Annotated in this window: 52 protein-coding genes and 1 other annotated feature (2 of these 53 running past the window's edge); of the genes, 41 read left to right on the top strand and 11 right to left on the bottom strand. The window is 38.0% G+C overall.

The annotated features are described in order from the left end of the window. The 11 genes from hflK to thrS form a co-directional block, all read left to right on the top strand. Positions 1-538 carry the 3' portion of an FtsH protease activity modulator HflK gene (gene hflK / locus ABS917_RS04825; RefSeq protein ID WP_350477932.1) on the top strand. The gene continues 434 nt to the left of window position 1, outside the view, so the window shows 538 of its 972 coding nt (coding positions 435-972); its start codon lies off the left edge, out of view; it ends in the stop codon at positions 536-538. Then, the gene (gene hflC, locus ABS917_RS04830) at positions 535-1,608 is read left to right on the top strand and encodes a protease modulator HflC (protein WP_350477933.1); all 1,074 of its coding nucleotides are present in this window, start codon (positions 535-537) and stop codon (positions 1,606-1,608) included. The genes hflK and hflC overlap by 4 nt, the downstream gene beginning before the upstream one ends. Positions 1,609-1,774: 166 nt before the next feature. Further along, entirely contained in the window at positions 1,775-2,212 is a 438-nt protein-coding gene (locus ABS917_RS04835; RefSeq protein ID WP_350477934.1) for a DNA polymerase I, read from the top strand. A 283-nt stretch (positions 2,213-2,495) separates the two neighbouring features. Beyond that, positions 2,496-5,126, top strand: a complete 2,631-nt coding sequence (gene polA / locus ABS917_RS04840) for a DNA polymerase I (RefSeq protein WP_350477935.1) — start codon at positions 2,496-2,498, stop codon at positions 5,124-5,126. 12 nt (positions 5,127-5,138) lie between these two features. Further along, positions 5,139-6,011, top strand: coding sequence for a bifunctional DNA-formamidopyrimidine glycosylase/DNA-(apurinic or apyrimidinic site) lyase (mutM, locus tag ABS917_RS04845; protein WP_350477936.1), 873 nt, complete (start codon positions 5,139-5,141; stop codon positions 6,009-6,011). Between the two features lie 12 nt (positions 6,012-6,023). After that, complete coding sequence (coaE, locus tag ABS917_RS04850; RefSeq protein WP_350477937.1) at positions 6,024-6,620, top strand: dephospho-CoA kinase; 597 nt, start codon at positions 6,024-6,026, stop codon at positions 6,618-6,620. A gap of 182 nt (positions 6,621-6,802) precedes the next feature. Then, positions 6,803-7,822 carry a glyceraldehyde-3-phosphate dehydrogenase gene (locus tag ABS917_RS04855; RefSeq protein ID WP_340715953.1) on the top strand — a complete coding sequence of 340 codons (1,020 nt, stop codon included), beginning with the start codon at positions 6,803-6,805 and terminating at the stop codon, positions 7,820-7,822. Positions 7,823-8,069: 247 nt separating this feature from the next. Further along, on the top strand, positions 8,070-8,537 hold the full coding sequence (gene nrdR, locus ABS917_RS04860; protein ID WP_079528369.1) for a transcriptional regulator NrdR: 468 nt from the start codon (positions 8,070-8,072) through the stop codon (positions 8,535-8,537). A 22-nt stretch (positions 8,538-8,559) separates the two neighbouring features. Then, positions 8,560-11,301, top strand: coding sequence for a DnaD domain protein (locus tag ABS917_RS04865; protein ID WP_350477938.1), 2,742 nt, complete (start codon positions 8,560-8,562; stop codon positions 11,299-11,301). Next, positions 11,294-12,253, top strand: coding sequence for a primosomal protein DnaI (dnaI, locus tag ABS917_RS04870; RefSeq protein ID WP_350477939.1), 960 nt, complete (start codon positions 11,294-11,296; stop codon positions 12,251-12,253). Before ABS917_RS04865 ends, dnaI begins: the two co-directional genes overlap by 8 nt. 394 nt (positions 12,254-12,647) lie before the next feature. After that, positions 12,648-14,579, top strand: coding sequence for a threonine--tRNA ligase (gene thrS, locus ABS917_RS04875; RefSeq protein ID WP_350477940.1), 1,932 nt, complete (start codon positions 12,648-12,650; stop codon positions 14,577-14,579). Between the two features lie 85 nt (positions 14,580-14,664). Here the strand turns inward: thrS and ABS917_RS04880 are convergent, their stop codons facing one another. Beyond that, complete coding sequence (locus ABS917_RS04880) at positions 14,665-15,501, bottom strand: manganese catalase (protein ID WP_350477941.1); 837 nt, start codon at positions 15,499-15,501, stop codon at positions 14,665-14,667. A gap of 458 nt (positions 15,502-15,959) precedes the next feature. Here ABS917_RS04880 and infC point away from each other — a divergent pair, with 458 nt between their 5' ends. The 5 genes from infC to ABS917_RS04905 all read left to right on the top strand — a co-directional run bounded on the left by infC (position 15,960) and on the right by ABS917_RS04905 (position 18,240). Next, on the top strand, positions 15,960-16,463 hold the full coding sequence (gene infC, locus ABS917_RS04885) for a translation initiation factor IF-3 (protein WP_039967350.1): 504 nt from the start codon (positions 15,960-15,962) through the stop codon (positions 16,461-16,463). Positions 16,464-16,498: 35 nt separating this feature from the next. Continuing rightward, positions 16,499-16,699, top strand: coding sequence for a 50S ribosomal protein L35 (gene rpmI, locus ABS917_RS04890; RefSeq protein ID WP_008407727.1), 201 nt, complete (start codon positions 16,499-16,501; stop codon positions 16,697-16,699). A gap of 75 nt (positions 16,700-16,774) precedes the next feature. Further along, a complete protein-coding gene (gene rplT, locus ABS917_RS04895; RefSeq protein WP_079528354.1) occupies positions 16,775-17,134 on the top strand; it encodes a 50S ribosomal protein L20 in 360 nt (119 codons plus the stop codon). A 126-nt stretch (positions 17,135-17,260) separates the two neighbouring features. Beyond that, complete coding sequence (locus ABS917_RS04900; RefSeq protein WP_350477942.1) at positions 17,261-17,521, top strand: DUF1294 domain-containing protein; 261 nt, start codon at positions 17,261-17,263, stop codon at positions 17,519-17,521. Positions 17,522-17,649: 128 nt separating this feature from the next. Further along, positions 17,650-18,240, top strand: coding sequence for a peroxidase-related enzyme (locus ABS917_RS04905; protein WP_350477943.1), 591 nt, complete (start codon positions 17,650-17,652; stop codon positions 18,238-18,240). 38 nt (positions 18,241-18,278) lie between these two features. On the opposite strand, the gene ABS917_RS04910 is transcribed toward ABS917_RS04905, so the two are convergent. The 3 genes from ABS917_RS04910 to ABS917_RS04920 all read right to left on the bottom strand — a co-directional run bounded on the left by ABS917_RS04910 (position 18,279) and on the right by ABS917_RS04920 (position 20,480). Next, positions 18,279-19,331, bottom strand: coding sequence for an ABC transporter permease (locus tag ABS917_RS04910; RefSeq protein ID WP_350477944.1), 1,053 nt, complete (start codon positions 19,329-19,331; stop codon positions 18,279-18,281). A gap of 2 nt (positions 19,332-19,333) precedes the next feature. Next, positions 19,334-20,011, bottom strand: a complete 678-nt coding sequence (locus ABS917_RS04915) for an ABC transporter ATP-binding protein (protein ID WP_350477945.1) — start codon at positions 20,009-20,011, stop codon at positions 19,334-19,336. Between the two features lie 88 nt (positions 20,012-20,099). Further along, the gene (locus tag ABS917_RS04920) at positions 20,100-20,480 is read right to left on the bottom strand and encodes a sigma-w pathway protein ysdB (protein WP_350477946.1); all 381 of its coding nucleotides are present in this window, start codon (positions 20,478-20,480) and stop codon (positions 20,100-20,102) included. A gap of 90 nt (positions 20,481-20,570) precedes the next feature. On the opposite strand from ABS917_RS04920, the gene ABS917_RS04925 reads away from it, so the two are divergent. From ABS917_RS04925 to ABS917_RS04960, 8 genes are all read left to right on the top strand, one after another. After that, positions 20,571-21,053, top strand: coding sequence for a dUTP diphosphatase (locus tag ABS917_RS04925; RefSeq protein WP_350477947.1), 483 nt, complete (start codon positions 20,571-20,573; stop codon positions 21,051-21,053). Positions 21,054-21,137: 84 nt separating this feature from the next. Then, positions 21,138-22,226 (top strand): M42 family metallopeptidase, encoded by a 1,089-nt coding sequence (locus ABS917_RS04930; RefSeq protein WP_350477948.1) that lies wholly within the window; start codon positions 21,138-21,140, stop codon positions 22,224-22,226. A 278-nt stretch (positions 22,227-22,504) separates the two neighbouring features. Further along, entirely contained in the window at positions 22,505-24,112 is a 1,608-nt protein-coding gene (locus tag ABS917_RS04935) for a spore germination protein (RefSeq protein ID WP_350477949.1), read from the top strand. Between the two features lie 5 nt (positions 24,113-24,117). Continuing rightward, positions 24,118-25,221 (top strand): GerAB/ArcD/ProY family transporter, encoded by a 1,104-nt coding sequence (locus tag ABS917_RS04940; RefSeq protein ID WP_350477950.1) that lies wholly within the window; start codon positions 24,118-24,120, stop codon positions 25,219-25,221. Continuing rightward, positions 25,218-26,348: a Ger(x)C family spore germination protein gene (locus tag ABS917_RS04945; protein ID WP_350477951.1), complete on the top strand. Its 1,131-nt coding sequence runs from the start codon at positions 25,218-25,220 to the stop codon at positions 26,346-26,348. The genes ABS917_RS04940 and ABS917_RS04945 overlap by 4 nt, the downstream gene beginning before the upstream one ends. 348 nt (positions 26,349-26,696) lie before the next feature. Beyond that, positions 26,697-28,442 (top strand): methyl-accepting chemotaxis protein, encoded by a 1,746-nt coding sequence (locus ABS917_RS04950; protein ID WP_350477952.1) that lies wholly within the window; start codon positions 26,697-26,699, stop codon positions 28,440-28,442. Between the two features lie 110 nt (positions 28,443-28,552). Continuing rightward, positions 28,553-31,510: a non-ribosomal peptide synthetase gene (locus tag ABS917_RS04955; protein WP_350477953.1), complete on the top strand. Its 2,958-nt coding sequence runs from the start codon at positions 28,553-28,555 to the stop codon at positions 31,508-31,510. Between the two features lie 61 nt (positions 31,511-31,571). After that, on the top strand, positions 31,572-32,042 hold the full coding sequence (locus ABS917_RS04960; protein WP_350477954.1) for a 4'-phosphopantetheinyl transferase family protein: 471 nt from the start codon (positions 31,572-31,574) through the stop codon (positions 32,040-32,042). A gap of 77 nt (positions 32,043-32,119) precedes the next feature. Here ABS917_RS04960 and ABS917_RS04965 read toward each other — a convergent pair whose 3' ends face one another. Beyond that, positions 32,120-32,572: an SRPBCC family protein gene (locus ABS917_RS04965; RefSeq protein WP_350477955.1), complete on the bottom strand. Its 453-nt coding sequence runs from the start codon at positions 32,570-32,572 to the stop codon at positions 32,120-32,122. Between the two features lie 294 nt (positions 32,573-32,866). Between ABS917_RS04965 and argF the strand changes: the two genes are divergently transcribed. Next, positions 32,867-33,832 (top strand): ornithine carbamoyltransferase, encoded by a 966-nt coding sequence (gene argF / locus ABS917_RS04970; protein ID WP_350478067.1) that lies wholly within the window; start codon positions 32,867-32,869, stop codon positions 33,830-33,832. Between the two features lie 269 nt (positions 33,833-34,101). On the opposite strand, the gene sspI is transcribed toward argF, so the two are convergent. Next, positions 34,102-34,311 carry a small acid-soluble spore protein SspI gene (gene sspI / locus ABS917_RS04975; RefSeq protein WP_350477956.1) on the bottom strand — a complete coding sequence of 70 codons (210 nt, stop codon included), beginning with the start codon at positions 34,309-34,311 and terminating at the stop codon, positions 34,102-34,104. Positions 34,312-34,434: 123 nt separating this feature from the next. Here sspI and ABS917_RS04980 point away from each other — a divergent pair, with 123 nt between their 5' ends. The 7 genes from ABS917_RS04980 (at position 34,435) to pheT (ending at position 43,418) form a co-directional block, all read left to right on the top strand. Beyond that, positions 34,435-35,196: a TrmH family RNA methyltransferase gene (locus ABS917_RS04980; protein ID WP_350477957.1), complete on the top strand. Its 762-nt coding sequence runs from the start codon at positions 34,435-34,437 to the stop codon at positions 35,194-35,196. Between the two features lie 604 nt (positions 35,197-35,800). Continuing rightward, the gene (gene qoxA, locus ABS917_RS04985; RefSeq protein ID WP_350477958.1) at positions 35,801-36,682 is read left to right on the top strand and encodes a cytochrome aa3 quinol oxidase subunit II; all 882 of its coding nucleotides are present in this window, start codon (positions 35,801-35,803) and stop codon (positions 36,680-36,682) included. A gap of 37 nt (positions 36,683-36,719) precedes the next feature. Next, positions 36,720-38,684 (top strand): cytochrome aa3 quinol oxidase subunit I, encoded by a 1,965-nt coding sequence (gene qoxB, locus ABS917_RS04990; RefSeq protein WP_350477959.1) that lies wholly within the window; start codon positions 36,720-36,722, stop codon positions 38,682-38,684. Then, complete coding sequence (gene qoxC, locus ABS917_RS04995) at positions 38,684-39,283, top strand: cytochrome aa3 quinol oxidase subunit III (protein WP_014823149.1); 600 nt, start codon at positions 38,684-38,686, stop codon at positions 39,281-39,283. The genes qoxB and qoxC overlap by 1 nt, the downstream gene beginning before the upstream one ends. A 3-nt stretch (positions 39,284-39,286) precedes the next feature. Then, positions 39,287-39,568, top strand: coding sequence for a cytochrome aa3 quinol oxidase subunit IV (gene qoxD, locus ABS917_RS05000; protein WP_350477960.1), 282 nt, complete (start codon positions 39,287-39,289; stop codon positions 39,566-39,568). A gap of 68 nt (positions 39,569-39,636) precedes the next feature. Next, positions 39,637-39,866: a binding site (T-box leader), on the top strand. Between the two features lie 91 nt (positions 39,867-39,957). Then, on the top strand, positions 39,958-40,995 hold the full coding sequence (gene pheS / locus ABS917_RS05005) for a phenylalanine--tRNA ligase subunit alpha (RefSeq protein WP_350477961.1): 1,038 nt from the start codon (positions 39,958-39,960) through the stop codon (positions 40,993-40,995). Between the two features lie 17 nt (positions 40,996-41,012). Further along, positions 41,013-43,418 carry a phenylalanine--tRNA ligase subunit beta gene (gene pheT, locus ABS917_RS05010; RefSeq protein ID WP_350477962.1) on the top strand — a complete coding sequence of 802 codons (2,406 nt, stop codon included), beginning with the start codon at positions 41,013-41,015 and terminating at the stop codon, positions 43,416-43,418. A 47-nt stretch (positions 43,419-43,465) separates the two neighbouring features. Here the strand turns inward: pheT and ABS917_RS05015 are convergent, their stop codons facing one another. Beyond that, positions 43,466-43,942: a nucleoside-diphosphate sugar epimerase gene (locus tag ABS917_RS05015; protein WP_350477963.1), complete on the bottom strand. Its 477-nt coding sequence runs from the start codon at positions 43,940-43,942 to the stop codon at positions 43,466-43,468. Between the two features lie 126 nt (positions 43,943-44,068). Between ABS917_RS05015 and ABS917_RS05020 the strand changes: the two genes are divergently transcribed. After that, complete coding sequence (locus ABS917_RS05020) at positions 44,069-44,608, top strand: hydrolase (RefSeq protein ID WP_350477964.1); 540 nt, start codon at positions 44,069-44,071, stop codon at positions 44,606-44,608. 92 nt (positions 44,609-44,700) lie between these two features. On the opposite strand, the gene ABS917_RS05025 is transcribed toward ABS917_RS05020, so the two are convergent. Then, entirely contained in the window at positions 44,701-45,240 is a 540-nt protein-coding gene (locus ABS917_RS05025; RefSeq protein WP_350477965.1) for an ECF transporter S component, read from the bottom strand. Between the two features lie 220 nt (positions 45,241-45,460). Then, positions 45,461-46,855 (bottom strand): branched-chain amino acid transporter BcaP, encoded by a 1,395-nt coding sequence (gene bcaP, locus ABS917_RS05030; RefSeq protein WP_350477966.1) that lies wholly within the window; start codon positions 46,853-46,855, stop codon positions 45,461-45,463. A 319-nt stretch (positions 46,856-47,174) separates the two neighbouring features. On the opposite strand from bcaP, the gene ABS917_RS05035 reads away from it, so the two are divergent. The 4 genes from ABS917_RS05035 (at position 47,175) to ABS917_RS05050 (ending at position 50,996) form a co-directional block, all read left to right on the top strand. Continuing rightward, complete coding sequence (locus tag ABS917_RS05035; RefSeq protein ID WP_350477967.1) at positions 47,175-47,801, top strand: GntR family transcriptional regulator; 627 nt, start codon at positions 47,175-47,177, stop codon at positions 47,799-47,801. Positions 47,802-48,051: 250 nt separating this feature from the next. Further along, positions 48,052-49,251: a quaternary amine ABC transporter ATP-binding protein gene (locus tag ABS917_RS05040; RefSeq protein ID WP_350477968.1), complete on the top strand. Its 1,200-nt coding sequence runs from the start codon at positions 48,052-48,054 to the stop codon at positions 49,249-49,251. Then, positions 49,244-50,107 carry an ABC transporter permease gene (locus ABS917_RS05045; RefSeq protein ID WP_350477969.1) on the top strand — a complete coding sequence of 288 codons (864 nt, stop codon included), beginning with the start codon at positions 49,244-49,246 and terminating at the stop codon, positions 50,105-50,107. Before ABS917_RS05040 ends, ABS917_RS05045 begins: the two co-directional genes overlap by 8 nt. A gap of 1 nt (position 50,108) precedes the next feature. Further along, positions 50,109-50,996, top strand: coding sequence for a glycine betaine ABC transporter substrate-binding protein (locus tag ABS917_RS05050; protein ID WP_350477970.1), 888 nt, complete (start codon positions 50,109-50,111; stop codon positions 50,994-50,996). 138 nt (positions 50,997-51,134) lie between these two features. Here the strand turns inward: ABS917_RS05050 and ABS917_RS05055 are convergent, their stop codons facing one another. After that, positions 51,135-52,325, bottom strand: a complete 1,191-nt coding sequence (locus ABS917_RS05055; RefSeq protein WP_350477971.1) for a coenzyme F420-0:L-glutamate ligase — start codon at positions 52,323-52,325, stop codon at positions 51,135-51,137. 153 nt (positions 52,326-52,478) lie between these two features. Here ABS917_RS05055 and ABS917_RS05060 point away from each other — a divergent pair, with 153 nt between their 5' ends. Beyond that, complete coding sequence (locus tag ABS917_RS05060; protein WP_350477972.1) at positions 52,479-53,372, top strand: LysR family transcriptional regulator; 894 nt, start codon at positions 52,479-52,481, stop codon at positions 53,370-53,372. Positions 53,373-53,394: 22 nt separating this feature from the next. Then, entirely contained in the window at positions 53,395-54,840 is a 1,446-nt protein-coding gene (locus ABS917_RS05065) for a DEAD/DEAH box helicase (protein WP_350477973.1), read from the top strand. 70 nt (positions 54,841-54,910) lie between these two features. On the opposite strand, the gene ABS917_RS05070 is transcribed toward ABS917_RS05065, so the two are convergent. Further along, positions 54,911-55,804: a TetR/AcrR family transcriptional regulator gene (locus tag ABS917_RS05070; RefSeq protein WP_350477974.1), complete on the bottom strand. Its 894-nt coding sequence runs from the start codon at positions 55,802-55,804 to the stop codon at positions 54,911-54,913. Positions 55,805-56,039: 235 nt separating this feature from the next. Here ABS917_RS05070 and ABS917_RS05075 point away from each other — a divergent pair, with 235 nt between their 5' ends. Next, entirely contained in the window at positions 56,040-57,563 is a 1,524-nt protein-coding gene (locus tag ABS917_RS05075) for a DHA2 family efflux MFS transporter permease subunit (protein WP_350477975.1), read from the top strand. A 95-nt stretch (positions 57,564-57,658) separates the two neighbouring features. Then, positions 57,659-57,671, top strand: partial view of a VOC family protein gene (locus ABS917_RS05080; RefSeq protein ID WP_350477976.1) — the 5' end (the start) only. The gene runs 359 nt beyond the window's last position; the window shows 13 of its 372 coding nt (coding positions 1-13); the start codon lies at positions 57,659-57,661; its stop codon lies beyond the right edge, outside the window.

The following is a 57,671-nucleotide window of genomic DNA, read 5'->3' on the forward strand; positions in this document are numbered from 1 at the left end:
AACAATCGATGAGGCATTAACGGATGGTAAAGCGGATATTGAAGCGGAAACACGTGAGTTGCTTGTATCGTTAATCGATAAGTACGATATCGGTATTGGGGTTTTAGGTGTAAAGCTGCAAGATGTAGAAGTTCCGAATGAGGAAGTACGTGCAGCATTTACAGATGTTACCGATGCACGGGAGACAAAAAATACAAAGATTAACGAAGCGGAAAAGTATGAAAACCAGCGTGTAAGTGAAGCGGTTGGTGAAGCAGCGGCAATTCTTTCAAAAGCGGAAGGGGAAAAGGCTTCACGTATTGAGCAAGCGACAGGTGAAGTAGCGCTATTTAACCAGCTTTATGATGAATACCGCCTGAATAAGGATATTACACGTGAACGATTAGTGCTCGAAACATTGGAGGCAGTTTTACCGAATGCCCAAATTTATATTATGAATGATGACGGCAGCGGTACGATGAAGTACTTGCCGATTCAGCCAATGCAAACGACACCTCCTTCTACAGAAGAGAAAAAAGAAGGGAGCAAAAGTGAATGAGTAACAACAAAAATAATTTTGACGGCGATTTAGATGAGTTTGTGAAAAAACTGTTCGGCAACAAAAAAGGATCGAAAGAAGTAAAGGAAGTACCGAAGGCAAACGGTCCTGATCAACAAGTTAACAACGGTGATACAAAAGCAAAAAAAGCACCTACACCATTAAAAAAAGATAAAAAGCCGATAAATGTAAAGCAATGGGTATCTTCCGTGATAGTATTAACGGTTGTTTTTGCCGCATTAATTATCGTAATTGCGAATCTGTATATTGTAAAAGAAAATGAATATAAAGTAGTTCGCCAATTCGGGGAAGTAGTGAAGTACGAAAGTGAACCGGGACTTCATATGAAAATTCCGTTCATTCAAAGTGTGACAACTCTTCCAAGCAATTTGATGACACATGATATGACAGAAGAAGAGATCAGTACGAAAGATAAAAAGCGAATTATTATTGATAACTATACTGTTTGGCGTGTGACGGATCCGAAGGCATTAATTTCAAATGCCGGACAGTTGCTGAATGCGGAAAATCGTATGGAGGAATTCATCTATTCGGCACTTCGTACAGAGTTCGGTCAGACGGAATACGGCGATATTATTAATGAAAAAGATTCAAAACGCGGGAATATTAACGACCGTGTTACGCAACGTGTCAATGAGTTAATTGATTCAGCCAATTTCGGTATTGAAGTAATTGATGTACGTATTCGCCGTACGGATTTACCAGAGGAAAACGAGCAGTCTGTTTATACAAGAATGGTTTCGGAACGTCAATCGATTGCGCAAAAGTATCTGTCTGAAGGGGATGCGGAAAAGCGAAGTAAAGAGGCAAAAACGGATCAGGAAGTACAGGTAACACTTGCGAAAGCAAATAAAGAGGCCTCTGTCATCCGAGCAGAAGGTGAAGCACAGGCTGCACAAATCTATAATGCCGCTTACTCGAAAGACCCGGAATTCTACAGTTTATTCAGAACGTTAGAATCATACAAGAAAACAATCGGCAATGAGACAATGATTATTATCCCGTCAGACTCGCCATATGCTAAACTGTTATCCGGACAATTAGATTAAAAAATGTGAAAGTCATTTGGAATGAAACCATTCTAAATGGCTTTTTCCTCGTGTGGAAAAAATTACATTATTTAACTTCATTAAATTTTCAAATTATATTATTGGAAACTATTATTTTACTGTTATACTATAGTATAGTTAGTTCAAATAGGGGGAGTGGCGAAGTTTGAGTAAAGTAATACAGAATTGTTTAATCGCATTTATTATGGCAACATCTGTGACGGCGCTTTTTTATCAATCCAATATTAATTTCGTGAAGGTGGAAATTTTTCATATACCAATTTTGTTTATTGCTATTTTAGTATTAAGTTCGTTCATTGCAGAAGATGTACGTGATTCGTTCAAGAAAGTTCTATGGTTTGAAAAACGCGAAGATAAGCGTCCGATCTGGCAAGTTGGTATTGGTGCGATCTTTTATTTCACGCAAATCGGATTCGTAGAAGTTTTTGCGCGCGGGTTAATGCCATACGATTTAGGCGGCATGCCGATGTATGTTATCATTCCATTTTTAAATGCCTTTTTATTAACGGTTATTTTTGAAGAAATTTTCTATGAAGAAAAACGCGAAGTCGTGAAAAACTATAAATTTAAAAAGTTAAAGTAAAGATTCCAGGCTCCTAGAAATAGGGGCCTTTTTGTTTGCCTAAAAAATCTGTCGAACACCACATTAAATATTGGCAATTCATGTGAACAATCGCTAAAGTAGAAAGAGAACATATAATCGTACCGAACATCATTCAGCGAATGTTTTAACAACTGCTAAGTGAAGTTGGTGCCAACGGCGGATGTTACAGATTCGTTTTATGAGTACTTTGCGCAAGCACATAGCAGAATCTGGACGCAATGAAGCCAAGGCGAAATTGATCTATATAAATGGAGGAACTTGCATGACAAAACAAAAATTGCTTTTATTAGATGGAAACTCATTAGCTTATCGTGCCTTTTTTGCATTGCCTTTGCTGACGAACGACAGTGGGATTCATACAAATGCGACTTACGGATTTACGACGATGCTGCAAAAAATTATCGGTGAGGAAAATCCGACACAAATGCTTGTTGCGTTTGATGCCGGAAAAACCACTTTTCGTCATGAATCTTTCGGTGAATATAAAGGGGGCCGTCAAAAAACCCCGCCAGAGCTTTCCGAACAATTCCCTTATATTCGCAAGCTGATCGATGCATATAAGATTAAACGCTATGAGCTGGAAATGTACGAAGCGGATGACATTATTGGAACGTTAGCGAAACAGGCTGCTGGACAAGGGATAGAAGTTATCGTTGTTTCAGGAGATAAGGATTTAACGCAGCTCGCAACAGAGGATGTTACTGTATATATTACCCGAAAAGGGATTACGGATATTGAAAAATATACACCTGCCCATATTGAAGAAAAGTATGGACTGACACCAGAGCAAATTATCGATATGAAAGGGCTTATGGGCGATCAATCGGATAATATTCCTGGAGTTCCAGGCGTTGGTGAAAAAACAGCGATTAAATTATTGAAGGAACACGGTACAATAGAAAAACTATATGAAGCGATGGATTCATTGAAAGCATCGAAAATGAAAGAAAAGCTGGTAGATAATGAAGAAATGGCACACTTATCAAAAAAGCTTGCGACAATTCATACAGATGCACCGCTTAAAATTACAATTGATGAATTAGCTTATACAGGTCCGGATGAGGAAGCACTTCTTGATGTATGGCAGGAGCTTGGGTTTAAATCTTTAATCGAAAAAAGCGATTTTGAAGCAGTAGAAACTGAACAAGCTGAGCTAGTATTTGAAAATGTGCAGCCTATTACAACTGACATGCTCAAAGATACGATGGCTGTTCACCTGGAGTTGGAAAATGAACATTACCATAGCTGTAATGCCCTCGGTTTAGCATTGTCGGATGGGGACCGTACTGTTTATACAGCGATTGAGAATGTTGTTGATAATGCGGAGTTAAAAGCATGGCTTCAAGATGAAACCAAGAAAAAATATGTTGCCGACAGTAAGGCGACACAAGCAATGCTCCATCGTTTAGGGATCGAGCTAAAAGGTGTGGAGTTCGATTTATTGTTAGCTTCGTACATTTTAAAGCCGTCGATTTCAGGTGATGATGTTGCAACACTTGCAAAAGAATTCGGTTATCAGGATGTACAATCCAATGAAGCGATTTACGGAAAAGGGGCAAAGTGGATTGTTCCTGGTGCAGATCATGTAGCAGAACATGTAAGCCGAAAAGCAGTAGCAGTATGGAAGCTGCAGCCAGTTTTAGAGCAAACACTGAAAGAAAATGAACAGTTTGAATTATATAAAGAGCTGGAGCTGCCGCTTGCACATATTTTAGGGAAAATGGAGAGCGAAGGGATAACAGTCAATATCGATACATTACGTCAAATGGGTGATGAACTGAAGACAAAGCTCGAAGTAATGGAAGCGACAATTTATGAACTGGCAGGCGAGAAATTCAATATTAATTCACCGAAACAGCTTGGTGTCATTTTATTTGATAAACTAGGCTTACCTGTCATCAAAAAGACGAAAACGGGTTATTCGACAGCAGCCGATGTGCTTGAAAAACTGCAGTCCGAGCATGATATTGTAAAGCATATTCTGGAATACCGAACACTCGCGAAACTAAAGTCAACTTATATTGAAGGGTTGATTAAAGAGGTACATGAAGCGGATTCCAAAGTGCATACTCGTTTCCAACAGGCATTAACATCAACGGGACGTTTAAGCTCAACAAACCCGAATTTACAGAATATCCCGATTCGTTTGGAAGAAGGGCGCAAAATTCGAAAGGCATTTGTTCCTTCGAAAAAAGATTGGATTCTGTTTGCTGCAGACTATTCTCAAATCGAGCTGCGCGTATTAGCACATATGTGCGGTGATGATGCGCTTGTAGAGGCATTCCAGCAAGGAATGGACATCCATACACGTACGGCAATGGATGTGTTCAATCTTGAAAATCCGGATGATGTGACAAGCTTAATGCGTCGCACAGCCAAAGCTGTTAACTTTGGCATTGTATACGGGATTAGCGATTATGGCTTATCACAAAGCCTTGATATTACACGCAAAGAAGCGGCAATTTTTATCGAAAACTACTTGCAAAGCTTCCCGGGTGTAAAAAACTATATGGATACAAGTATTGAAGAGGCCAAGAAAGCCGGCTTCGTTACAACGATTTTAAATCGCCGCCGCTACTTGCCGGACATCACAAGCTCGAACTTCAATTTAAGAAGTTTTGCGGAGCGTACAGCGATGAACACACCGATCCAAGGAAGTGCCGCGGATATTATTAAAAAAGCAATGATTGACATGAATGCACGCCTTGAAGAAGAAGGATTACAGACGAAGCTATTATTACAAGTACACGATGAGCTGATTTTTGAAGCACCAAAAGAAGAAGTTGAAATTTTAGAACGTATCGTACCTGAAGTTATGGAAAATGCAATTAAGTTAAGCGTGCCGTTAAAGGTTGAGTTTTCATATGGTCCTACATGGTACGATGCGAAATAAGGAGTACCATTTATGCCTGAATTACCAGAAGTAGAAGGGGTCGTACGTGATTTACGGCCTATCGTAGAAGGGAAGACAATTGAATCTGTCTCTTTATCCGATGTCGTTTATACATCGCATGAAGCAGGTAAACAGGCGATTGTAAAAAACGCAAAGCCTTCTCAATTTGAACTGTTAGTACGCGATATGACAATCGATAAATTGGAGCGCAGATCGAAATATATATTCTTTCATCTTAAGAAAAATGATGAACGTTTTATTTTAGTGAATCATTTAGGGATGAGTGGAGCATGGTTTGTAGTTAATGATGTGCTGGAGATTACGGAAGAAAAATTCCGGAAGCATATTCATGCGATATTCACATTGGCAAGCGGAGAATTGCTTGTCTATGCCGATATCCGCCGTTTTGGTGAATTACGCTTTATTAAAGAAATTGACGATCATCCGCCATTGTTAAAAATGGCGCCGGAGCCCTTTGATGAAATCGCATGTGATTTTTTCCTCATGCAAAGTGAAAAGCCGAAATTCGCAAAAAAACCGATTAAAGAAGTTATCATGGATGGTCAGGTGATTTCTGGTTGCGGCAATATATATGCAACCGAAGCATTGTTCAAAATGCTTATTCATCCCGGGAAGATAACGAATGAGTTAAGTCGTGAGCAAAAGACGAAGCTCTTTCACGTAATCTGTGATGTATTGCAGGAAAGCATTGATTCGGGCGGATCGACAATTTCAGATTACCGGAGTATTAATGGTGGTGCAGGTACGATGCAGCATCGACTGAAAATGTATGGAAAAAAGCAATGTGTTGTATGTGAAACAAATACAGAGTCGCTCGTAATCGCGGGCAGAACATCAACATATTGTCCGCAATGTCAAAAGTAAAGGGGAATTGCTGTGATTATTGGTTTAACGGGTAGTATTGCCAGCGGGAAGAGCACAGTTGCAAAAATGATTGAGTCTTACGGATTGCCGATCGTTGATGCAGATGTAGTAGCACGACAAGTAGTCGAGCCCGGCACACCGACATTAAAAAAAATTGCAGAAGCATTTGGACCGGAAGTCATTGCACATGATGGTTCAATGGACCGTGCAAAAGTGGGAAGTATTATATTTCATAATGAGGAAATGCGTAAAACTTTAAATAGCATCATACATCCGGCTATTCGTGAAGAAATGCTGCGTCAGCGTGATGAATTTATCTCGTTTGGCGAAAAAAATATTTTCATGGATATTCCGCTGCTATTCGAAAGCAAGCTGGAACATTTCGTTGAAAAAATTATTGTAGTTTCTGTAAAAAGAGAAGTGCAGCTGCAGCGCTTAATGGAACGGAACGGCTTATCGGTAGAAGAAGCAAATGCCCGTATTGCGACACAGATCCCGGTCATTGAAAAAGAACAGTTAGCTGATGCGGTTATTCATAACAATGGCACGCTGGAAGATACAGCAATTCAGCTACAAAATGTTTTGTATGAGTGGAACGTGCTGAAGTAAAATAAAACCTCAACCATTTTTAATAAAGTTGGTTGAGGTTTTTGTTTTGAGGGTATGTATTATCTGAAAATAACAAATTTAATTAAGTGGATTAAATATGTTCAACTTTTTCGAGTATGTGTTATACTAATCAACGAATAAATAAAACGAATGAATCGTACTTTTAGGAGGATTTAAATAATATGACAGTTTCTATTGCAATTAATGGTTTTGGCCGCATTGGTCGTATGGTGTTCCGACAAGCAATGATGCGCGGTGACGTGAATATCGTAGCAGTGAACGCAAGCTATCCATCTGAAACGTTAGCACATTTAATAAAGTATGACACAAATCATGGTGTTTTCCCTGGAACTGTTGAAGCAGTCGAAGGTGCTTTAATTGTAAACGGCAAACGTGTTGAATTAGTTAGTGAACGTGATCCTTTAAAATTACCATGGGCTCAGATGGGCGTAGATATCGTAATCGAAGCTACTGGTAAATTCAATGACCGTGAAAAAGCAGCAAAACACATTGAAGCTGGCGCGAAAAAAGTTATTTTAACTGCTCCTGGTAAAAACGAAGATATTACGGTTGTTTTAGGTGTAAATGACGATAAATTGGATTTATCAAAGCATGATGTCATTTCAAATGCATCTTGTACAACAAACTGTTTAGCTCCTGTAGCAAAAGTATTAAACGATGAGTTCGGTATTGTAAACGGTTTAATGACAACAGTTCACGCTTATACGAACGATCAAAACAACATCGATAATCCTCATAAAGATTTACGTCGTGCACGTAACTGCGGATCATCTATTATCCCGACTTCAACTGGTGCAGCCAAAGCATTACGTCTTGTGTTACCGGAATTGGATGGAAAAATCCACGGCATGGCATTACGTGTGCCAACACCAAACGTTTCTTTAGTTGATTTAGTTGTAGATGTAGAAAAAGACGTAACAGTAGAAGAAGTAAATGCAGCATTTAAAGCGGCAGCTGAAGGCAAAATGAATGGTATTTTAAACTTCTCTATGGAGCCATTAGTATCTTCTGACTACAATACAACAACATACTCATCTACTGTAGACGGTTTAACTACGATTGTATTAGGTGACCGTAAAGTAAAGGTAATCGCCTGGTATGATAATGAGTGGGGTTACTCTGCTCGAGTAGTAGACTTAACAAAGAAAATTGCAAATGAATTAGCAGCAGTAAATGCATAATTATTGCTTCATCAAATGTGACGGATCACTTTAAAAAGGCATAAACATACGCCTTAATGACACAGAAAGAACCTTTTGCGGAAAGTAAATCATTTTTGCAAAAGGCTTTTTCTATTGTGTGAAGCAACAATGCACTATATAATTGAATGACTTTCCATTGGAAAATTTCAACGCGCGTGAAGCACTATTTCAAGCGCGTTGTTTTTGTTATAATAGAATTAAACTAACTTTTAGGAGAAATTATTATATGAGATGTCCAGCTTGTCAATACAATGGGACACGCGTTGTAGACTCAAGACCTGTTGATGATAATAAAGAAATTCGCAGACGTCGTGAATGTGAATCATGCGCCTTTCGCTTTACGACATTTGAAAAAATTGAGGAAACCCCGTTAATCGTTGTGAAAAAGGATGGTTCACGCGAGGAGTTTAGCCGTGAAAAAGTATTGCGTGGTCTAATACGAGCATGCGAAAAAAGGCCGGTTGCATTAGAACAATTAGAAGAGATTGTTTTATCGATCGAAAAAGAATTGCGCCGATTAGGCAATGCAGAAGTACGCTCGGAAGATGTCGGGGAGATGGTAATGGACCGACTTGCGAAAATTGATGAAGTGGCCTATGTACGCTTCGCATCTGTTTACCGACAATTTAAAGATATTACTGTATTTATCGAGGAACTGAAAGAAATCATGACCCGTCAGTCAAATGACAAATAAGTGCTAGGAGGGATAGATGGTAATGATGAATCAGCTAAATCCATATGACCATTGTGAAATTCATTGCCCTCAAACTATCACTAGTGAGCATCAGCTTGCATTGCAATTATGCTATCAGCCGATTATCGGTGTTGAAGCTACGGCATTATACTTAAAGTTATGGGTTGAAACACAACAACACGAAAAAGCAACTTGTTTTCATAGCAACCTGCTCGATTCATTAAGTTTTAAACCGAAGCAATTACTGGAAGCAAGAATTGTATTAGAAGCAATTGGTTTAGTGAAGTCATTTGAGAAGATGATGGACTCATATAAATCGATGAAGTATATTTTATATCCACCATTGACTGGCCATGACTTCTTTGACGATTCGATTCTTTCTGTAGCGCTTTTACGGAAAATCGGCCGCGAACAATATGAATCATTACGAGATAAATTATCGAAACATGATATTTCCCTAAATGGATACAAAGATGTAACATGCAGCTTTAATGATGCATTTGTTGCAATAACAGAAACTGAGCTAAAGCAAGTAATGCAGGAAAATACAGGTTCGGTAAACGAACGTTCGAAAATGTCGTACCCGTTTGAGTATGACTTATTTGATTTTAAAAGCTTCATGATGGGGATGAGCCAAAACTTAATCCCAAGTAAATTATTTACACTGGACATTAAGATTGCCATTGCTAAATTAGCGTTTATGTATAATTTCTCTGTGACGGATATGCAAAGAATAGTGTTATTGGCATGGGATACAGATGAAGGACTTACGAAAAAAGAGCTTGAAAAACGTTGTGAAGAATACTACCAGCTGAACGTAGGTGCCGCAAAGCCGAAACTGATTAAAAAACAGGACATTTTCCGTTCGGTTGAAGTAATCAATACCGCTCCTGCAAAAACACAGCAAAATATTAATGATAAAGAAGGGTTAATCGAGTATTTAGAAAAAACCTCACCGATTGAAGTTTTCCAAAAATTTAATGGTTATTTGCCTCCGGAATCCGTTGTAATGGAATTTAATAATTTCATTAGAAAAGGGGTTTCTTACGGCACATTGAATGTTTTGATTCATTATATTTCTATGAGTGACGAATTAAATTATAATAAAAACTTTATGAAAGTAGTCATGAATAACTGGCTGAAAAAAGGTGCAAAAACAGCTGAAAATACAATGGAAATCGCAAAGGTTGAACATAGTTACCGTGATCGTAAATCGAAAAACTTATCGCAAATTACGGTTACGAAAAACGATTTGAATAAAGTTGAAGAAAATAATAACTCGAAAACCGATTCTCCTGATTCAGCGCTCGTTGATTATAAAAATTCTACACCTTATCAGTATTTGCTGATTTTGACTCATGGTGAAGAACCGTTTTCAGGGCATGTAAAAATAGCAGAATCGCTTTACAGTTCTTATGATATCCCGATAGAAGTGGCGAACGTCATCATACGTCATGTGTGGGATTCGACAAAAGGCAACTTGCCGGAATCGTTTGTAGAAGCATTGGCATCTGAAATCCGGTATAATCAAATAAAAACAGCCGAACAAGCATTGGACTATATTGAAAAGCGAAATGAACGCAATCTTATTAAAGTGACAGAAGATTATTTAACGGTAGATGATCAGTCGATTCACTATGATAAAACGGTTCCTTATTATTTCCTGAAATCACTTTATAAAGGGAAGAAGCCGGTTAAATTTATTGTCGATTTAGCCGAGGAACTCGTATTGCAGCAAGGCCTTTCAGTAGGTGCGGTCAATGTGCTAATGGAATATGCCTATAATGAGAGCAATGGGAAACTAACGAAAAACTTTGTGCAGTCTATCGCCGGTAACTGGATGTTAAACCCTCCGGCAAACGCTTTAGAAGCTCTTCGCATTGTAGAAGAAAGCGATGGATCTCAATTGAAGGCATCTAAAATTACGATGGATACACCGCTTGCATTTAAAGTTACAGTAAAAGATATGTCAAAATGGATTCCGGCGTTCGATGAAACATTGCCATATGATTTCATGAAAAATTTACTTAACGGTAAAGAACCGGTTGAAATGTTAGTAAAGCAAGTGGATGACCTTGTATTAAAACACGGAATTAAAGTCGGTGTTGTCAATGCCATTCTTGAATTTATATTAACGAATAAAACGAGCCGTTTTGGACGTAACCAAATTCAGACTCTTGCATTGAATATGCAGCTGAAAAACATCTTATTGGCTAAAGATGCACTTGCTTACATTGAATCGAATTATAAAGAAAATAAAGTAGATGTGAAAATTACCGAGCAGGATTTACCGAAATATTATCCAGGGGATTATGTGTTTACACCAGAATTGGCCCGCTATGAAAAAGCGACGCCTTACGTTTTCACAAAAGAGTTAAACGATGGTCATGAGCCGTTTGCGTATGTTGTAGCAACAGCGGAAAAATTGATTCTGCATTACAAGATGATCCCGGCTGTCGTCAATTACATGCTAGAGTATGTAATGGAAAAAACAGAAGGTGCATTGCCAGAAAAATATATTAACAGTGTCGCAAATACATGGCGAAACAATAAAATTCAGACGATTAATCAAGCGAAGATCTATACTGAAATGCAAGATAAGAAAAACAAACAGCGCGGGGCAAGAAAAGTTGGCGTTGTTCCGGATTGGTTTAAAGAAAAAGATCAAGAACCTGTTCAACAAGCTAATTCCAACAATACTCAAAACCAACTTGATTTTGAAGAGCGGCGCAAAAAATTATTAGAGCAATTAAATAGTGATTAAAAAGCAGGTGAGTACGATCGAACCAATAAAAGATTCGCTCAATAAAATAAATATCCCATCATTTGAGCAAAAATATAATGAATTAAAAAACCGGGTTCTTACACATCCAAGTGTAAAACAGTTTATGAATGACCATAATATGACGGAAAACTCGGCTGTTATTCAATATGGCATGACAACTCTTTTTGAATTTGTTGAGCAAAAGCACACTTGCTGTGGAGCCGGTTCTACATCGCACTGTCAAAATTTCTATAAAGGCCATGTTCCGCAATTAATGCTTTCGAATGGTCAAATTAATATTATTTACCGCAAGTGCGAACAAATGATAAAAGAAGATGACCAGCGTGAACTAGCTTCAATGATGAAGACGATGTATATGCCAAAGGATGTTCTGAAGGCAGACTTTAATGAAATGGATATGAATGATAACTCCCGTATGGCTGCGACACAGTTTATGGTTGAATTCAGGAAGCAATACCGCGAGACGAAAGAGCTTCCTGCAAAAGGGCTGTATTTATACGGAACATTCGGTGTTGGGAAAACCTATATTTTAGGTGCCATCGCAAATGCTTTGTCGAAAGAACGTATTCAAACTTTATTAGTATATATGCCGGAATTCATCCGTGAATTAAAGTCGGCTGTAACAGAAGGATCGATTGAACAGAAAATCGACTTTGTAAAAAAAGTACCGGTACTAATGCTCGATGATGTAGGCTCAGAGCCGATTTCTACTTGGACAAGAGATGAAATTATCGGGTCGATCCTGCATTACCGTATGGCGGAAAAATTGCCGACATTTATCTCTTCAAACTTCAATTACAAACAGTTGGAGGAACAATGGTCCGTAACTGAACATGGGGCAATTGATGAAATGAAATCGGGCCGTATTTTACAACGAGTACAAGCATTAACAACTCCGCTTGAAATTACAGGAACAAACCGCAGAAAATAAAATATTAAAAGTTTTGTTATTCAATATTGCATTTCTGCAAAATCGAGCGTATACTTTGTACGTAAATAAACAATAAATGCATTGAAAAGGACAACAAGTTTAACGAACTGGCTTTTAGAGAGGGAAGACACGGCTGCAAGCTTCCTAGCACAAGCGTTATACTTTACTACCTTGGAGCAGTGACGGGGCCAATCCGTCATCGTTTCTCAGTACGTTAACTGACCGAGAGCTTCTGATTCGTATAAACGAAGAAGGAAGAAGGGTGGCACCACGAGCATACAGCATCGTCCCTTTGTTGGGACGGTGCTTTTTATTTTGCCTAAAAGTGCCGAAAGAATTTTATAAAAGCGACGGCATTTTATCACTTGCAAATATTTTAAAGGAGGACAACAACATGTCAGAAATGATCAAATTAACATTCCCGGATGGCGCAGTAAAGGAATTCGCCAAGGGAACATCTACATTGGACGTTGCAGGCTCAATCAGCCCGGGTCTTAAAAAATCAACTTTAGCCGGTAAGATCAACGGCACATTAATCGATGCAAAAACAGGAATCGAACAAGATGGCGCAATCGAAATCATTACAAACAAATCGGAGGAAGCATTAGAAATTCTTCGTCACTCAACTGCCCACTTAACTGCACAGGCAGTAAAACGTCTATACCCGGATGCGAAATTAGGTATCGGTCCAGTTATCGATTCAGGCTTCTACTATGACATCGATTCACCAACGCCGATTACTGCAGAAGATTTACCGGCAATCGAAAAAGAAATGAAAAAAATCATTTCTGAAAACATCGAAATCGAGCGCAAAAAAGTTTCTCGTGATGAAGCACAGAAAATTTACGAGGAAGTCGGCGACGAGTATAAATTAGAACTACTTGAAGCAATTCCAGCAGATGATCAAGTATCAATCTACTACCAAGGCGATTTCTTTGACCTTTGCCGTGGTGTACACGTACCATCTACAGGCAAATTAAAAGAGTTCAAACTATTATCATTAGCTGGTGCTTACTGGCGCGGTAACTCAGACAACAAAATGCTGCAACGTATTTACGGTACTGCATTCTTCACAAAAGACGAGTTGAAACATCACCTTCAAATGCTTGAAGAAGCTAAAGAACGTGATCACCGTAAAATCGGTAAAGAATTGGACTTGTTCATGACTAGCCAAACAGTTGGTCAAGGTTTACCGCTTTGGTTACCAAACGGTGCGACAATCCGTCGAACTATTGAACGCTACATCGTAGACAAAGAATTATCTTTAGGCTACAAGCACGTTTATACACCAGTGCTTGGCTCGAAAAAGTTATACGAAACGTCAGGACACTGGGAGCACTATCAAGACGGCATGTTCCCTCCAATGGAAATGGACAATGAAACACTTGTTTTACGTCCAATGAACTGTCCTCACCATATGATGGTATTCAAAAACGGTCTGCACTCTTACCGTCACTTACCAATCCGTATCGCGGAACTTGGAACAATGCACCGTTATGAAATGAGTGGTGCGGTATCTGGTCTGCAACGTGTACGCGGGATGACTTTAAATGATGCGCACATTTTCGTACGTCCGGACCAAATTAAAGCTGAATTCAAAAAAGTAGTGGAACTGATTTTAGAAGTATATAAAGACTTTGATCTTAAAGACTTCTCATTCCGTCTTTCTTACCGTGATCCGAACAATACAGAGAAATACTTTGATGACGATCAAATGTGGGAAACTGCACAGGCTATGTTAAAAGAAGCGATGGATGAGCTTGGATATGACTACTTCATTGCTGAAGATGAAGCAGCATTCTATGGTCCAAAACTAGACGTTCAAGTAAAAACAGCAATTGGTAAAGAGGAAACTTTGTCGACAGCACAACTTGACTTCTTATTGCCACAACGTTTCGATCTTTCTTACATTGGTGAAGATGGTCAGCCGCAACGCCCAGTTGTTATCCACCGTGGTGTTGTATCGACAATGGAACGTTTTGTAGCATTCTTGATTGAAGAATACAAAGGGGCATTCCCAACATGGTTGGCACCGGTGCAAGCAACAATTATTCCTGTATCAAATGCAGTGCATTATGATTATGCACGCGAAGTACAAGAAAAATTAGCAGCAGCTGGTATTCGTGTGGAAATGGATGACCGTGAAGAAAAACTAGGTTACAAAATCCGTGAAGCACAAATGCAAAAAATTCCGTACATGCTTGTACTTGGAGATAAAGAAGTAGCAGAAAATGCGGTAAATATCCGCCGTTACGGTTCAAAGGATTCAGAAACAATCAGCTTTGAACAGTTCCTTGCAGATATTACAGCAGAAGTGAAGAAATAATAAGAAGAAGGCGTCCCGTATTATGTGGGGCGCCTTTTTTGCTACTATATAATAGAAGTAATGAAAGGTAGTTCTTTATTTTATATTACAACTTTTTGTCGACATCGATATCATGGTGTAAAGTTGTTGGCGGTACGGCTGGGTTCGGTACTTGTCCCATTGGTGCCGGGTTATCCAAGAATACAAATTCACCAGTTCCGTCTGGTGCTGTCCCTTGTGCCCACGGACCATTTTTAGATGCGGTACCTTCTGATAAGCTCCATAACTCATAGGCATGCGGCTGTGCTTCCAGCTCGTCTTCCGGTGCGAATGAAGCAGGAACGACGAAGCCTTTCTTTTCTTCAAGTTCTTTAATAGCTGCCATCCACTGATATTGGTGATAACGGTCACGTGCCAGCATTTTTCTGAATACAGTACGTACACCTTCATCTTTTGTCATATGGTATAAACGCGCAACTTGTAAACGGCCTTGTGATTCGGCATTTAAGTTTGCACGGAAATCTGCTAGAAGATTACCACTCGCTGCAATATAACCGGCATTCCATGGTACACCGTTAGAGTCTTTTGGAGTAGCTCCTAGACCACTAACAATTAAATGTTGCGGATTAATGCCACCCATAATCGAATCCATCATCGGATCTTGCGCAATTTTTTGCTGATCATCCGGTGATGCGCCATCAAGTAATTGGCTTATTAAGGAACAAAGCATTTCAACGTGACCGATTTCCTCCGTCCCGATATCCATCAATAAATCCTTGTATTTTTCTTCACCACGACAGTTCCAACCTTGGAACAGATATTGCATCATGACACTCATTTCACCGAACTGACCGCCAAGAACTTCCTGGATTTGTTTCGCTAATAATGGATCTGGTCTTTCTACTTTTACCTCAAATTGTAATTCTTTTTGATGTCTGAACATGTTTAAGATTCCTCCTATCGATAAAATGTGGGTCCTTAATTAGATACCACGAATTTTTCAAGTAAAACCTGATAATGAAAATTAATATCATTGATTTTAAAAGAAAAAGAGAAACAATAAAATTAATCATATAAAAATGCTTGACGTTATTTTTGTCACGTGTTAAGATTATTTAAGTTATGAATACAAAAGTTTGAAAGTAGAGGCTGCCCGCTTCTCACCTGACAAGTGCTTTTATAAAAGTTACGAGCAGGTATCAGAAACGTTGAATTGTTTTACGCATGAATGCGTATGCACATATAGCGGGCGGACATCTCAAATGTCCGTCCTTTTTGTTTGTAAAGACAAGAGGAACATATGGACATCACGCAGAGGTGTACCGTTCGACAGGGTTATACTTTACACCAACTCATGTATTCGCGACAAACACTTGGAGGTGGATTAATATTAGCAAAGACATGTATGTAAACGAAGGCATCCGCGCGCGAGAACTTCGTCTAATTGATCACAATGGTGATCAGCTTGGTTTAAAAACGCGTACTGAAGCGTTGGAAATTGCCGCTCGTGCTAACTTGGATCTTGTCCTTGTGGCCCCTCAAGCCAAGCCACCAGTCGCTCGTGTCATGGACTATGGTAAATTTAAGTTCGATCAGCAAAAGAAAGACCGTGAAATTCGTAAAAATTCTAAAGTTATCGTGATGAAAGAGGTTCGCCTGAGCCCGACAATCGATGAACATGATTTTCAAACGAAATTACGTAATGCGATTAAGTTCCTTGAAAAAGGAGATAAAGTTAAAGCTTCAATTCGCTTTAAAGGTCGTGCAATCACACACAAAGAAATTGGTCAGCGTGTGCTAGATCGCTTTGCTGAAGCTTGTGCTGAAGTATCTACGGTTGAACAAAAGCCGAAGATGGAAGGCCGAAGCATGTTCTTAGTTCTTCAACCGAAGACAGAGAAATAATACGTATGTAGAAACAAGTTTAGGAGGAAATCGACATGCCAAAAATGAAAACTCACCGTGGAGCTGCGAAACGTTTCAAAAAAACAGGTACTGGTAAATTAAAATTTGACCGTGCTTATGGCTCTCACTTATTCGCTAACAAATCAACTAAAGCAAAACGTCACTTACGTAAAGCAAAAGTTGCAACTTCAGGCGATTTCAAGCGTATCCGTACATTATTAACTTACATGAAATAATCTTGACCGTTTAAAAGATTATTAATAACAAAAATAAAAATTAGCATTCGAAAGAATTAGCAGGAGGTAATTACTATGCCACGCGTAAAAGGCGGAACAGTAACACGCGCTCGTCGCAAAAAAGTTTTAAAATTAGCTAAAGGTTACTTTGGTTCAAAACACACGTTATACAAAGTAGCTAACCAAGCAGTAATGAAATCAGGTCAATATGCATACCGTGACCGTCGTCAAAAGAAACGTGATTTCCGTAAATTATGGATCACTCGTATCAATGCAGCTGCTCGCATGAACGGTTTATCTTACTCTCGTTTAATGCACGGCTTAAAAGTAGCAGGTATCGAAGTTAACCGTAAAATGTTAGCTGACTTAGCTGTAACTGATGCAACAGCATTCGCTCAATTAGCTGAAGAAGCTAAAAAAGCAGTTGCTAAATAATTTTTGACAAAAATTATTTCTGCACCGGAAGCGTAGGCGACAGGTGCAGAATATTTAGTTGAAGATATAATAAAGACTGATAGGGAATTGCTCCTTATCAGTCTTTTTTGACTAGGGGGAATTCATATGGAATTAGCAGCGCTTTCATATGTTGCAGTTGTTTCACTCGTATTATGTGTATATATGTACATAGATAAGGAACGTGCCAAAAACAAGGAATGGCGTATTTCCGAACGGACATTATTAACATTGGGCGTTCTAGGAGGGGCACTAGGCGGTGTTTTAGGAATGTACTTATTCCGCCATAAAACAAAGCACAACAAATTTGCATTTGGCTTTCCTTTACTTGGAGCAATTCATGTTTTCTTACTCGTTCAGCTATTTTAATATCATTACGAAGCATAGACTTAATTTGTCTATGCTTTTTTTATACAGATCGGCAGATTATTCATTTGTTAGATTAATAGTTGTAATTTATAATAAATTCAGTAAATTTAAAAAGGGGGAGTAATGAAATGAGCAAATACGAAGAGCAGTTATCTTATTTACAGAAGCCAAATGAAGAGGAAATACCGGAAGATGTACAGCAACTTTTCGATCAGCATATTGAAAAGCAGTTGGAGCAGAACGGTTTTGTAAATAACTTATTTAAAATTCTTCCATTGAATGCGTTGCAGTATAAAGGATTTTTGGAATTTAAATATTCCTTGTTCAACGAAGAAACAACGTATTTGTCGTTAGCAGACAAGGAAATGATCGGGCTCGTTGTCTCTTCGACGAATAATTGCAATTATTGCCTTACTTCACATAGTGATGTCCTTCGCGGGATAACTAAAAATCCTGGATGGGTTGATCAATTAACATACAATTACCGCTCTGCAAAACTTACGGAAAAGCAGCGGGCGTTATGTGATTATGCCTATCGGGTAACAAGATATCCAAATGAAATAACGACAAAGGAAGTCGATTTATTACGTGAGGCTGGCTTTAATGATCATGAAATAATGGAAGCCGCATATGTTGCCGGATTCTTCAATTATACAAACCGCTGGGTAAGTACGATCGGGGCAGTCGCGAATCCTGGCCATTACGGACATAATCGTTAAAACGGATGCTGCAGTAAAATGCAGCATCCGTTTGTGTATTAAATGATAAAAAGTAGAAGCATCATGACAACACTGATCGGTGCAAAAAAACGGTACTTGATACGGGTTTTTGCCTGAAGCCACTCATTTTCGTGAACAGACATTAATTGAAAAAAAGGTGCTTGTTTAATTTCATTGAGGATAGAACTAAGGGCAATGTTTAAACCGATAAAAGAAAATATGAGAACAACTGCTTTTGCCCATACAGGTAGAACGAACATTAGGCCAATGCTGATGACAATGAGTTGAACAGGCGATTTCAAGTAATTCAGTTTTCTCAATAATGTTTTGTAAATTAAATTATCGATCCGATGTGTACTTAATACTTTCTTTTTCGCAAGTAAAATAAGCGGCTGCTTTGTCTTAGCCGGCATATAATAACGCATTTCCAAGCTAAATTGATAAATGCGCTTCATCCAACTGTAAAAGGCCTCATATTCCCACCGTGTTTCGACTGTCCAATAACGATTGCTTAGTACAGTATTTAGTAAGAGTAGATGAACAGCAAAAAGCAATATGGAAAATCCCCATAATGGTAAAATGCTGAGGCTAAAAACAATGAGTGCATGAACAATGAAAAGTAACGGCCATTTAGTAAACCACTTTTGCGATCTATACTGTATATATATATGGAGTACGCTTAGTATATTTAAAGCGAAAAGGACTTTCCAAAATGGAAATACGATAAAAGGCGAAGCAAGCATAAACAGAATGACAAGTACAAAGTTATAATGTAAAAATGAATAACTATAACCCCATAGTTTAATATGATGAATTTTTCTTCCCTGCTGCTTATAAAATAGCAGATCTGCATCATATATAAAGAGGCGTAAAGATGGTTTAACTAAGAAGAAGCTTATTCCAAAAAACAGCAGGAGTAAGGGGATTGGCTGAATCTCCACTACTTGAAAATTACCAGCAATATCGCGATATAAGAAAAAGCCGATAATGACACTAGGTACTACCAAGTATAGAAGGACTGTCCAATCTGTAATTGATTTAAATAGTTTAAAATTAAATTGAAACGAGCGATAAAGACGTTTAGTAAACATATTTATAACCTGCCTTGCAATTCATAAAATATATCCAGTAAAGAAATAGGCTGTCCAATCATTTGTTGAAGCTCACTCAATGTTCCCTTAGCTTGGATATTTCCTTCATGAAGGAGAATGTAATGGTCACAAAGCATTTCAGCCATTTCTAATTGGTGTGTACAAAGTAAAAAGGATGAACCTTGCTGTTTACGTTCATCAATTAAAACCAGCAGTTCCCGCATAGCCCGTGGATCTAAACCCATAAATGGTTCATCCAGTATGTAAAGTGGACGTTCAATTAAAAAAGCCAATACAAGCATCACCTTTTGTTGCATCCCTTTTGAAAAGTAGACCGGCAAATCATCCAGTCGCTGATCAATTTGAAAGAGTGTAAGTAACTGCTTTGCTTTATCCCAGAGTGTCTTATCGTTATATTCATCGATCAAAAATTGAAGATGCTCGCGCAGTGTGAAATGCTCATATAATAATGGACGTTCTGGAACATAACCGTAGGAGGGGATGGTAATCGTCCCTTCAAAATAAGGAACTACACCGAGCATTGATTGAATTGTAGTACTTTTACCTGCGCCGTTTCCTCCAATTAAACCAATGATTGTACCGGGTTGCATCGAAAATTCAATTTGTTCTATGCTCGATTTATTTGGTATGTAACCTGCTTTTTTAATATATACTTCCATAATATTTCACCTCAACCATTTATACGGAAATAGATGGAAAAAGTTTCAAAAAAGCGAACCTCAAAATCATGAGGTCCGCTATCTCCAGTTAATCTTTCATTAGTTGCTCAATCGGATTTTTCCAATTTATCGAGGCGTTTGGATAATTCATGAGAATTTCATTTTCCAAATACAAAAAATCTTCTTTCGTAAACCCTTGAAGTTTCATCGCATCATGGACAAAGACGAAAATACTTACGACTTCAAATGCGTTGTCAGTCGTACCTAAATACTTTTCTCCTTCAAATAATGCTCCCTTATACGAAATGAAAAAGTTTTTCCGAATGTTTTTCACATCATCATAAAAATAATATTGTCCATTTTCATAGGCCTCATCCAATTTACGCTTTGGGTCGATTAAGTAGCGTACCCCTCTATAAAATATGTAAATGATGAGAAGGATGATGGCAATTCGTAATAATATAGCCATGAAACTTCCTCCTTGCTTACGGTGATTCCCTCCTATACGATTGAGTAGTATAAAAAGTTTCATTTTATTTTGAAAAAGAGGGATGTTTTAATGCAATTTCGTCAATTATTTGAAAAGCAGCGGCAACTTGATCGATTTATTGAAGAAAACCAACAAGTACAAAAGGATGTGTTTGCCGAAAAAGGCCTCGCATTATTAGTTGAGCTAAGTGAACTTGCTAACGAAACTCGCTGTTTCAAGTTTTGGTCAACGAAAGGACCATCGGAAAGAGCTGTCCTTTTAGAGGAGTTTGTAGATTCGGTTCACTTTATGCTTTCACTTGGAAATATGCGCGGCTTTCTATTGGAGGAGTGGCCCTATTTAAAAGAGAAGCAAGAGTTAACTGAAACATTTCTTAATACGACACAGACGATTCTAACCTTTTTGCAGCACCAAACAGAAGATAATTACAGTGCTATGTGGAAACAATACAGTATAATTGCCTATAACCTGAATTTTACAATCGATGATGTTTTGCAAGCGTATGAATTAAAAAATGAAAAGAATTATGAGCGACAACGCAATGGCTATTAATTTACATAGAGTCAAGAAACTATTTCACATTTCGAAATATTGTCGCTATAATAAAGATGAGTAATTATTAGGGGGAAAACCGATATGACAAAGCTCGATGCTACATTACAAATGTTCAAAGATTTAACTGATGCAAACGGCATTCCAGGAAATGAACGTGCGCCACGAGAAGTGATGAAAAAGTACATCGCACCATATGCTGATGAAGTAGAAACAGATAACTTGGGCAGTTTAATCGCAAAAAAAACAGGCGATGAAAACGGTCCGAAAATTATGGTTGCGGGTCACTTGGATGAAGTAGGTTTCATGGTTACACGCATCGATGATAAAGGGTTCGTCTTCTTCCAAACAGTAGGCGGCTGGTGGAGCCAGGTAATGCTTGCCCAACGTGTGACTATTACAACGCGTAAAGGGGAAGAAATCATTGGTGTGATCGGATCAAAGCCACCCCATATTTTACCGGCTGATGTACGAAACAAAGTGGTGGATATTAAATCAATGTTCGTTGATATAGGTGCCACTTCAAAAGAAGAAGCAATGGAGTGGGGCGTACGTCCTGGCGATATGATTACACCATATTTCGAATTCAATGTGATGAAAAACGAAAAACATCTATTAGCGAAAGCATGGGACAACCGAATTGGCTGTGCGATTGCGATTGATGTACTAAAAGCATTAAAAGACGAAAAACATCCGAACATTGTGTATGGTGTAGGGAATGTACAGGAGGAGATCGGCCTTCGTGGTGCGAAAACTTCGACATTTAAAGTACAGCCGGATATCGGTTTTTCTGTAGATGTAGGTGTTGCTGGTGATACACCGGGCGTGACACCGAAAGAATCCACATCAAAAATGGGCGCAGGTCCACAAATTGTCGTATTTGATGCATCAATGGTATCTCATACAGGCTTACGTGAATTTGTCCTAGATGTAGCTGATGAAGCGGGCATTCCATACCAGTTCGAAGCAATGGCTGGCGGTGGTACGGATGCAGGAAGTATCCATATTACAGCAAACGGTGTACCATCATTGGCAATCGGTGTTGCAACACGTTATATTCACTCACACGCAGGAATCCTGCACCGTGATGATTATGATAATGCTGTGAAATTAATCGTAGAAGTAATTAAACGATTAGACCGTGACACAGTGAATAAAATTACATTTGAATAATCTATAAAAACTGCAGATAGAACAATTTTAGGAATTAGCAGCTTAAAATTGTAATACACAAAAACATCCATTTCCTTATAAGGAAATGGATGTTTTTTTTAAAATAACCCCCTTTAACTACCAACCTTTTATTTCCCTGTAAATTCTGCAACCCGACCTATTTTCTTAATAAAATAAGTACTTTTTGAATATTTGACTATAATCTGGCGATAATAAATTCATTAATCAGTAAAACATAGAGTGCAAAAAGTATAATTTTAGATAAATGGGGGAAGCTTATGTTTTTTGAAAAAAAGAATAAAAAGGAAACGTTCAAAAAACAAACAGGAGATTTAACAAGGCCTTCAAAAGATAAACTGGGTGAAAAACCCCAATCTACTTCATCAAATTCCGAAGTAACTACCAAAACGGATGATTGGCAACCCATTTCCGATTCAACTGATGTTTTCATAAAAAAAGTAAAAGAGCAAATTCATTCACCGGCTGATTTAGTAATTCGATATGTAACAGATACAATTACTATTTTGTATATCGATAACTTAATAAAAGAAGATATATTGAACGGTAAAATATTACCTGTTCTGCTGAATATACAAGAAGGAACACCGAGTAGTATCCATAGTCAGTTACCTCTGCCGCAAGTGAACGTGGAAAAAAATTTAAGTCAGAGCATCGATACTATGTTAACGGGCGCTGTTATGATTCATGTGGCGGGACATGCACTGGTCACTATGGTCATTATTCCAGCAAGAGAATCGCGAGGTTTGTCTGCACCTGAAAATGAATCGCAAGTTATCGGATCGCAAGTGGGGTTCAATGAAAGTCTCTCCACAAATATCTCGCTTGTTAGACGATTTATTTTAAGTAAAAATCTTAGTAATGAAAAATTAAAAGTTGGGAACCAGACCAATACAGCGCTCTCTATACTTTATCTAGATGGTGTTGCATCAGAACAAAATATAAATACTGTCCGACAAAGAATACAAGCTCTCGATATTGAAGATTTAATCGATAGTGCGGAACTGGCAGAGTTAATCGATGACAGTTCCCTGTCTATTTTTCCTCAGATGTTATTAACGGAGCGTCCCGATCGATTTTGCGATGGCTTATTGGGTGGGAAAATAGGCATCCTTGTTGATGGCAGTTCGATGGGAATACTTTGCCCTTACTCGTTTATTGAGTTTTTCCAAAGTAGAGAAGATAAAAACTTGCGGTGGCCAATAGCAACATTTGTCAGATGGCTAAGATTTGCAGCCATTTTTATCTCTATATTTTTTACACCACTGTATGTTGCATCATTAACTTTTCATTATGAAGTGATCCCACAGCCACTTTTAGTTCCCCTTAGTGAATCGAGGGCTAAAGTACCGTTTCCTCCTATATTAGAGGCGCTATTTCTGGAGCTGATTATGGAATTGCTTCGTGAGGCTGGGGCAAGATTACCGACAAAAATAGGACAAACAATTGGGATTGTCGGGGGAATCGTACTTGGTACAGCAGCAGTGGAGGCAGGGATTACGAGTAATATTCTTATAATTATTGTCGCTCTATGTGCGCTGTCTTCCTTTATAACACCGAGTTATATGATGGGAAATGTTATTAGGCTGCTACGTTTTCCAATCATCATTTTAGCTGGATTTTGGGGTTACTATGGTATAATGCTTGCCCTTTGTATTCTTGTGATTCATCTATTACGACAAACAAGTTTAGGCGCTCCCTATATGGCGCCATTATACCCGCCTAGACTTAAAGATTTGGGCGATAGCCTCGTTCGTCTACCATATCCGTTCATCGCTCGAAAATCTTTAAATGCGAGAGTGGAGAATCCTGATTATTCAAAAATACGTGTAAATCTTAAGGGAGACAAGGAGAAGGTGAAAGAGTGAAGAACATGCTGCAAATTAATCCCACTCAAACATTCAATGCCCCTCTTCTCTTTTTCATCATTTCTTCTGCTCAAATAGGTGTGGGAGTTCATGGATTTCAAAGCATTATCTATAAAGATGCAAAACAAGATGCCTGGATTTCCATCATCATTAGTTTTATTGCAGCACATTTTATTGTCTTTATAATTTTTAAAACGCTGGAATTGTACGAATCAAATGATATTTATGGAGTGAATTTGGATTTATTCGGTAAATATTTAGGGAATTTTATTAATTTGATCTATATTGTTTATTGCAGTTTGGCGTATTTTGCCATTATTAAAAATTATACAGATGTTATTAATACATGGGTATTTCCGGGCTTAAGTTCTTCGTTTATTACCATTACACTGATTATAACTGTAAGCTATGCATTCACTGGCGGCCTGCGAGTAATAATTGGAGTCTGTTTTTTTAGCTTTTTATTAAGTCTCTGGATTTTAATTGTACTGTTATTTCCTATTGAATATTCGAATGTAAATTACCTGTTGCCTGTACTAGATAATGATTTTATAAGTCTACTCAAAGGAGCGTATTCGATGACGCTTACAATTGTAGGTTTTGAAATAATTAATGCGATTTATCCTTATGTCAAAGAAAAGAATAAGGCACAAAAATTTGTACATTTTGGATTGTTGTTTACATTGGCTATATATTTGTTTGTTATGTTGGTTACATTAACATTTTTTAGTGGGGAACAGCTTGAGAAAACGATTTGGGCAACATTATCATTATTCAGCATTGTCCGTTTGCCATTCCTTGAACGGATTGAACTGATAACGGTCTGTTACTGGATGATGATAATCTTGCCGAACCTTTGTTTATTTGCATGGTCAGCTTATAGGGGGGTTAGCCGAATAATTAATATAACCGATAAGAAATTTATTATTATTTTCTCCCTTTTTATATTTATAGGATCGTTGATTGTGGAGACACGGTTTCAGATTAATACATTCAACAACTATTTTGGGTACTATGCATTTTATATCGTATTTGCTTACCCTGTCTTATTATATTTCATTGCTCTCCTAAAGAAAAAAGTCTTTAAACGACAAGCGAGAAGGGAATGAAGGAGCTGACTACGTTTAAAAAACTGATTTTCCTGTTTGCCTGTATTATCGTTTTGGTAGGTTGTGCAGAACAGAAAATTCTTGAAAGAATCAGTTTAACGACATTGGTAGGCTTTGATTTAGCTGATGAGGATAAGTTGGCCGCCACTGCTGTTATCCGACAAATTAATCCGGATTTAGAAAGTAAAATTGAATTGCAATCTGCAACTGCATTAACAAGTAGGGGGGCACGTTCAAAAATTGATTTAAAAACATCGAAGACTATTGGCTCTGGGCAATTACGGGTTGTGTTATACGGTGAAGAGCTGGCGAAAGTAGGATTAAATGAGAACATTCATATTTTAAAAATGAATTCCGAAATCAGCAATGCAACATATATAGCTTCTGTGGAAGGGGATTTGAACGAACTATTAGAGTATAAGTATGAAAATATATCAGATCTTGGACAACATATTTATCAATTAATTAAATATAATGTAGACAAGCAGTATATTATTTCATCGACTCTCCATGAAATCAACAGAGATAAACTATCATTTATAGACAGTTATTCCATGCCGATATTAGAGAGAGAAGAAAATAATATTAAAATATCTGGTATAGCTTTTTTTAACGAAGGGAAAATAGTCGGCAAACTCCCGGCAGAGGAAGCAATTTATATATTGATGGTTAAAGGGAAGACCCATAATGGAACGCTTGAATTAGAAATACCTATAACAACATTGGAAAAATCCCCCTCGGATTCTTCTGAAGGACTGCCAATAGCCATTGACTCTATAAATTCAAAGCGGAAGATTAAACTGGTAGATTCAGCAATGCCTGAATTCAATTTAACGATTAAAATTGAATGTCGATTATTGGAAGTTGATTCAGATGTGAGCATGGATAATCCGAGCATCATTCATAAACTTGAGAAAGAAATCAACAAAAAAATTGAAAGTGAAATAAATCGAATTATAGATTATAGCCATGAAATCAATACCGATATATTCCAGTTTGGCGAATATTATAAAGCACAGAATCGAAATGCTGATATTGATAAAAAAAAATGGGATGAAATGTTTTCCGAAATGAAAGTGAACGTTACAGTAAATACTACAATTATACGCGATGGTGTGTTTCAATAGTTCTCTATAAATGAATCATGTATTTAGAGTAAAAGAGGGTGAACGAAATAAAGTTCACTCTCTTTTTATATTTATAAAACTAGTTCTTACTAGTAATGTTATTTCATGTTGAATATTCAGAAAAGTGGATAATTAATAATCCGAATAATACATAGGTATAAAGGATTACTTTAAGTGTTGTTGGCGAAAAGAATAAACAATTCAAAGAGACTATATTCACTCGACTTAAAATAGTTTAAATGATATAGTTTTTACCGGCGTTATTTTATTCATATACCAATGTTTCCTTTTCATGGCATTTAGATAAGGATGAAAAACAAAATAATTAGATAAAAGGAAGGATAAAAAATGTTTCGGAATCTAACATTTTTCACAAAAAATATTTTAGTAACAATACTGTCTATATTATGTGTGGGAACCATACTTATCGGTATCAGTTATTTCGTTCAGGGTTATTTACTTAAAGAACAGCTGAGAGAGCAGACTCAGCTAATTTCTGAATCGTGGTATGAAAAGCTAGAAGGAAATGAAGTAGAACAATTAATGCAGGATACAGATGTTCAAAGTGACTTACATACTAAGTATACTGATATGTTCAACAAAATGAGTGAATACAATCCGATCGTAGCGCAAGGGTATATTTACGGTGTTGAATTGTCTGGCGAAAAAAATAATGAAACAACTTTAATTTCTTTTGATAATGCAATTTGGGAAATGTTTTTAGGGGAAGGCCTGCAACCGGGTACTTTATATGAACAGCCGGAAATAGTTGTTGAAGGTTTGAAAGTTTTAAAAGAGACGGGTGAACCCCAGTTTACGGATATTTATAAAGATGCATACGGAACATGGGTAACTATTATGTATCCAATTTTTAATCCCCAAAATGATTTAATTGCCTATTATGCCATTGATGTAGATGCATCAAGTGTTGGTGAAGGACAAATGGGCTTATTAAAATGGTCTTCAATGATACTAATCGTATTATTGGCTATTGCCCTAATTGTGCAATATTTCGTCATTAAGTCACAACTAAAGCCTTTAACTTATTTATTAGAAGGTATTAATAAAGCAAGCAAAGGTGATTTAACAGTAAGCCTGCCTGAAGGAAAAGATGAATTGGGTACAGTAAATGCACGTTTTAATGAAATGATTGCCTCATTAAGAAATATTGTAAACAGTGTTAATGATTCTTCTAGCAAAGTAAAAGAGGACTCGGTTCAACTGGAATCTGCCTTTACATCGACATTCCAAAGCTTCGATACGATTACAGGTGCAGTAAAGAATATGAAAACGAATTTAAAAGGGCAGGAAACTTCAATTGAAGAGGCAGCATTGTCAATGGAAGAAATGTCTAGTCAGATTCAAACAATCGCAATAGATGTAACAGATGTATACAAATATGCAGAAGAGGTTACATCGTATTCAAAAGATGGAAGTAAGTCGACTGCAGAAGTAGCAGATCAAATGGAAGTGATTGTGGCGAATGTCGAAAATTCAAATCAGAATATCGGCACTCTTGTAAAATTGTCAGATGAAATCGGTAAGTTTTTACAAGTCATTACCGATATTTCGGATGCGACTAATTTATTGGCATTAAATGCAAGTATTGAAGCAGCGCGTGCAGGTGAGCATGGAAAAGGATTTGCCGTCGTAGCACAGGAAGTAAAGAAACTTTCCGAGCAGTCAGCAAAATCAACAGAAGGTATTCAGGAACTGATTTTGCGTGTGCGTGAAGCCGTAACTGAAGCCCAGAAGTTTATGGAAAGCATAAAAATAGGCGTTGATGGCGGTAAAGCTTCTACACAGCAAACAAATGAAATGTTCAATAAAATCTACGAATTCAATAAGGAAATTACGAATAAGTTGCAATCTGTATCATTTGCAACTGAGGAAATTTCTGCTGGGGTGGAAGAATCTGCAGCAATGATTATTACATTATCAACAAATGCCAGTGAAATTGTTGACGGATATGAAGGAATCGCGATCAATGTTGAAAACCAACGCGGTACATTAAGTAATATCCGCAGCATGTCCGAGAACTTGAAAATTACTTCTGAAGAGCTGGAAGAAGTCGTAAGTACAATAAAGAATTAACGAAATCAATTGCATAAAAAATACTAGGGGGGCATTTGAAATATTTTGAATGCACCCCTCGTCCAATTATGCAGTTGAATATTATTTTTTGATGAAAGGTTGTTATTTAGATGAATACGATATTACGCAAATTTAATAAGGTAGTACTTCAGCAAGGAGATGCTGTTGCTGTAAAGGAAAGAAACCGCCAATTAACATATACGGAATTACATGAAGAGTCGAACAAGATAGCGAGCTATTTAATCGGAAATGGACTTAAAAAAGGAGAATTTGTAGCAATTTATTTAAAGAGAAGTATTGATACTGTTATTTCAATTCTTGGTGTTATTAAAGCAGGCGGAGTATATGTGTCATTGGATCCATCACATCCGAATGAACGGAACAGTTATATTATTGAGGATATTAAAACATCATTTATTATTACGAATGCAAGCGCAGAACAAAATCTGCATACATTACAGCTTGATTCATCCATACATATTTTAAGTTTAGAACAATTAAACGATGAAACTCTGCCTCAATCATTTAAAGAGGTACAGGACCAGGCACAGGATGTGTGTTATACAATTTTTACATCTGGTACAACCGGTAAGCCAAAAGGTACATTGATTCGTCAACAGGGAATTCTGAACTTGGTCGATTATATGCAAAACGATTGGCAAGTTACGAAACAAGATAAAATTTTGCAATTTGCAACATACAGTTTTGATGCATCTGTTTTAGATACATTCTTATCGTTATTAACAGGTTCATTATTATACTTAATCGATGATGAAGAGCGAATGTCCGAAAACAATTTCCTGGATGTAGTAAAAAACGAAGGTATTACAATCATTCCAGTATTACCGACTGTATTCTTTAACCGGATTGTGAATCATATAACAGCTGAAAACTCGGATTTATTTGCTTCGGTAAAACTTGTAGGTGTTGGAGGGGAGCTTCTAACAGGAGATTTAGCGAGAAACTTTAAATCGGTTGTAGGTGATCGGACAAGATTTTTCAATTTATACGGCCCAACGGAAATTACGGTAATGGCAACAGCTTATGAGGTGCCGAGAGATCTTGCGCAAGATGTATATAGCGTGCCAATCGGGAAGCAATTACCTGGAAATAAAGTATATATCGTCAATGAACAGGGGCAGCTTTGCGCTGAAAATGAAATCGGAGAGCTATGGGTATCTTCAGTTGGAATTTCTTTAGGATACTTGAATAATGAAGAAAAAACGAAGGAAGTCTTTATTGAAAATCCATTTGATGCCGGACTTTTTGAAGGGAAGATTTATAAAACAGGGGATCTTGTGAAGCGGTTAAGTGACGGCAATATCGAGTTTGTTTCAAGAAAGGATACGCAAGTTAAAATACGAGGACATCGAATTGAAATTGCTGAAATCGAAACGAAGATGAATGAAATGGAATTTGTGAACAATTCGGTTGTTGTCGTTGAAAAAGAAGGCGAAGATCAAAACTTGAAAGCCTTCTTCACTTCAGCACAACAAATGGACTATACAATAATTATCGATTCGTTAAAAAAAGATTTACCAAGCTATATGATTCCATCAAAGTTCATGCAGCTTGAGGATATTCCATTTGCGCCGACTGGTAAGGTAGACCGTAAAGCGCTGGAAAAAATCGAGGCGGAGCGCGTTTCTTTAACAAGTTCTCGGGAGATAATCGCACCGCGTAACCAAGTCGAAAAAGACCTTGTCGCGGTATGGGAAAAGGTATTGAAAATCGACGGGATAAGTGTAGCAGATAATCTGTTTGATATTGGCGGACACTCACTGAAAATCATTGAAATACTTGCGAACATAAAACAAACATATCCGAAATTAACGATAAAAGATTTCTTTGATTTAAAAACAGTTGAAAAGTTAGCGGAAAAAGTCCTTTATACAGCAATGAATGAAGTAGAACAGTTTACTGGAGAATTTACAAACTTAACAGAATGGCCTGTTATGTCAATCGATGAACAACTGCAGGATGTGAACACGGTATTGGTCACAGGAGCGACAGGTTTTTTAGGAAGTCATATCGCTTATCAATTGCTGGAGGAAGGGAAAAATGTCTATGTAGTAGTTCGCGGCGACAATGCAAGCGAGCGCATTAAGCAAATAATGCTGCAATATTTTAACCGTGATATCAGTGCACAACTGACAATTGTAAACGGTGATTTAACAAAGCCGTACTTAGGTTTATCAAAAGAAGCCTTTTCGACCCTTTCTAAAAATCTTGATGCCATAATCCATTCGGCAGCAGATGTTCGACATTTCGGTGACCGAGAACATTTTGAGAAAGTAAATGTACAAGGAACAAAAAATATTTTTGAACTTGTCGAATTTAACTCAGCTATCGTTTTTCACCATATTTCAACTGTAGGAGTTGTCCAGGATTTACTAACAGAAGGAAAATGGGAAAGTGTAAAGGATATGAATGAAATTCAGGAATATTTGCAGCTTGAAAGTGTCTATACAGATACAAAATTGAAGGCGGAAAAATGGATTTTAGATCAGGTAAATGCAGGGAAACAAGTATTCGTCTACCGTATGGGAAATTTATCGGGACGATACAGTGACGGGCAATTCCAAAGCAACATACACGAAAATGCATTTTATCGTATGCTGAAGCTGATGATTTTAGTTAACAAAGCACCAAAAGTTCAATGGATGGTGGATTTCACACCAGTTGATTTTGCTGCGGATGTAATTGTGAAATCTGTACTGGCCAACGAGCAGTCTGTTCGTGTATTCCATGTATGTCATCCGGAACCGATTCCATTTGAAGAATTTGTGGGACTTTTAAATGAGCTTGATTTACAAATTGAATTAGTCGATAAAGTCTATTACGAAAGCTATATTTTAAGTGACGGCATGACAGAGGAAGTAAAAAACCTTGCAGTTGCACAATTGGACGGGGACGGTGCGAACGATTCAAATGCCATCTTTGACAGCCGGACAACGATGCAGCTTCTAAAAATTAAAAACATGCCAACCGTAAATAAAGAGTATATTGGAAAGCTGATGGAATATGCTTCTGAACAACAATTTATAAAAATGACTGTACTTGTATAGAAAATGAATTTGGCATAAATGAAAATGTATGTTGAAGCTATATATAATTAATAATTGGACATTGAAAGTAAATCAAAATAGTGCAAGAAGCAAATGGGCACTGTCGCTAATTGAAGATCAATTAGGAATTTCTACAATTAAAAAAAGTGCTACTGGCAAACCTTTTTTTGTGGATGCCCCTTACTATATCAATTGGTCCCATAATGATACAACCCTTGTCTATGTTTTAAGCGAACGCGGTCAAGTAGGTGTTGATATAGAGGAAGAAAATTTATTTTATGATGAACATCTTCATGGCTGGGTGTTACATGAAGAGGAAAAAAGAAGAATTGTTAATGGTACGGAGTTTTCAGAGGTTTGGACGAGAAAAGAAGCTATATTAAAATGTACTGGAGAAGGCATTCATGAAAAGATGAATGAGTTTAGCAGTTATCAAACGACGAATTTTACTGTGACTACATTATATATGAATAAGGTTTGTATTAGTGTCTGCAGTGAATATGATGAGGGAATTGAGTGCATCGTATGCTGAAACCTGCTGTACAATTTCCAATAAAATGAGAAAAACCATTAATTTTCCGGTTGTCGGGAAAGTTAATGGTTTTTTTTTTAGTTTACATCATGTAGGGCAGTAAGCTTTGTTTCAATTGAGTTCGTTAAATCCGTCGTTGCTTTAGGTACGAAATTTTCCAATACAGGGTTGATCATCATCCCCATAAATCCGCCGGCAGATAAATCCAGGCTACCTGTAACTTGAGCGGATTCGTTATTGCCGCATGCAATATTAAAATAGCCGTTACCGTCAAAATTGTCGGATATTCCTTTAATGTTAAACTTTACATCAGTTGGCTCGATAGATTCCGTAATATCGACTTGAAGTGTAATCTTTTTTCTTGTGAACCCTAAATCTGCTAGTAAAGTCCAAGTGAACTGTTTATCATGCTGTGCTTCGTGTTCGATATAACCTGGGATTAATGGTGCCCAATTATTGTAATCCTTTAGAAAATTCCATATTACATCGTTTGATAATGGTAATTCCACTGTATGGATAGCGTTCGGCATAATAATTCCTCCTAAATAATCAATTAGCATAACAAGTAAATTATTTCCAAAAATTACTGCTGTAAATAGTATGCTAAATAATGAATAGGAATTCAATAAAAAAAACAAAAATTTTCTCCAATAAACAGTAAAAATACCGCTTGGGTAAATTATTTGTTTTAATGAAACAGTTTACTAATATGTGGATTTATTGAACAATTAAATTTATTTAAAAAATTTATAATAATTCACTTGATTTTATAATTATTCATTTGTATAATAAAACCAACATAAAGCTCACAGAGGTGTGTAATGATGAAATTATTAGAAGAGGTGCAATTAAAGCCCGTTGAAAGTTTACAAGGAAAAGACTTATTAACACTGCTTGACTATACGAGTGAAGAAGTGAAGCAACTGCTTGAACTGGCGACACAGTTGAAAACAATAACAAAAGCGGGCAAATGTCCACGATTATTGGAAGGTAAAACACTTGGCATGATCTTTGAAAAAAGTTCAACTCGTACACGTGTATCGTTTGAAGTAGGAATGCAGCAGCTCGGGGGATATGGCATGTATATGAATGCACGTGATATGCAAATTGGGCGTGGTGAACCGATCTCCGATACAGGAATGGTTTTGTCAGGTTATTTAGACGGAATTATGATCCGTGCCAACTCCCATACGATGGTGGAAGAATTGGCTCATAATGCGTCGATTCCGGTCATTAATGGATTAACGGATCTTGATCATCCATGTCAGGCATTAGCTGATCTTGAAACAATTGCCGAAAATAGAGGGGAATTGAAAGGATTAAAAATCGCATATGTAGGTGATGGCAATAATGTAGCACATGCGCTTATTGTTGCTGCAGCACATGTTGGTATGCATGTAGCAGTTGCAACCCCACCAGGATATGAATGCGATGCGCATCTTATTGAAAAAGCACAAGTGATTGCTTCTCGTAACGGCAGTACAATTATCGTGACTAATGACCCAGTGGCGGCTGTTACAAATGCAGATGCTGTTTATGCAGATGTATGGACATCTATGGGGCAGGAGGAAGAAACGCAAAAACGACTGAAGGATTTTGCGAAATACCAGATTAACGATGAATTGGTAGCCCATGCAAAGCCGGATTATATGTTCCTTCATTGTTTACCGGCGCATCGTGAGGAAGAAGTTGCGACGTCAGTTATTGACGGTCCAAATTCTTATATATTTGAGCAAGCAGAAAATCGCCTGCATGCACAAAAAGCAGTTTTAGTATCTTTATTGGCGTAAAACAAACAGCAGGCAGTTGGCATTGTACTACGGGTTGTAGTCGCCGCTGCGAATCATACATTATTTATGGGCAGGAAGGGCAAATAAATAATGTAGTAGACCTACATGAATAACAACGGGAGACGCTGTGACGATTCGTGAAGAACTACAAGTGATGTCTGTATTCAAGATGGAATGCCCCATCACTACATAGAAAAAGCAATCCGGGAGACGCTGGATTGCTTTTTTGTATTGAATCATAATTGAATGATGGGTGGTTAAGCTAAATGTTAGCTGACAAATTGTTTTGCTAATTTTTGTGAAAAATCTTTTCGCTCACTTTCGCTTGCGCTGTTCCACCATTTTTCCAGAAATACACCAAGGCCTGGAAGTAAATGTTCCTCGCCCCGCGCAATTGCATCATTGACGATATCCTGAAATTCAGCGGCATCTGAGCCCATTACATTGGCAGTAATTGCTTGTCGAATTTGAAAATCCATATGAAACCTCCTTTTCCCATACTTTGTTCAAAATAATAAACTTTATACATGGCATTGCATTATGGATTACAAAATAATTGTGATAAAATATACAATCGAGTACGTAAAAAAGGACGGGAAATCATGAAAAGAATCGAATCGACACAAAATGCGCTAGTAAAGCATTGGAAAAAGCTTGTTACACAACGTAAAGAACGTGAAAAAACAGGAGAGTATATAGTAGAAGGTTTTCATCTAGTGGAAGAAGCGTTAAAACATAAAGATCAAATCGTGCAAATCATTGTGCGTGATGGTGTTGACCTACCATTATTATGGACAATAGACGAAGTGGTATTAGTACACGTAAATGATGCAGTCTCAAAAGAAATTGCGGAAACTGAAAATTCCCAAGGGGTATTTGCCCATTGTAAACAACGCCAAATTTCTGAAGATGAACAATTTAATTGGCGCAAGGTACTTTTAGTCGATGCGGTCCAAGATCCGGGAAATATCGGCACAATGATCCGAACTGCAGATGCTGCAGATATAGATGCAGTTATTTTAGGGAAAGGCAGTGTCGATGCATTTAATCCGAAATCTTTGCGTTCCGCCCAAGGCTCTCATTTCCATATTCCAGTCGTACGTGGCGACTTGTTGGAATGGGTGGAAAATCTGCAGGCTGATGGTGTTCGTGTATACGGTACTTCATTGGATGAATCGATCTCTTACAAAAAAGTGGAAGCGAGTGATTCATTTGCATTAATTGTGGGTAATGAAGGGAGTGGCATTAATCCGCAAATTTTGGCAAAAACAGACCAGAACATCATCATTCCTATTTTGGGCGGGGCAGAATCACTGAACGTTGCGGTGGCAACAGGTATTTTATTGTATGCATTTGTAAAATAAACAGGTGAAAATTTAAACGAGGGATTTTGTAAGTAAGTACTTATAAAATCCCATTTCTTTTAAAGAATTAGGTAAAAAGTGGAAATAAAACCCATAATAAGAAACAAATTGCGCTTTCTGATTAGTCGCAAAATATGAACTTTAACGAGTTCATAGAAATGTCATTTTTGAAATGGGGGCATCTTTTAGCTCGTAATTGCTCTGTTTTACTGCATTTGTCGTCATTATTTTAAAATATTAAAAAAGAATTGCTCGAAAAATGGCAGAAATAAGGGTTTTTTCCAATTTGATGTTTTGACACTTATTTGATGTTTAACTAAAATCTAAGTAGGTTAGACAGACGCCTTAAGTTGTCACAACAAAAAAATAAAATAATGCTTTTTAAAATAGTGTGCAAACTGTTAATTATGGGATTCAATTTAAAGGTTCTAATTGGTGATGAATTGATGATCTGGCTATTTGCCACTATATGCATAGTGTAAATGGTAATAAGTGAAATTATTCATTCGTAGTAGCACTATCGTCATTATTTTATTTTCGCTCTCACATGAAAGCGCTTAAGCAAAATCTAACAAGCTCTATTTAATTGGAAAGGAGTCCAACTATGAAAGTAAATATGAAGGGAACATTACTCTCTTTCATGGGACTAGGTGCTATCCTATTAGCAGGCTGTAACGATAAGTTAGCAGTACTTGATCCTAAAGGTCCTCAAGCTCAAAGACAAGCCGATGACACAATGTTATTAATTTACCTAATGTCAGGGATTGTTCTAACAGTATTAGCAATTTTGGTGTTTATGTTATTTAAATACCGTGCATCAAAACAAAGTCCAGATTACGAGCCACCGCATATTCATGGTCACTGGCTTGTAGAAACAATTATGATTGGTATTCCTGTTATCATCGTTATTTTCTTATCATTTGTTTCTGTTAAGAGTAACTACATTGTTGAGAATGTTCCTCAAGAATATGAAGATCAGGAACCTTTAGTTATTTATGCTTCATCATCTAACTGGAAATGGCACTTCAGCTATCCAGAACAAGGTATTGAAACAGTGAACTACCTATACATTCCTGCTGGACGTGCAATTGAATTCAAACTTTATTCTTACGGTCCAATTACAAGTTTCTGGATTCCACAACTTGGTGGTCAGAAATACGCAATGGCAGACATGGTAACAACATTACACTTAGCTGCAGATAACCCGGGCGAATTCTGGGGACGTAACGCGAACTTCTCAGGTCGTGGTACAGCAGAAAACATTTTTGATGTAACAGCTTTGACTCAAACAGAATTTGACGAATGGGTAACAGAAGTTCATGAAACGGCTGCTCCATTAACAGAAGAAAAGTTTGACGAATTATTAGAGCCAGGTCATCTTGGTAAATCAACTTATACTGGTACACATCTAGAGTTCTCACCAGCTCCGGAACATAACCATGAATCTTCAGACGAAGAAGATGAAGAGGATCATTCTTCACACTAATTTTTGAAAGTAACAACTTTTCGAAAGGAGTACTACTATGTCGGAATTCTTTGCACAGTTTGCAGTTCCACACCCAAGCACATTAATTTATATCGCAATGGCTTCTATCGTTTTAGGGTCAATCGCGTTAGTAGCGATCGTTACTTATTTTAAATTATGGGGCTATTTATGGCGTGAATGGATTACAACTGTTGACCATAAAAAAATTGGTATCATGTATTTAATCACCGCTTTAGTTATGCTTTTCCGCGGCGGTGTCGATGCCGTAATGATGCGTTTACAGTTAGCTGTTCCAGATAACGGTTTCTTAGACGCACAGCACTATAACGAAGTATTTACAACACACGGAGTAGTCATGATTCTATTCATGGCAATGCCATTCATTACATTCTTCTTTAACTTTTTAGTACCATTACAAATCGGGGCACGTGACGTAGCGTTCCCACGCTTAAACAACTTGGCATTCTGGTTATTCTTCATGGGGATGGGATTATTCAATATCTCATTCATCGTCGGTGGATCTCCTGATGCTGGATGGACTTCATATTTCCCGTTAGCGGATAATGAGTTCAGTACATCAGTTGGTACAAACTATTACATGCTTGCACTGCAAATTGCGGGTCTTGGTACGTTAATGACAGGTATTAACTTCATTACGACTATCATGAAAATGCGTGCTCCAGGTATGACATTATTTAAAATGCCAATGTTCACTTGGTCTGCACTTATTGCAAACTTAATCATCGTATTTGCATTCCCGGTATTGACAGTAGCTTTAGCTATGGGTACGATGGATCGTCTATGGGATACAAAATTCTTCGCTATCGGCGACGGTGGTATGGACATGCTTTGGGCCAACCTATTCTGGGTTTGGGGTCACCCTGAAGTATATATCTTAATTTTACCGGCATTCGGTATTTTCTCTGAAGTAATTTCGACATTCGCACGTCGTAACTTATATGGTTACACGTCAATGGTTTGGTCAATGATCTTAATTTCAGTATTCTCGTTCGCTGTATGGACTCACCACTTCTTTACTATGGGTCAAGGTGCATTCACGAACTCGATCTTCTCGATCACAACAATGGCAATTGCGATCCCAACAGGGGTTAAAATTTTCAACTGGTTATTTACACTTTATAAAGGGAAAATTGTTGTTACAACACCAATGTTGTATGCATTACACTTCATTCCTTTATTCACATTAGGTGGTGTAACAGGGGTTATGCTTGCGATGTCAGCAGCGGACTACCAATACCACAACACAATGTTCTTAGTAGCTCACTTCCATAACGTAATCATCCCTGGTGTTGTTTACGCGATGTTAGCAGGTTTAACATTCTACTGGCCGAAAATGTTCGGTTTCATGTTAAATGAGCGTCTAGGTAAAGCTACAGTTTGGGTAATGTCAACAGGTTTCGTACTATCATTCATTCCAATGTATATCACTGGTTTAGATGGTCAAGCACGTCGTATGTACACATATTCTGACGCAGCTGGATTCAGTACATTAAACATGGTATCGTTCATCGGTGCCGGAATCATGTCTGTTTCATTCTTAATGCTAGTATGGAACATTTGGTACAGTTTCAAAAACTCTCCACGCGACATCGGTTCAGATCCATGGGATGCACGTGGTCTTGAGTGGGCGACACATACTCCAATTCCACACTATAACTTTGCAATTACTCCAGACGTAACTGATGCAACTTCAGAAGCATTCTGGGATTCTAAGAAAAACGGCGTTAAGTTATTCAAAGGTGAAATTAAAGATATTCACATGCCGAATAACTCAGGTCAAACATTTATCTTATCAGTTTTCTTCTTCATCGGTGGTTTCGCTCTAGTATTCAGTATGTTTACTTTAGCTATCATCAGCTTAATCGGTATTTTAGCTTGTATGGGTTACCGTTCACTAGAAGACGACCATGGCTACCATATCCATAAAGAAGAAGTTGAGTTAATCGAGAAAAAATATGAAAAAGAAGGAGGTGCGAAATAATGGGTAAAGTTAATAACAATGTTCCATTGGAATATTCAACAGAGGAAAATAACCTGAAAATCTTCGGGTTCTGGACTTTCCTAGGTGCGGAAATTATGTTATTCGGTACATTATTCGCATCATACTTTGTTCTTTCGGGTCGTACAGGTGACGGTCCGACTGCAGCTGAGATTTTCGAAATCGGTCCAGTACTTGCAGAGACATTCATTCTTTTAACATCAAGTTTTACAATCGGTTTAGCTATTCATGCAATGCGTCTTGGCAGTAAAAAAGCGACATTGTCATTTATGGGTATTACATTATTACTTGGTGCAGCGTTCATTTCTGTAGAAATTTATGAATTTGTACACTATGTACATGTTGGTGCAGGTATTACTACTAGTGCCTTCACATCTGCTTTATTAACAACGTTAGGAACACACGGTCTTCACGTAACGTTCGGTTTATTCTGGGGAATCTTCATTATGATCCAAATTGCCAAACGTGGACTTAACTCAGTAACAGCAGGGAAAACATTTGTATTCTCACTATACTGGCACTTCCTGGATGTTGTTTGGATCTTCATCTTCAGTTTCATTTACTTGAAAGGAATGATGTAATCTATGGCTAAGTTCTTTCCAATCGGCCAAATTATGGGCTTCGTATTTTCACTGATTTTAACAGTGGTTGCAATGCTTGTTTACTTCACAGATATGTCATTCGCAACTGGGATGGTTATCCTTTTAGTAACAGCATTCATTCAAGCTGGTTTGCAGTTTATGATTTTCATGCACGCTGGTGAAACAAATGATAAGTGGGCTATCTACTCGAACATCGTATACGGAATCGGTTTAGTAGTATTGACTGTTTTAGGTTCTTTATTAATCCTTCTTTGGGATATGTAATGATGAAACACACTCCAGCTAGTTGATAAATGTACGAAAATGCATTAAACTGGTTGGAGAACATATTACGAAATGCGTTGACCGGGAAGAGTAGGTATACAACATTTGTTTTAGGGAATGCAAGCCAATGACTGAAAGCTTGCTAACAAATTGTATAGTGAAGTTCACCCCGCGAGCAGCATCCGGGATCCACTTGTGGTGAAAGGATTGCCGGCTAGACATAGTCGTTAGCTCCAATGAAGTGATTGCTTTATGCAATAACTAGGGTGGTACCGCGAAACTCGTCCTCGTCCCTTTCTTAGGGGACGAGGATTTTTTATTTTCAAATATTGTGGAAATTATTTAAGAGAAAGATTTTATCCACAAATATTATAAGGAGGACTTTGTAAATGGAACAACAACTAAAGCAATTAGAACAAGAAGCATTAGCCAAAATTGCCTATGCAGCTGACTTAAAAGCATTAAACGATGTTCGTGTTGCGTACTTAGGTAAAAAAGGACCAATCACGGACTTATTAAAAGGAATGGGGAAACTTTCTGCAGAAGAACGCCCAAAAATGGGTGCCCTAGTTAACACTGTGCGTGAAAATGTAACAGCTGAACTTGAGAACAAGGTTGCTGTATTAGAAGAAGCGGCGATTTTAGCACAGCTGGAAAATGAATCAATCGATGTCACGTTACCAGGTGCAAAAGTGCGTGCAGGAAACCGTCACCTGTTAACACGTGTAATCGAAGAAATCGAAGACCTGTTTTTAGGAATGGGCTACGAAATCGTAGAAGGACCAGAAGTAGAAAAAGACTACTATAACTTTGAAGCAATGAACTTGCCTAAAGGTCACCCGGCTCGTGACATGCAGGATTCATTTTATATTTCAGAAGAAACATTATTACGTACGCATACGTCACCAGTTCAGGCCCGTACAATGGAAGCGAAAAAAGGCGAACCAATTCGTGTGATTTGCCCAGGTAAAGTATTCCGACGTGACACAGACGATGCAACACACTCACACCAATTCATGCAAATTGAAGGTCTTGTGATCGGTGAAAATATCCGCATGTCTGACCTAAAAGGAACTCTTGATGCATTAGCGAAGAAAATGTTTGGAGCAGAACGCGAAATCCGTCTTCGTCCATCATTCTTCCCATTCACAGAGCCATCTGTAGAAGTAGACGTTTCTTGTCATAAATGCTCAGGAAAAGGCTGTAATGTATGTAAACAAACTGGCTGGATTGAAATCCTAGGTGCCGGTATGGTACACCCGAACGTACTTGAAATGGCTGGCTACGATTCAACTAAGCTTTCAGGTTTCGCGTTCGGTATCGGTGCAGAACGTATCGCAATGTTAAAATACGGTGTGGATGATATTCGTCATTTCTATACAAATGACACACGCTTCTTATCACAATTCCACCAGGCAGAAGTGTAAGAAGGAGGACAAAATAAATGTTAGTTTCATTAAAATGGTTAAGTCAATATGTAGACATTTCTTCTATAGAAGCAAATGAATTAGCAGAAAAAATTACGCGCGCGGGGATTGAAGTTGATGCAGTAATTGACCGTTCACAAGGTATGTCAAATGTTGTTGTTGGTCATGTTGTAACAAAAGAAAAACATCCGGAAGCAGATAAATTAAATGTGTGTCAAGTGGACGTTGGGGAAGAAGAGCTTCAACAAATCGTGTGTGGTGCTCCAAACGTCGATGCTGGTCAAAAAGTCATCGTAGCACGTCCAGGGGCGAAATTGCCAGGCGGCATTAAAATTAAAAAAGCGAAGTTACGCGGACAAGAATCAAACGGGATGATTTGTTCACTTCAAGAGTTGGGCATTGAAGGTCGTCTTGTACCAAAAGCTTATGCGGATGGAATCTATGTATTACCTGCCGATTCAACTCCAGGTGCAGATGCATTGGAAGTTTTAGGCTTACGTGATACAGTGCTTGAGCTTGGTTTAACACCGAACCGTTCGGATGCAATGAGCATGCTAGGGGTTGCCTATGAAGTAGCAGCGATTTTATCCCAAGATGTAAAATTACCGGAAATCGATTATACAGCTTCAGCCGAAAAAGCAGAAGACGTTCTAAAATTAACGGTAGAAGATAAAGAAGCAAATCCGATGTATGCAGCAAAAGTTGTAAAAAATATTGAAGTAAAGGAATCTCCATTATGGCTGCAACATGCGCTTACGTCTGCAGGAGTACGACCACATAATAACGTAGTTGATATTACAAACTATGTATTAATGGAATACGGTCAACCATTACATGCATTTGACTACGATAAATTGGCAACTGGTGAAATCGTGACACGTATGGCTCGTGATGGCGAAGTGATGACAACGCTTGATGATCAGGAACGTAAATTGGCTAGCCACAATCTTGTCATTACTAATGGTCAAGAAGCAGAAGCGGTTGCAGGTGTTATGGGCGGTGCTAAATCAGAAGTATCAAATACTACAACGACAGTAGTAATCGAATCAGCCTACTTCAATCCGGCTTCTGTGCGCCGCACTTCAAAAGAAATCGGCTTACGTTCGGATTCATCAGCACGTTTTGAAAAAGGTGTTGATCCGAACCGTGTCCTTCCTGCAGCAGAACGTGCGGCACAATTACTTGCTGAATTAGCAGGCGGGGAAGTACTTGAAGGTACAGTGCTAGTGGATGAACTTGATAAATCACCTGCTCGTGTTGTTGTATCACCTGACTTTATTAACGGTCGTTTAGGTATGAAGATTTCTCTAGAGGATATGCTTTCTATTTTAGAGCGTTTAAAATTTGATGTGGAAGCAGCAAATGGCTTATTGATCATTGATGCTCCGACAAGACGTCAGGATATTAAAATTCCGGAAGATATTGTTGAAGAAATTGCACGTATGTATGGCTATGATGAGATTCCTGTAAGCTTACCGGCGAGTGAGCAAGTTGGCCGCTTAACGCCATATCAAGCAGGTCGCCGTATTGTACGCAACGTTATGGAAGGTGCCGGTCTTTATCAAGCGGTAACTTACTCATTAACTTCAGCAGCGCACGCTCAAAAGTTTGCATTAAAAGCTGAAGAGACGACAAAATTATTAATGCCTATGTCTGAAGAACGCTCAACATTACGCCAAAGCATAATTCCTCACTTAGTAGAGGCAGCAAGCTATAATGTAGCCCGTCAAGCGGAAACAGTAGCATTATATGAAATTGGTTCAGTATTCCTTGGACAAACTGCTGAAGAGCTACCATTTGAAGAAGAGCACTTAGCGCTTGTCCTAACAGGTAAATGGATTGATAATACATGGCAGGGCGAAAAGAAAAATGTTGATTTCTTCGTTGCAAAAGGTATTGTTGAAGCAGTATTTGCAAAATTAGGCTTAACATCTCGTGTAAGCTATGCAAAAGCTCAAGTAGACGGCTTACATCCTGGTCGTACAGCTGATGTTTTATTAGATGGCGAAAAAGTGGGTGTCATTGCCCAGCTTCATCCACAAGAACAAAAAGCATTTGATGTAAAAGAAACTTATGTGGCTGAATTGAACTTAAATGCCATTTTAAGTGCTACACAAGAGGAGCTTGTTTATTCTATGATTCCGCGCTTCCCGGCAATGAGTCGTGATATTGCATTAGAATTGGATTTAGCAACTCCAGCTGGTGAAATTGTAAGCATTATTAAAGGTGCAGGAACTTCTTTATTGAAAGAAGTAAAAGTATTTGATGTTTATGCAGGGGAGAAAATGACGGCTGGTAAAAAATCAGTAGCCTTCTCATTAACATACTTCGACCCAGAGCGAACATTAACAGACGAAGAAGTAGTCGCAGCGCACAATAAAGTATTAAAAGCATTAGCAGCAGCTGGTGCGGAAGTACGCTAATTAAATATTATAAAACCCGAATGGTACAATGGCCATTCGGGTTTTTATTATTGCGGAGATTGTTTGGCGGGCTTGACCATTCCTGTAGCAGCCCCGACTAAAGCGCTTAATGTATGGACAATACCAAACGTATAAAAATTAAGAAAAACGTGATTCGTATACTCATTTAATAGGGGGAAACGGTAGATTGTGGAACCGGGTGTCTTCGTATCACCGCCGAGGGATGCATACACATTATCTGAAAAATCAATGGCATAATAGATGAACGCCACTAACAGTGCAACTCCAAATATTAAATAAACCAAACGCATAAGTTGATCTTTTGCGTTTCTTGCACTTTCAGTAAAGAAGCGAAACGTAATAAATAAACTTAGTATAATAAATGGTGCGACTAGTGCTAAACCTAGTGCGCCAAGATTTCCTCCATTTGCAACATCGTCCGGTTTTACCGTAAAAAAATGCTGTATGATTAATACTCCAAATAAACTAATGCCCATACTTATGAGCCAACTAAGACGCAACATGTAAATCCTCCATTTCTCTTTTCACTATACAGTGTCATGCATTTCGTTTCAATGGAGGATCTACTATTCATTTAGTGGAAAAGTTCAGTATAATAGAGAAGAATGCAACTTAGGGGAGGTATATTCATGTTAAAAAAAGAAGAAGCAGTATTAGTACTGATTGATATTCAGGGGAAATTGGCGCAAGTTGTCGAGGAAAGCGCACTCGTTGTAGGTAATATCGCCACAATGGTACAAGGGGCAAAATTATTGGAATTACCTATTTTATGGCTTGAGCAATATCCAAAAGGGCTTGGTCCGACAGATGAGCGAGTTGCGGAGCATTTAACAGATGAAAAACCGATTGAAAAAATTACATTCAGTGCTTATGATACTGAGGAATTTGTACAAGCATTACAGCAAACAGGACGCAAAAAGATTTTATTGGCCGGAATTGAAGCGCATATTTGTGTATATCAAACAGCTGCTCAATTACTGGAAAACGGTTATGAAGTCGAAGTGCTGGCAGACTGTGTGTCTTCACGAACAGAAAGTAACCGAGAAGTAGGCATCCAGAAAATGATGCAGCTTGGTGCTCGTGTAACTAGTGTAGAAATGGCATTATTCGAAATGCAGCAAGTAGCAAAAGGCGATACATTTAAAGCAATCAGTAAGTTAGTAAAATAAAAAATACAGCTGGGACAGAAGTAGACGCTCAGCAAAAAAAGCCAATTTTCCCTCAGAGGAAATTGGCTTTTTTTGAGCTATGTTCCACCCTTTTATTTGAAAAGAGGCAGTTTTTTCAAAGCGATACATACAGGTAGTGCAATGAGAAGACCTACTCCGTTTTGAACGAGATTTCCTGGAATTGAAGCAAGTGGAATGACCCAGTTTCCATAGAGAACACGTTCACAAATATAATAACCGCCAAGCATAAATGGAATCGAGATTACGATAGCCGCAAAGTTATAAATAATGCTTCCGCCATTTTTTCCGTGCATTGAAGCAATTTTACCTACAATATAGCCTTGCAGACCCCGTGTAATGAATGTAAATGGAGCCCACAATGTCCAGCCGGATAAAATATCAAACAGTGCCATACCGAATGCTCCGGCCATTGCGCCCTTCTTTGGACCAAATAAAATTGCGATAATAAAAAGCATGGCAGAACCTAAATGAACGAGCCCCCCATTTGCAGCGATCGGCAAACGGATATTAATAAAAAATGTGGCTACAAATACGAGTGAAATAAGTAGGCTCGTAATAATTAAATCTTTTGTTTTCTCTGATGAAGTAGTGATTGATCGTGACGATTCCATAATAATTGATGCTCCCTTGCTTGAAATTATCTCTCATATTAGCAATTCGTTGGCATCTGTAAAAGGTTCAAAAACAAACAATTTAATAAGGTCAGAAAATTTGCATATCGCTTTTCTTAAATAATGTGGGGAATTCCTTTGAAAAATAAAAGCACAGCAAATTATGGGACCTAATTTGCTGTGCTTTTTAAAGAGCGGTTATTGTACCAACTCTGTTCAACTATTCAGATTTTGAATTCATCGTAGAATGTTTTTTTCCGTACGTAAAATAAACGATTATACCGATAATAAACCATATACCGCAAGCGATCCATGTGTGCAAGGAAAGTTGAGTAATCAGAAAAATACATAAAATAAATGATAAGATTGGTAAAACGGGATAAAAAGGTACTTTGAACCGATTTTGTGGCAAGTCTTTATTTTTACGCAAATAGAGAATCCCGGCAGACACGAAAATAAATGCGACCAGTGTACCCATATTAACAAGTTCCGCCAACAAATCCAATGGAACAAACCCTGCAAAAAATGAAATAATCACTGTAAACAGCCACGTATTTTTGGTAGGCATTTTGCGCTTTTCACTTAATTGTGTCAGCATTTTTGGCATTAAGCCATCACGGGCAAATGCCATCAACAATCGTGTCCCGCCATACATCATGACTAATATAACGGTCATCATGCCTATGACGGCTCCGAGTGATATAATTCCCGCTGCCCATTCCTGATCGATTACATGCATCGCATAAGATACTGGGTCGGTTACATTCAGGTCTGTATATGGAACAATCCCTGTCAGTACAAGTGAAACTACTACATACAATACTGTACAGACAAGCAGGGAACCGATAATTCCGATAGGCATATTCCGCTGGGGATTTTTTACTTCCGCGGCAGCAGAAGATACTGCATCAAACCCTAAGTAAGCAAAAAATACGAGCGCGGCACCTGTGAAAACACCACTCATTCCAAATGGCAGGAAGGGTGTCCAGTTATCCGGTTTCACATAAAAGACACCTACTGCAATGAACAATATAATAACGCCAAGTTTGATTGCGACCAATAATGCATTAAAACGTGTCGATTCTTTCATTCCTAATGATAGTAAAGCACCTATCGCAAAGATAATACATATTGCAGGCAAGTTAATATAAGTACCGTTTTCAGGACTGAATGACCCTGTCAAAGCGACCGGTAAATGGATACTCAACCCTTCCAGCAGCGAAACAAAATAACCTGACCAGCCTGTTGCCACGGCAGCTGTTGCAAGACCGTATTCCAATAATAATGCCCAGCCGACAAGCCATGCTATGATTTCTCCAAAAACGATATAGCTATATGAATAGGCACTTCCTGCAACGGGTACAGTAGAAGAAAATTCAGAATAACATAGTGCGGCTAATGCACAAACGACTGCAGCAATCGTAAAGGAGAAGACAATTCCGGGGCCGGCATGGAGCGCAGAGACGGTCCCCGGTAAAATGAATATGCCTGTACCGACAATGGCACCGACACCTAACATAATCAAATCAAAAGGACCCATTGTTTTGGGCAACTGCATGTTGCCACTTTTAAGTATAAGGTCATTGATTGGTTTTTTTCTAAATAATTTTTTCATTTTTACACCTATTTCTAATTTACAATAATCAAAATTTTATCATCATTTTTCTGAATAATAAACAAGTTTATTGAGTTAAAGTGCTAAAGTATAATTTTTGTCGAAAAAATGATAAATAACTCGAATAAAAAAGATAATAATGTTATTGTTAGTATTTAACAGAAAAAAATACCTATATTTTAATACAATTTATTAAGGGAAATTGTTTGAAATCAGCGAATCATTTGTTGTTTTTATAAAAAGGTATATAATTTCGATATAGTATATATATAGGAATTTTGCTTATGCATACTGAACACAGCACAAAGGAGTGCAAATAATGGAGAAGAAAATCCAAATTAAGCAGCCTAAATATCAAGTAATAGCAGAAGATATTGCCGCTAAAATTGTTGAAAAAAAATATGTTGTCGGAGAAAAGATTTATGCCCGTTCATCGTTGGCATCTCAATACAGTGTTTCGTCGGAAACCGCGAGACGGGCGATTGCCGTACTGCAGGATTTAAATATAGTAGAAGCGACAAAGGGGAGCGGTGTTGTCATCGTTTCCTATGAAAATGCAGCTAAATACATTCAACGGTTAACAGGTGTTAAATCAATAAGAGATTTACAAAAACAATTAACCGACAGTATTGAACGCCAAATTGATGAGTTGCATCATTTCCAGGATACATTAGGAGAAATGGTCAACCGGACTAGCCGCTATCAGTCGATAAACCCGTTTGTACCTTTTCAAATCGATATTACTGAAAATTGCCCATTTCTATCGAAAAATGTTGGCGAGATCAATTTCTGGCAGGAAACGGGTGCTACAATAATTGGCATCAAAAAAGATCATGAGCTAATTGTTTCGCCTGGTCCATACGCAACACTCTCTGCCGGAGATACATTATTTTTTATTGGTAAAGAAGAATGTTATTCGAATGTAAAACACTTTTTACAGCTATAAAGTAACAACTTTCGATCAGAATCGATAAAGGTTGTCAAATTTATAACAAAAACAAACTACTCCCTCATTGTCTTTCGGGAGTAGTTTTTTCTGTTTAAGGGACTTTATTTCTAGATAGAGGAACAAAAAAATCATTTCTTATTTGACAATAGTAACAACGTCTATTAATATAAAAGTTGTTGCTTTTAACAACCTGAAATAAATATAAAGTTGTTACTAGCATGAAATTAATTATATTAGGAAGTGGATTATGGGGAAAATTAAAATTGACCGAGTCACTAAAGTATTTGGAAAAAATACATCACAGGCATTAAAGCTCGTGAAGCAAGAAAAATCCAAAGAACAGATATTAAAAGAGACAAATGCTACTGTAGGTGTATATGAAGCTACTTTGACAATTGAAGAAGGGGAGATTTTCGTAATTATGGGGCTTTCAGGAAGTGGGAAGTCTACATTAATCCGTTTACTCAATCGTCTTATTCAACCAACGAGTGGTGATATTTATATAGATGATCAGAATATTACAAAGCTCAATAAAAAGAGCCTGCAGCTTGTTCGCAGAGAAAAAATGAGCATGGTGTTTCAAAACTTCGCATTATTCCCGCAACGTACTATTTTACAAAATGCAGAGTATGGCCTGGAAGTCAGAGGCGTTCCAAAAGAGGAAAGACGATTAAAAGCAGAAAAGGCTTTACAGAATGCAGGGTTGCTCTCCTATAAAGACCAGTATCCAGATCAATTATCAGGTGGTATGCAGCAGCGTGTAGGACTTGCACGGGCGTTGGCAAATGATACAGAAATCATATTAATGGATGAAGCTTTTTCTGCTCTTGATCCGCTCATTCGTAAAGAGATGCAAGATGAGCTATTGGAGTTACAAGCTAATTTACAAAAAACCATAGTCTTTATTACACATGATTTAAATGAAGCGCTTCGTATTGGTGATCGTATTGCTATTATGAAGGATGGAAAAATCATGCAGGTAGGAACAGGGGAAGAAATTTTGACAAACCCTGCAAATGAATATGTCCGATCATTCCTGGAAGATGTAGACCGTTCGAAAGTATTGACGGCGGAAAATGCGATGATCCGTCCAATGACAATTCAAATTGATCATGAAGGACCAAAAGTTGCGTTGCAGCGTATGAGAGAAGATAAAGTAAGTGTCCTGCTGGCAGTTGATAAAGCCCGAAAATATTTAGGCTATATTACTGCAAATGATGCACTTGAGCTTGCGCAATCCGGTGAAAAATCACTGCAGCCAATTTTACGAAATGATATGCCGATTGTTGAACCATCTACAGTTATACAGGATATTTTATCGGTTATTTCCGATTCTCCGACACCGGTTGCTGTAGTCGAAGAGGGGAAACTGCGCGGTGTACTAATCCGTGGAGTTGTTTTAGAGTCATTAGCCTCTGAAAAAAACGGAGGTGTAGACAATGAGTAAACTTTTAAATTTAGCGACGCCCTTACCGGTAGCGGAAAATGTAGAAAAGCTGATGGATGTTGTAACGGATACGTTTTCTGCTCAATTCCGTTTCATTCAAAACAACGGTGAAGATTTAATGGATCTTGTTACGTCCACATTAACAGCTATTCCACCATACGTATTTATTTTAATCATTGCCGTGTTAGCGTTTTTCGCAACAGGCAAAAAATTCGGCTTAGCCATCTTTTCAATCATTGGTTTACTGTTCATTTTAAACCAGGGTTTATGGGAACAGCTTATGAATACATTTACACTCGTGTTGTTTTCAAGTTTAATCGCGATTGTAATTGGTATACCACTGGGCATCCTCATGTCGAAATCAAAAGTAGTAGAAGAAATTTTAAAACCAATTTTAGACTTTATGCAAACAATGCCAGGGTTCGTATATTTAATCCCAGCCGTTGCATTTTTCGGGATTGGTGTCGTACCAGGTGTATTTGCTTCAGTTATCTTCGCATTACCACCAACTGTACGTTTTACAAATCTCGGTATCCGTCAAGTTCCGACTCATTTAATCGAAGCGGCCGACTCTTATGGTAGTACTTTCACTCAAAAATTAGTAAAAGTAGAATTACCACTTTCAAAATCCACTATTATGGCCGGTATTAACCAAACGGTACTTTTATCATTATCGATGGTAGTTATTGCATCCATGATCGGTGCGCCAGGTTTAGGTCGTGAAGTATTATCGGCTCTACAACGAGCACAAATCGGTAATGGATTTGTTGCGGGGATAAGTCTAGTAATCTTCGCTATTATTGTAGACCGTTTAACACAAAGTTTAAATAAACAAAAATCAAATGGGGGAAAGTAAAATGAAAAAAATGAAATGGATGCCTGCAGCAACAGCAATGAGCGCAGCGCTATTATTAGCTGCGTGTGGAGATGACACAACAGAGAAAAAAAATACGTCATCCACAGAAGATTTAGGTTCAATCGAATTAGCCTATGTAGAATGGGATTCTGAAGTTGCTTCTACGTATGTAGTGGCAGAAGTTCTGGAAAGTGTCGGCTATAAAGTTGACATTACACCATTGGACAATGCCATTATGTGGGAAGCAGTTTCTAAAGGTGAAGCTGATGCAATGGTATCCGGCTGGTTACCTGCTACACATGCTTCACAGTATGAAAAATACGGTGCAGATGTAGAAGATTTAGGACCAAACTTACAAGGTGCGAAAATCGGGTTAGTTGTACCAAGTTATATGGAAGCAGCATCGATTGCTGATTTATCTACAGAAGCGGCATCAACAATTACAGGTATTGAAGCAGGTGCAGGTGTAGTTGCGGCTGCTGAAAAAGCACTTGAAACATATCCAAACCTGGAATCTTGGTCATTACAACCATCTTCATCAGGTGCGATGACAGTAGCTTTAGAACAGGCGATTAAGAATGAGGAAGATATCGTTGTGACAGGCTGGAGCCCACACTGGAAATTTGCCAATTATGATTTAAAATATTTGGAAGATCCTGAAGGTGTATTCGGCGGAGAAGAAAGCATTCACACATTTGTACGTCAAAACTTGGAAAAAGAGTCACCTGATGCATTCAAGATTTTAGATGCCTTTGAATGGACAACAGAAGATATCGAAGAAGTAATGCTTAACATTTACTCAGGAACAAAACCTGAAGAAGCAGCAAAACAATGGGTTGAAGAAAACCAAGACGTTGTGAACAAGTGGACAGAAGGTATTGAGAAGTAAATCAAAACTGCCTATAAAAGACTTAGCTTAAACAAAATAACGGTGCAAATTTTGAAATCTAAAATTTGCACCGTTTTATTTTTTATATAGGATGCAAAAGACTCAACTTCCGCTGAAGGAAATTGAGCCTTTTGTTTTTTATTTTGTATAGTTATCGAAATAGCCTTGGATGTAGATCATAGGTGTTCCTTTATCGCCTGAACCAGAAGTTAAGTCAGATAATGAACCGATTAAATCTGTCAGCTTACGAGGTGTTGTACCTTGCGCAGCCATATTACCAGTTAAATCTTCTTCTTTGTTGTTGATATATTCTTTGATTGCTACTTTCAGTTCTTCACCATGCAGGTTAGCAAAATCATTGTCCGCTAAATACTTTAACTTAATTTCGTTTGGAGTGCCGTCAAGACCTGGCGTGTAAGCAGGTGATACAACAGGGTCTGCAAGCTCCCAAATTTGGCCTACTGGATCTTTAAACGCACCATCACCGTAAATCATTACTTCTACAAGTTTCCCTGTAGCCGCTAAAATTTTCGCCTGGATGTCATCAACGATTGGTTGACAGTTGTCCGGGAATAGTTTCACGCCATCTTCTGTCGATTTGTTTGATCCAAGTAATCCGTATTTAGTGTTAAAGCCAGATCCGTTTACAGATTCAGCTAAAATATTGTCAAGACCATAAATTTTTTCTGCACCAGCAGCTTTTAAAATACGTTTTGTACGGAAGCGAGAGTGAATATCGCAAGTTAAAATGCTTTTCGTATAATCTAAAATCGTTTTAGCGTTGTTCGAGAAGATGACTTCAACTTCCGCACCTTGTTCAACGATTAATTCTTTATAATATTCGATGTAGTCCACACCTGTAAATGTATGTTTGTTAAATCCGAAATGACCGCGGAATTCAGCTTCTGTCAGCACATCTGTCCAAGGGTTAATACCTTTTTCATCAAGCTCATCCAATGATACTAAATGGTTACCCACTTCATCAGATGGGTAGCTTAGCATAAGAACGATTTTCTTAGTGCCTGCTGCAATTCCTTTTAAAATGTTAGAGAATCGGTTACGCGAAAGAATCGGGAAAATAACACCTACTGTATCATCACCGAATTTGGCTTTTACATCTGATGCGATATCTGAAATTTTAGCGTAGTTTCCTTGTGCACGTGCAACAACAGATTCTGTTACAGTTACAATGTCACGATCTTCAATTTCATAGCCTTCTGTCTTTGCAGCATTTAACGCTGTATCAACAACGATTTGAACAATATCGTCCCCTTCATTAATAATTGGGCCACGAAGACCTCGTACAACCGTTCCTACTACACGTTCCAAAATAATCTCTCCTTCAATAGCTGTAAGTTATATTTTAATTCTTTTGCTTACCTTTTAAGCAAAACATAAGTAATCTCACAATGTTTACTATAACCTGTTCATGTGATATAAGTAAAATTAATAATTCTAATATCTGATATAAGTGAGGGTTATATGATAATAAAGTTGGAAGCATATCGCATATTCAATGAAGTAAGTCGAAGTAAAAGTTTTTCAAAGGCAGCAGCTGCTTTATATATGACACAGCCCGCCGTTAGCCAGTCAATTTCAAAACTTGAGAAAGAACTTGATACTGTTTTATTTAACAGAACACCAAAAGGGGTAACCTTAACAGTAGAGGGCGAGTTGTTACACGAATATGTCAATTCCGCTCTTGGCATTTTAGACGCGGGTGAAGAAAAAATCGCCGAATTTAAAAATCTACGTACAGGCGTTTTACGTATCGGTGTTGGGGATACAATTTCAAGATACTTTCTACTGCCTTATTTAGAGGCATTCCATATTAAATATCCTGGCATTAAACTAAAGGTTTTAAACGGTACAACGAATGAAATATTAGCTTTTATTAAATCAGGAGAAGCGGATTTGGGCATATGCAACTTGCCGATTAACGATCCACAGCTTCAAGTTATCCCTTGTAAGGAAATTCATGATATATTTGTGTGCGGACAAAAATATAAAAATTTATCAAAAAAGCCAATTCGCCTCGATATGCTGATGAAGCTGCCGTTAATTTTTTTGGAGAAAAAGGCAAACTCGCGTAATTACGTTGAAAACTATTTAAAAGAACAAGGCTATACCATTTCACCTGAATTCGAGTTAGGCTCACATGATCTAGTATTGGAATTTGCAAAAATCAATTTAGGTGTCGCAAGTGTAACAAAGGAGTTTGCGACCGATTATTTGGATAAAGGGCTTTTGTATGAAATTGAGCTCCAACAGCCAATTCCTAAGCGCAATTTAGGGATTGTCCATTTAAAAAATGTTTCACTTTCTAAAGCTACGAAAAAATTTATCGCTATTGTTGATCCGGGAATCATTCATTAATAGAAGAAAATGAGGAATAAATATGACAACTAATTTTAACGACTATCCATTATCAGCCGAATTACAGCGTGCGCTTAAAGATTTGGATTACAGCACACCGACTGAAGTTCAGCAAAAAGTATTACCCCATGCATTAAAGGAACAAGATTTAATTGTTAAAGCACAAACGGGAAGCGGAAAAACTGCTGCATTCGCGATTCCGATTTGCGAAAATATTGATTGGATTGAAAACAAGCCACAAGCACTAGTATTAACACCGACACGTGAATTGGCTGTCCAAGTAAAAGAAGAGTTTACCAATATTGGACGTTACAAACGTATTAAAGCTACTGCATTATACGGAAAGCAGCCATTCCGTTATCAGCAGGACGAGTTAAAGCAAAAAACACATATTGCAGTGGGTACTCCGGGACGCGTACTGGACCATATCGAAAAGGGAACATTGAAGCTTGATAAAATCCGCTATGTTGTCCTTGATGAAGCAGATGAGATGCTAAACATGGGCTTTATCGAGCAAGTTGAAGCGATACTGGCTCATGTTGAACATCGTAAAGTAATGATGCTGTTTTCAGCGACAGTACCTGAAACGATAAAAAAACTGGCATCCAATTATTTAAAAGACCCGGTTGATATCGAAGTCCATTCGGAAGAGGCTGCACCAAAAATTGAGCATGCAGTAATTGAAGTACAGGACGAAGAAAAAACAGCTGCTGTCGAAAAGGTTGCGGTTGTGGAAAATCCGGATACGTGTATTATTTTCTGTCGTACGAAGGATCGTGTCGATGCCTTGCACGATTATTTATATGACCGCGAATACAGTGTCGATAAGCTGCACGGCGGTATGGACCAGTCAACTCGTCTACTTGTCATGAATGATTATAAGCGCGGAGACTTCCGCTATTTAGTGGCAACAGATGTTGCGGCGCGCGGTATTGATATCGAGAACATTTCGTTAGTAATTAACTATGATTTACCGATGGAAAAGGAAGCGTATGTACATCGTACCGGTCGGACAGGACGTGCCGGCAAGGAAGGGAAGGCTGTTACGTTTGTGACCCCATTTGAACATGAATTTCTGGCGGGGATTGAAGAACTGATCGGATTTACGATCCCGAAGATGGATGTGCCTACACATGAAGAAGTAGAGGCAAAGGCAGAGGCATTTGACAAAAAGATGCAAAGCCGACCACAAAAGAAGAAACAAAAGAATGCCAAAGTCGATGCAAACATTACGAAGCTCTATTTTAATGGCGGTAAGAAAAAAAAGCTGCGTGCTGTTGATTTTGTCGGAACGATTGCAAAAATTCCGGGGATGACTGCTGCAGATATCGGCATAATTACAATTCTCGATACATCTACATTCGTAGAAATTCTAAATGGTAAAGGCAATCTCGTGTTAAAAGCAATGAAAACAACGCCGATTAAGGGCAAGCAATTGAAAGTGCACATTTCGACAAGCAATAACTAATAAAAAGGTCGTGTTGAACAGATAACGTTCAATACGACCTTTTTATTGGTAAGGGAATTAGAAACGAGTATTACTTCTGGTCCCCATTTTTGATAAAGTACCATAATAAATTTGCAAGTTCGACATTTTCTCCGGCATGAGGAGTGGTTGCAAAAGCTTCACGGAAAGGCTTAAGCAAAGTTTCGATAACAGCAAGACGTAACTCATTACGCTGCAGTTCATCCAGAATACTTTCCGTAAATTGAGCACCCACCACATTGTCAGTATCCAGTTTTAACTGGTCAAGGAATCCATGGACCTGTTCGATTAAATCGTTCTTTGTAATCGACTGGTAGATTTTTTTCTCTTCCACTAGTTGAAGTGCATCCTGTGTAATGAGGATTTCGCCATTTTCCAACATACTAGGATAAATTGCTTTAACGTTACGTAATGCAATTTGCAGAATCTTCTTCTGGTCGATCATTTCACTGTAGAAGATACGGTGGGAATAAGTTAAATGGTGAACCATCGCAAAATATAAAATGGCAAGCTCTAGAGAATAGGGGCGGACTTCCTCACCAAAAATATCTGTGAAACGATTGGATACCCACTCAATTTCCAATAGGCGATAGCGTTCCAATAAATGACGGAGCTCCTTGTCATTCGATTGAAAGATATTTTCGTACAAGGATACTAAATTTTGCTTTTTATTGATTTGCATAAGAACGAGAATTTGTTCCAATAATAAGTTTTCATCGGTAATATCTTGATTTAGCAGCATTTCATGGCGTAATAAGCTTGCTTCGTATCTAGTCTGTTCCATAATCGATTTAAAACATTCCACTTTAGATGAGAAATAATTATAAAATGTCCCTTTTGAAATAAGCGCTTTGTCTAAAATGTCCTGTATTGATGTTTCATGAAAGCCTTTTTCGATAAAAAGCTGCAATGCACTATCAAGCACCTGTCTTTTTCGTTGATTCATGAACTGAACTTCCTCCATATCAATTAAAACGATTTACTGTGCATATAACATAATAAAAATGAATTTTTTTGTACTATATACTCTGAATTGTACTCTCATTCTACTGTTTAAAGCGCGGATTCGCAATGTTTTTAGACTGCGAGTATAAAATTGTTGAATTTATTGGACTCCGAGTATAAAATAGTTCGAGTACAGAAATAGGAAGATTGAAAGATTAAAGAAGGGAAATAAAAATATGGAACAGACACAAGATGTAAAAACATTTCAAAAACCCCCGTATTTAATGATTGCCGTATTATTTGTCGGGGCGTTTGTAGCATTTCTAAATAACACATTATTAAACGTAGCTTTACCGTCTATTATGACTGCTTTTGATATTAAAGATTATTCGACAGTACAATGGTTAGCGACAGGCTATATGCTTGTAAGCGGGGTATTGGTTCCTACTTCGGCGTATTTAATTACGAAGTTCAGAACACGACCTCTATTCATTATATCGATGGCGATTTTTGTTATTGGTACAGCATTGGCCTCATTTGCGCCTAGCTTCAGTTTTTTATTGGCAGGTCGTATGATTCAGGCTGCTGGTGCAGCAACGATGGCACCGATTTTAATGAACGTAATGCTGATCAGCTTCCCGGTTGAAAAACGTGGGCAGGCAATGGGGATGTTCGGTTTAGTTATGGTATTGGCACCAGCAATTGGACCAACACTATCAGGGTGGATTGTGGAACATTACGACTGGAGCGTACTGTTTAAAATGATTCTACCAATTGCCGTTTTATCACTTTTACTGGCAGTTTGGAAACTGGAAGATGTCCTTCCAAACCGTGATGCTAAAATCGATATACTTTCTATTGTATTGTCTACAATCGGTTTTGGCGGATTATTATACGGCTTCAGTACAGCGAGTTCAGCTGGCTGGTCAGCAGTAGAAGTATGGGGAACGATTACTGTAGGGGCAATTGGTCTAATATGGTTTATTGTACGCCAATTCCGTTTAGAGCAGCCATTACTTGATTTACGAATTTACACATATCCTTCATACGCACTAGCATCTGTCGTATCGATGGTATTATCTGTAGCGATGTTCTCAGGGATGATTTTAACACCTGCCTATGTACAGAGTGTTCGAGGAATCGAACCATTTGAAGCAGGATTAATGATGTTGCCAGGTGCAATTGTAATGGGAATCATGTCACCAATCACAGGGAAGTTGTTCGATCAATTCGGGCCACGCATCTTAGCTGTTATCGGCTTGACGATCACAACATTTGCTACCGTCGGGTTAGGTTATTTGGAAGCTGATTCATCATATTTATTCATTATTTCAGTTTATACAATTCGTATGTTCGGTATTTCCATGGTTATGATGCCGATTATGACAAACGGTTTAAATGCGTTGCCAAACCGTTTAAATCCGCACGGTACAGCGATGAACAATACAGCTCAGCAAGTAGCAGGGGCAATTGGTACAGCTGTTTTAGTTACAGTTTTCAACTCACACACAAAAACACGTGCAGCTGAAATTGCAGCGGATATGCAAGCGAATGCTTCATCTTCAGTACAGCCGAGTGCTGAGCAAATTGCACAAGCCCAAGCGCAAGTAATGCAGCAGGCAATGCTTGACGGGATTACGTACAGTTTCTTCGTAGCAGCAGCTATTACAGTCGTAGCTTTAATTTTAGCGCTATTTATTAAGCGTGTAGACATAACGAAACGTGAAGACTTTATGGGAACTGTGCCAGAAAAAAAATAAAATAATGCAACGGCGGGAGTTTTTATCTCCTGCCGTTTTTTTATTTGTTATACTTGGGTAAAATAAAGTACGCTTTATAAAAAGGAGTTCTAAAAATGATTGAACAAT

It is taken from the genome of Solibacillus sp., from assembly GCF_040273735.1.
In the GTDB taxonomy this organism is placed as follows: Bacteria; Bacillota; Bacilli; order Bacillales_A; family Planococcaceae; genus Solibacillus.

Bases quoted from the DNA above. Each gene is read 5' to 3' on its own strand.
- ABS917_RS04855 (WP_340715953.1), top strand. From the start codon at position 6,803: ATGACAGTTTCTATTGCAATTAATGGTTTTGGCCGCATTGGTCGTATG.
- polA (WP_350477935.1), top strand. From the start codon at position 2,496: ATGACAAAACAAAAATTGCTTTTATTAGATGGAAACTCATTAGCTTAT.
- ABS917_RS04955 (WP_350477953.1), top strand. From the start codon at position 28,553: ATGAATACGATATTACGCAAATTTAATAAGGTAGTACTTCAGCAAGGA.
- ABS917_RS04930 (WP_350477948.1), top strand. From the start codon at position 21,138: ATGACAAAGCTCGATGCTACATTACAAATGTTCAAAGATTTAACTGAT.
- ABS917_RS04910 (WP_350477944.1), bottom strand. From the start codon at position 19,331: ATGTTTACTAAACGTCTTTATCGCTCGTTTCAATTTAATTTTAAACTA.
- ABS917_RS05050 (WP_350477970.1), top strand. From the start codon at position 50,109: ATGAAAAAAATGAAATGGATGCCTGCAGCAACAGCAATGAGCGCAGCG.
- ABS917_RS04900 (WP_350477942.1), top strand. From the start codon at position 17,261: ATGGAATTAGCAGCGCTTTCATATGTTGCAGTTGTTTCACTCGTATTA.
- bcaP (WP_350477966.1), bottom strand. From the start codon at position 46,855: ATGAAAAAATTATTTAGAAAAAAACCAATCAATGACCTTATACTTAAA.
- ABS917_RS05070 (WP_350477974.1), bottom strand. From the start codon at position 55,804: ATGAATCAACGAAAAAGACAGGTGCTTGATAGTGCATTGCAGCTTTTT.
- infC (WP_039967350.1), top strand. From the start codon at position 15,960: ATGTATGTAAACGAAGGCATCCGCGCGCGAGAACTTCGTCTAATTGAT.
- ABS917_RS04880 (WP_350477941.1), bottom strand. From the start codon at position 15,501: ATGTTCAGACATCAAAAAGAATTACAATTTGAGGTAAAAGTAGAAAGA.
- pheT (WP_350477962.1), top strand. From the start codon at position 41,013: ATGTTAGTTTCATTAAAATGGTTAAGTCAATATGTAGACATTTCTTCT.
- argF (WP_350478067.1), top strand. From the start codon at position 32,867: ATGAAATTATTAGAAGAGGTGCAATTAAAGCCCGTTGAAAGTTTACAA.
- ABS917_RS05040 (WP_350477968.1), top strand. From the start codon at position 48,052: ATGGGGAAAATTAAAATTGACCGAGTCACTAAAGTATTTGGAAAAAAT.
- ABS917_RS05045 (WP_350477969.1), top strand. From the start codon at position 49,244: ATGAGTAAACTTTTAAATTTAGCGACGCCCTTACCGGTAGCGGAAAAT.
- ABS917_RS05075 (WP_350477975.1), top strand. From the start codon at position 56,040: ATGGAACAGACACAAGATGTAAAAACATTTCAAAAACCCCCGTATTTA.
- ABS917_RS04940 (WP_350477950.1), top strand. From the start codon at position 24,118: ATGCTGCAAATTAATCCCACTCAAACATTCAATGCCCCTCTTCTCTTT.
- thrS (WP_350477940.1), top strand. From the start codon at position 12,648: ATGTCAGAAATGATCAAATTAACATTCCCGGATGGCGCAGTAAAGGAA.
- ABS917_RS04925 (WP_350477947.1), top strand. From the start codon at position 20,571: ATGCAATTTCGTCAATTATTTGAAAAGCAGCGGCAACTTGATCGATTT.
- rplT (WP_079528354.1), top strand. From the start codon at position 16,775: ATGCCACGCGTAAAAGGCGGAACAGTAACACGCGCTCGTCGCAAAAAA.
- mutM (WP_350477936.1), top strand. From the start codon at position 5,139: ATGCCTGAATTACCAGAAGTAGAAGGGGTCGTACGTGATTTACGGCCT.
- qoxA (WP_350477958.1), top strand. From the start codon at position 35,801: ATGAAAGTAAATATGAAGGGAACATTACTCTCTTTCATGGGACTAGGT.
- nrdR (WP_079528369.1), top strand. From the start codon at position 8,070: ATGAGATGTCCAGCTTGTCAATACAATGGGACACGCGTTGTAGACTCA.
- sspI (WP_350477956.1), bottom strand. From the start codon at position 34,311: ATGGATTTTCAAATTCGACAAGCAATTACTGCCAATGTAATGGGCTCA.
- ABS917_RS04950 (WP_350477952.1), top strand. From the start codon at position 26,697: ATGTTTCGGAATCTAACATTTTTCACAAAAAATATTTTAGTAACAATA.
- hflC (WP_350477933.1), top strand. From the start codon at position 535: ATGAGTAACAACAAAAATAATTTTGACGGCGATTTAGATGAGTTTGTG.
- ABS917_RS04945 (WP_350477951.1), top strand. From the start codon at position 25,218: ATGAAGGAGCTGACTACGTTTAAAAAACTGATTTTCCTGTTTGCCTGT.
- qoxC (WP_014823149.1), top strand. From the start codon at position 38,684: ATGGGTAAAGTTAATAACAATGTTCCATTGGAATATTCAACAGAGGAA.
- ABS917_RS04915 (WP_350477945.1), bottom strand. From the start codon at position 20,011: ATGGAAGTATATATTAAAAAAGCAGGTTACATACCAAATAAATCGAGC.
- ABS917_RS04865 (WP_350477938.1), top strand. From the start codon at position 8,560: ATGATGAATCAGCTAAATCCATATGACCATTGTGAAATTCATTGCCCT.
- ABS917_RS04920 (WP_350477946.1), bottom strand. From the start codon at position 20,480: ATGGCTATATTATTACGAATTGCCATCATCCTTCTCATCATTTACATA.
- ABS917_RS05015 (WP_350477963.1), bottom strand. From the start codon at position 43,942: ATGTTGCGTCTTAGTTGGCTCATAAGTATGGGCATTAGTTTATTTGGA.
- ABS917_RS05060 (WP_350477972.1), top strand. From the start codon at position 52,479: ATGATAATAAAGTTGGAAGCATATCGCATATTCAATGAAGTAAGTCGA.
- ABS917_RS05020 (WP_350477964.1), top strand. From the start codon at position 44,069: ATGTTAAAAAAAGAAGAAGCAGTATTAGTACTGATTGATATTCAGGGG.
- ABS917_RS05065 (WP_350477973.1), top strand. From the start codon at position 53,395: ATGACAACTAATTTTAACGACTATCCATTATCAGCCGAATTACAGCGT.
- rpmI (WP_008407727.1), top strand. From the start codon at position 16,499: ATGCCAAAAATGAAAACTCACCGTGGAGCTGCGAAACGTTTCAAAAAA.
- ABS917_RS04935 (WP_350477949.1), top strand. From the start codon at position 22,505: ATGTTTTTTGAAAAAAAGAATAAAAAGGAAACGTTCAAAAAACAAACA.
- pheS (WP_350477961.1), top strand. From the start codon at position 39,958: ATGGAACAACAACTAAAGCAATTAGAACAAGAAGCATTAGCCAAAATT.
- ABS917_RS05025 (WP_350477965.1), bottom strand. From the start codon at position 45,240: ATGGAATCGTCACGATCAATCACTACTTCATCAGAGAAAACAAAAGAT.
- qoxD (WP_350477960.1), top strand. From the start codon at position 39,287: ATGGCTAAGTTCTTTCCAATCGGCCAAATTATGGGCTTCGTATTTTCA.
- ABS917_RS04980 (WP_350477957.1), top strand. From the start codon at position 34,435: ATGAAAAGAATCGAATCGACACAAAATGCGCTAGTAAAGCATTGGAAA.
- ABS917_RS04905 (WP_350477943.1), top strand. From the start codon at position 17,650: ATGAGCAAATACGAAGAGCAGTTATCTTATTTACAGAAGCCAAATGAA.
- ABS917_RS05035 (WP_350477967.1), top strand. From the start codon at position 47,175: ATGGAGAAGAAAATCCAAATTAAGCAGCCTAAATATCAAGTAATAGCA.
- qoxB (WP_350477959.1), top strand. From the start codon at position 36,720: ATGTCGGAATTCTTTGCACAGTTTGCAGTTCCACACCCAAGCACATTA.
- ABS917_RS04965 (WP_350477955.1), bottom strand. From the start codon at position 32,572: ATGCCGAACGCTATCCATACAGTGGAATTACCATTATCAAACGATGTA.